We start from the raw sequence: 55399 nt of genomic DNA, 5'->3' as shown, positions 1-55399 counted from the left end.
GTGAACTCGGGCGTCTCGGGTACGACGTGGGTTCGCGCGATCTGGCCGCAGGACGGTCTCGTTCTCGGTAGCGACTGGTAAGTTACGCCCCACGAATGTTCCACAACTGCCGGGGGCGTGTGAACGCCCCCGGCGGCTTTTCCCTTCTCCCAGGAGTTCAAGAACCGATGAAAGCCATTTCCCGCGCACTCGCCTTCGGAGCGCTGGCCTGCCTCGTTGTGACGGGTTGCTCAAAAGGCGAGATCAAAAAGCAGACGATCGAAGGGACGATAACGTACAAAGGCGCGCCGCTCCAGTCGGGCATCCTGCGCTTCGTCGGTGCCGGCGGCGCGTTCGCAACGGCCCCGATCCACTCCGACGGCACGTTCACGATCACCGACGTGGTTCCCGGCGAAATTCAGGTCGGAATCATGGAAGGGCCGCGGTCGTCGTCCTCGTCGGACGGAAAGGGCGCAGCGGCACCGAAAACGGCCCCGCTCCCTGCGAAGTACAAAGACCCGGAACAGTCGGGCCTCAAGTACACCATCGACGAGAACACCAAGAAGCTCAACATCGAACTCAAGTGACCGTGGGTGCCGCTCCCACCGGGCGCGGCGCCTTCCACAGTACCAAAAGGGCCACCAGCCCGATGACCGGCGCCAGACCTGCGATGGCGAGCCCCACGTCGTAGCTCTTCGTCGCCTGGATCTGAGCGCCGATCAAAATCTGGAACACGCTCGACACCACCCACCCGCCGGCCGCCAGCGCGCCGGACAGCACACCCATGTGGCGGTGGGGCAGTTCCTGGCTCAGCGCGTAATACAGCGGGTGCAAACCCAAGATGCCGGCTCCGGCGACCATCAGCCCGATCAGCATGAGCGCACCCGACCCCACAAAAGGCACGAGCGCGGCGACAGCGGTCAGCCCCGTGTAACCGGCGAACGCGACGACACGCGCCGCGCGCACACTTCGTCCGCCGCGCACCAAGACCATCACTACAACTCCCACGAGCAGGCAACCGATCTCTGCGGACACGAAGTAGCCGGTCGTCGCAAGCCGCGCGTCGAGCCGGCTGTACTCGTGAAAGTCGAGGAGCAGCGTGAGCCAAGCGCGGAGGAACTGCCAGCTCACGGTGATCGTGCAAACAATCAGCCCGAGCACAAAGGCCCGGCGAAATACGCCGGTGCGGTCGGCCGGCTCTGCGACCGCTGCGCCGGCCCCGTCTGGTGGTTCGACAGAAACGGTCAGGCTCCCGCGCGGCACGAGCAACAGCCACAGCGGGACCCACAGCAACCCCACGACGCCGATCGACCAAAACGTGACCTGCCAGTTCCCGCCGACCCGCTCGATCAGTTCGGCATAGAGCGGGATGCAGATCGACGCGACGGCCCCGCCGCTCTGGAGGATGCCGTTGCCAAGGGTGCGGTCCTTGCGCGACAGCACCTGCCGCGCGGTGATGAGCGCGCAGGGCCAGTGCCCCGCCTCGAACACACCCAGCACCGTGCGCCAGAACAACAACCAGCGGAACACACCGGTTCCGGGGTCGTCGCCCGCCCCTTCGAGCCACGACACCGCACGCGCGTCACCGGCAAACGCCGTCGCGACCCCGGCAAGCGACCACCCGGCAAGCACCACCGGATACAGTCCGCGCGGGCCGACACGGTCGGCGAGCAGTCCGAACACGATCGACCCGGCCGCGAACGCGAACCCGAAGCACCCCTCGATCAGCCCGATCCGCTTTTCCTGGAGGTTGTACGCGCGCTTCAGTTCGGGCAGCGTGACCGCCAGGGCCTGCCGGTCCATGTAGTTCAGGAAGGTGGCGAGCAGAAGCACCCCACACACCCACCAGCGCCAGGAAGAACGAGGAGCGAGAGGCGAGGAATCTTCAGCGCTCACGTGATGCACCCGTTGGCCGTAAAACGAAACACAACCCACGCCCGTCCGTGCCTCTGTCCTCGCTCCTCATTCGCACGGCTTAGAACTTCGAGTCAAAAGTCGTCAGGTCAGCAAGTCGTAAAGCCACAAACCATTACTCTTACCAGATTCGTAACCTTACGACTTTCGACGATCGGACTTTCGACACGCTGCCCTTAGCTGTCCCAGCTCCCGTCCCAGTTCACAACCCGCTCCAGATAGGCGACGACTCCGGCCGCGAAATGCGCGAACAACGCTTCACCTTTTTCGGCGGTCGCAGCGCCCGGCACACCGACGTGCCCCGGCTCGCTGCGGTCCGGCATCACCCAGGCACGATAACCTGGGGCGAACTCGCGGCCGTGCGGCACCTCCGGCACGGCGGCCAAGTCACCGATCACCAGTTCGGGCCGGAGTCGCAGCACCATCGACGTTTCCCACTCACAGGCGTGCCCCATCCGCGCCTGCACCAGCCCGGGAATGGTGTCCGCCGGGTTACCGGCCGCGTCCCAGTAGGTGAGTGCGAGCAAAAGCAACTCGCGGCGGTCGCGGTACTGCTGTTTCAGTTCAAAGAGCGCTTGCTGGTAGGGAGTAACGTTCCCGCCGTGCCCGTTCACGAACACGATCCGCGTGAACCCGTGCCGGATGAAGCACTCGGCGAGGTCTTTCAGGAGGTCGAGGTACACGCGCGGCGACGCGGACAGCGTGCCCGGAAAGTCGAGGTGGTGGTGGGAGTTTCCGAGCCACTGGAGCGGCGCGAACAGGCACTTCGTTGCTACCGGCGCGAGCTTCGTGCGGCGAACCACTTCGCCCAGCAGCATCGAGTCGGTGAACACGGGCATGTGCTTCCCGTGCTGTTCGAGGGCGGCGATCGGCAAGATGATGGGCGTGGTCTTCGGTAGCGCCGCAACTGCGGGCCACGTGAGATCGGCAAGGTCCATTCGAGGCGTTCCGGCAGAGTGCGAAGGCAGGATGCCGCTAGTGTACCCAGAGGGAGGGTTGTGTCGCTCGTGAAATGCGTGTATCACTTCGAAAGGAGGACAGAGGATGCCAAAGAAATACATCGTCACCGACGGCGAGTTGGTGCTCGAACTCGAAGCCGCTGAAGAAGGCGGATATACGGTAACCGCACCCTACATTAAGGGACTCGTGACCGAAGCGGACACGCTGGAAGAAGCCTTTGAAATGGCGAAAGATGCGGCAGCAGCGTTGAAGGAGGCGCGTGAGGGGTTAGGGCACTCCCAAGCGGCGGTCACAAAATAGAAAGTTGGACTTGTTCCCACAATTTGGGTCGATATATCCGGGTCACCACTGTCGGGGGGCAGTGGTTGTCTGGGTCGGCAACGATGGGGGAACAACATATGGACCGACGCGAGCTCGAAGAGCACTTGCGTGACCACAACTGTGAACTACTCCGCCACGGCTCGAAGCACGATGTCTGGGCCAATCGCGAAACCAACGCAACGACCACAATTCCGCGACACCGTACACTCCGGAAAAACACGGCACGAAACATTTGTGACGACTTGGGAGTGCCGCGTCCTGGTAGCCTGTGACTGCTCGTCTCAAGCCCGTTCCGCGGCCGCGCGGCGAGCGAACGATTTCAAATAGCCGATCTGCCCGTCGCTGATCGCCTCCACCGGGATCGTGAGGACGGCGCCCTCAAGGTGAAGGACGGTCCACACGCCTTCGGACTTGTACACCTGAAAAATCCCACCGAGTGCGAGCTTCCGGCGTTCACCGAACGCGGTCACTTCCAGCGTCGATTCGTCAACAACCAACTCGACCGGCGGCCCGGCACAGAACGCGATCTCGTAGGCGAACCGAAACAACCCGGGGTAAGCGAGCAACGGCCCGGCGAGTAACAGCAGGAACCACACCGACACGGTGTTCGCCAGGTACACGGCACCGACACCAAACCCGACCGTCGCCGCCGCCGCCGGGAGCCAGGGCATCAGCTCGACACCGAGCCGCTGCCGACGCGACAGCGTGAACGTGAGGTGAAACGGTTGCACGCGACCCTCCCTGCGCTCACTTCTTGGCGGCGCGCTCGCGGGCGTACTCGATCAACACCTTTTCGGCCGCCGCCACCGCCTTCTGAGCCTCATCCCCGCCCGCGTTGGTCACAACCAAGAAGGCGACGTTCTGCTTCGGCATCAGGCGCACCCGCGAGTACCAGAACGAGTTACTCCCGTCGTGCGAGAGGTTCCCGTCCTTGTTAACGCCCCACCCGCCGGCGTACCGAAACCCCTCGGCCGGGGTGTGCAACTTGGCAAACGTCTCGGGCTTCAAGAACGTTCCTTTCCCCTGTGCGCCGCGGAGGTGAGCGGATGCGAACTTGGCCCAGTCCGGTAGCGACAGGTGAACCGTACCGGCCGGACCGATCACGGGAGCGTTGTCGAACTGCGTCGGCTCGAACCCGTCCTTCGCAGGCTTGTGGCCCCACGGCTGCTCCGTCCCGCCCTTCTTACCGGGCGAGCCGAACCCCGCACTTGCGAGGCCCAGGGGCTTGAACAGCCGCTCCCGCATCAGTTCCTCCCACGAGGCGTCGGCGACCGCCTCGGCCATCGCGCCCGCGACCACGTACGATGCGTTCGAGTACACGAACTTGGTTCCGGGCTTGTCGGCCGGCGCGTTCTTCAGGATCATCGGCAGCAGCGCGGCCCGCTGATCGCGCACCGGCTTGTCCCGGTCGGTCCCCCACCAGAGCACGTTCGGCACCACCCCGCCCTCGTGGGCGAGCAGTTGCGCGACCGTAACGCCCAGATAGTCGTCGTGAATCTTGCCCTTTAGGTCGGGCAGCACGTCACCAATCGTGGACGACCAGCTCAGCTTTTTCTGCTCGATCAGGACCGCAAGTAGTGTCGCGGTCATCGCCTTGGTGTCCGACCCGATGTGAACGCGATCGGCGGCGGTAACCGAATCGTCGGCCCCGACCTTACGAACCCCGACCGCGGCGACGGCAACGAGCGCCTCGCCTTCCACGAGCCCGGCCCAGAGGGCCGGCACCTTGTGGGCGTCCCGGACCGCCGCGATCTGCCGCGTGAGCGTGGGGTCGGGCTTCACTTCGTCGGCGCGAAGCCCGGTCGGGAAGGTGCCGAGCAGAAGCGTGAGCGAAACGAGAGCAGCGGCGGCGAATGCGGGCCGGCGGCACAGCATAGCGAACCCCGGGCGTTCGGAGGACCTTCCCGGCCACAATACGCCGCAACGGTCCCGGGGCAAGCACCGGCACCGGCCCCTACGCGCTGGGCTCTTCGAGGTACGTGTAGCCCTCCAGCCCGTTCTCGTAGAACCGCAGGAACTGCCGCGCCTCCGACGCCGTGATCCGCCCGCGCTTCACGGCCTTCTCCACGTCCTTGCGCATCCGGTCGGTGAGCTTCTCGGCGCTGTACTGAACGTAGTTCAGCACCTCCGTCACCGTGTCGCCCTTCACCACCGAGTCGATCGACGCGGTGCCGTCCGTCTCCATCGAGACGTGAACCGCGTGCGTGTCGCCGAGGAGGTTGTGGAGGTCGCCCAGGATCTCCTGGTACGCGCCCAGGAGGAACGCCCCCAGGTAGTACGGCTCGTTGGCGTTGTGCGGGTGCAGCTCGAGCGTGTTCCGCACGTCGCGCAGGTCGATGAACTGGTCCACCTTGCCGTCGGAGTCGCAGGTGATGTCGCCCAGCACGCCGCGCCGGGTCGGCGGCTCGGTGAGCCGGTGGATCGGCATAATCGGGAAGAGCTGCTTGATGGCCCACGAGTCGGGCATGCTCTGGAACACCGAGAAGTTGCAGAAGTAGGTGTCCGAGAGCATGTTGTCGAGGCCGTTCAGCTCCTCCGGGACGTAGTCCAGGTCGCGGACGATCCGCTGGAGCTTCCGCCCGAACGCCCAGAACAGCCGCTCCGCCAGCGCCCGCAGCTCGATGGTGAGGTGGCCCAGGTTGAACAGCGAGAGCGTCTTCTCCATCTGGTCCACGGCGTCGTGGTAGAACTCGATGAAGTTCTTCTTGTTCAGCTCCTTGTAGTTGCTGAACAGGTCGCGGATCGGCTCGGGCGCGTCGTCCGGGAGCGTGTCCGGGGCGGTGCACTTGTCGAAGTCGCTGGTGCCGAGCACGTCGAACACGAGCACCGAGTGGTACGCGACCAGCGCCCGGCCGCTCTCGGAGATGATCGCGGGGTGCGGCACCCCGGCCTCGTCGCACACCGACTTGATCCGGTACACCACGTCGTTCGCGTACTCTTGCAGCGTGTAGTTCATGCTGCTCTCGAACGCGGTCTGCGAGCCGTCGTAGTCGATGCCCAGCCCGCCGCCGACGTCGATGTACTTGAGCCCCGCGCCCAGCCGGTACAGTTCGATGTAGATGCGCGCGGCCTCGGACAGCGCGTCCTTCACCTTGCGGATGTCGGACACCTGCGAGCCCATGTGGAAGTGGGTCATCTGGAGGCAGTCGCCGAGGCCCTTGCTCTTGAGGAACTCGTAGGCCTCGAGCACCTCGGTGAGCGTGAGCCCGAACTTCGACCGGTACCCCGCCGACCCGCGCCACCGGCCGCTGCCGCGCGACGCGAGCTTCACCCGCACGCCGATGGGCTGGCGGACGCCCATTTCCTCCATGTACTTGACGATCAGCTCCAGCTCGGTGAACTTCTCGACGACGGGGATGATGTTCTTCCCGATCTTCCGGGCCATCACCACCATCTTGATGAACTCGTCGTCCTTGAACCCGTTGCAGATGATCGGCGTGTCCACGCCGTTGGTCAGCGCGAGCACCGCGAGCAGTTCGGGCTTGCTGCCGGCTTCGAGGCCGAAGTTGTAGTCCTTCCCGAAGCTCAGCACCTCCTCGACCACGTGCCGCTGCTGGTTCACCTTGATCGGGTACACGCAGTGGTACTCGCCGGTGTACCCGTACTCCTTGCGGGACTTCTCGAACGCGCTCGCGATCTCGCCGATCCGGTGCTGGAGGATGTCCGTGAACCGCAGGAGCAGGGGCGGCTCGATGCCGCGGGTGCGGATCTGGTCGACGAGGTCCTTGAGGTCGATCGCGCGGTCGGTGTTCTTGTCGGGGTGGACGGTGACGTGACCCTGCTTGTTGATGCCGAAGTAGCCCTTGCCCCAGTTCTTGACCCCGTAGGTCTCGAACGCGTCGTGGAGCTTCCAGGCCGGGTTCAGGTCGGACGAGTCGGGGCGCTTGGCCATCAGGGTGTGCCTTTCCCGCGGGGGCGGGCAAGTAAGGGGGCGACAGCGCGACTGCGCGATTGTCCCATCTTACGTCGCGCGCCCCGGGGTGCAACGCCTCTTGAGACGGGGCGGGCGGGACGCACCCGCGGCCCCGGCGGCGCGCTCAGTCCACGTCGAAGGTGAACTGGTTCGGCTCGCCCTTCTTGACCTTCAGCTTCGTGAACGGCTGCTGCGGGTTGCTGTACCGGGCGTTCAGCTTGGCCGGGCCGGTCGCGCCGCCGTCGCCGAGCGAGAACTTGGTCTCCTTCGCGGGCGGGCGCCAGTCGATGGTCACCCCGTACTCGCCGTCCGGGGCACCGTCCCCCTCGGTGTAGGTGGTCAGCGCGAAGGTGCCGTCGTCCTTGACCTTGGCGAACGGCTTCCCGCCGATCCGCTTCTCGAACGCCGGGTCGGTCGGGTGGAACACCACCAGCGCCCCGACCGGCGGGGTGGTCTTGTTGAACACCACCTTCCCGCCCGCGGGGGTGGCCGCCGGTTTGCCGTCGCCCGAGCACCCGCCGAGGGCCAGCGCGCACGCCGCGAACAAGCCGATACGGACTGTCATGTCGTCGTTCCGTGTCGAGAAGGTCAGGGCTCGGGGCGGGCCACGGGCCGCGCGGGGTCAGTCGGTGCCGGGGCTCGTTTCGGCCGTGGTCATCGAGCCGCCGCGGGCGGTGATCAGCGCCGCGTAGGTCTGCGGGCTGATCGAGTCGCGGACGAACCGGACGCTGCCGTCCGCGAACACGTGGTTCGCGCCACCGCTGTGAAAGCTGTACGTCTCGTTGTCGTTGTGGCAGTTGATGACGCAGTTCCCGGGGCTCGTCCGGTCCGTCTTGCTCACCGCACCGTCCAGGCCGTAATCGTTCTCGTGGTGCCCCCAGCCGCCGTCGTTGAGCGCTCCGGTCACCTTCGACCCGCCGACGTAGAAGTCCGGGCGGCCGGCGCTCTCGCACAGCAGGATCGTGTTGCTGGTGCCGTCGGTGATCGCGGTGATCGCGTTCGGCTCGGACAGCGGGACGCCGAGCGCCGAGGTGATGCCGGCGCCGCGGAACTGCGGCTGCATCGCGCTGAACAGGGCCGTCTGCGCGGTACCCGACGGGTACCCGAAGAAGGTGATCGAGCCGGGGTTGATCGAACTGTTCGTGGCGTAGTCGGTGACCCCGAGGTTCTGATACGGGAAGTTGGCCACGAACTTGAAACTGCCGGACACCGTGCGGCCGCTGCCGCCCGGGGTAGACGGGCACAGGAACGTCTTGATCTGGTTCTGGAGCGGTGCCAAGTTGTTGGGCGTGCCACCGGCCCCGTTCGAGAACCACGGGAACCGCATGTCGTACTGTTTGAACAGGTTCTCCTGCTCGATGTACGGCAGTAAGTTCGGTGCCCACGAGTGGACGATCCCCGGGTACGGGTAGCCCGGGTTGCCCGCCGTCCCCGGCGCGGCCCCGATCTCAACGACCAAGCTCGGCGGGATCTTGCCGTAACTGCTCTCGTAGTTCATCGCCGCCAGCCCGAGCTGCTTCATGTTGTTCTGGCAGCTCATCCGGGCGGCGGCCTCGCGCACCTTCTGAACCGCGGGCAACAACAGCCCGATCAGGATCGCGATGATCGCGATCACGACCAACAGCTCGATCAGCGTAAACGCCGATCGGCCCAAGCGAGGCCGGGTCATGAGGCGCTCCTGGCGCGGGCGGGAGGAAAGCGACGAACGACGAGTACGAAGTGAGGTGATTACTACGCCCCGCCGGTGATGAAACGGCGGGGCCGGTGTGAAATTCGGATGAGCTTCCGGGGTGGGACCGCGGCCTCAGTCTCCCAGCTCGCGGAAGATGCGATCGAACTGAGGCGCCACCTGAAGAAACACCTCGCGCAACCCGGGGTCGAACTGGCCGGCCGACTGTTCGGTGATGGTGAACACCGCGGTGTGGTGGGACAGCCCGGGCTTGTAGACCCGGCGGCTCCGCAGCGCGTCGTACACGTCCGCGAACGCCACCAGCCGGGCGACCAGCGGGATGCCCTCGCCCGACAGCCGGTCCGGGTACCCTTCGCCGTCCCAGCGCTCGTGGTGCCCCCGCGCGATGTCGATCGCCACGTGCAAGAACCCGGTCGCGAACGGGTGCTGCCGGGCCACCTCGCGGAGCGTGTCCGCCCCGATGGTGGTGTGCGCCTGCATCAGCAGCCGCTCGTCGGAGTCCAGCCGGCCGGGCTTGTTCAAGATGTGGTCCGGCAGCGCGGCCTTGCCGATGTCGTGCAGCGGGGCCGCGTCCTCGAGCACCCGGATGAAGTTCGCGTCGATCTGGGACGCGTACACGGGCACCGCCGCGGCGGCCTCCGCGAGGGCGCGGCAGTACCGCTGGAGCCGCTGCAAGTGCCGGCCGGTTTCCGCGGACCGGTGCTCGACCAGTTTCGCGAGCGCGAGCACCAGCCCGTTGCGGGCGCGGAGCAGCTCGCCGTCGCGGGCCTCGAGGGCCTGTTCCAGTTCGGCGTTGACGGTGAGCAGCTCGCGGTTCAGCACGTCCGCGCGGTCCTGCGCGTCCTTCAGCCGCAGGGCGGCCTTGACCCGTGCGCGGAGCTGCACCACGCTGAACGGCTTGGTGAGGAAGTCGTCGGCGCCGGCCAGCATGATGCGCGACAGCTCGTCGCCGCTGGCGGCCCCGGAGAACATCACCACCTTCAGATGCCGGGTGGGCTGGCGCTGGCGCAACCGGCGCAACACCTCTTCGCCGCTGAACCCGGGCAGGTCCACGTCCAGCAGCACCAAGTCGTAGGCGTTCTGGCACGCCAGCGCGACCGCGTCCGGGCCGTTACCGACCTCCTCGCACTGTAGCCCCTCGGCCCCGAGCGCGACCCGGCAGAGGCGGCGAATGTCCGTCTGATCGTCAACAATGAGGACGCGCCCTGGTGAGGTGTGCGTGGTCGCGCACGGGCCACTATCCGCAGACGCCCGCACCCCGCCGGGCGGTAAAGTGAGCGGCCCCTCCGCACGAGCGGGCAAAGCGACCGCGCTCGCCGGGAGAAATGCGAGCAGCGCCCGCATCGCGGCCTCGGCCGTAGGGTACCGCTGCGCGGGCTCCGCGGCCATCATCCGGCTCATCACCGCGTCGAGCCCGGCGGGAACCTCGGGCCGCAAAGCCCGGGCGCTGGGCGTCGGGCCGAACGCGGCCATCACGCTCGAAAACGGGGGTTGGCTGGTGAGCGCGAAGTAGAGCGTGCAGCCGAGCCCGAAGATGTCGGCCCGGGCGTCCACGTCGTGCGCGTTGCGGGCCTGTTCGGGGGCCATGTACCCGACCGTGCCGAGCTGGGCTCCGGTGCGGGTGATGCGCTCCTCCCCGGGCAGCCGCGCGAGCCCGAAGTCGAGCAGCTTCGCCTGCCCGTCTGGCGTGACCAGCACGTTGGACGGCTTGATGTCGCGGTGGACGAGTTTCAGTCGGTGCGCTTCGATCAGCGCGTCGGCGATCTGGTGCGCGATCTGGCACGCGAACCCGACGGACAGCGGGGCCGCCGCCGCCGCGCGCTCCAGGTCCGCCCCCGCGAGAAACTCCATCACGAAGTACGGCAGCGCCGGAGCGTCCGGGCCGCGGGCCGGCTCCTCCCCGGCGTCGATCGCGGCGACGATGTTGGGGTGCTTGAGCTGCCCAACGGCGCGGGCCTCGAGAAAGAACCGCGCGAGCATCCGCGGGTTCACCTCCGGCGACGGTTGCAGCACCTTCACCGCGACAACCGTGCGCAACTGGCGGTGCTCGGCGCGGTACACCACGCCCATACCGCCGGTGCCGATCCGATCGAGTAACCGGTAGTTGCCGAGGGTGAGGCCGTGGAGCCGGCCGGTGCGCACGCGCGAAACCTGGAACTCGGTGAGCAGGCGGGTGCGAACGAGTTGCGCGAGCAGGGCATCATCGGAGGGCGCCTGATCGACCGCGAACCGATCCGGGGCGTCCAGCGCCTCGTAGCTCTCGTTCGCCATCACCCCGCTGGCGAGCAGTTCGCGCAACAGGGCGGTCGGGTCGGTGTCTCGCATGGGGGGCAACAGCGCGGCAACCGAGCGCGGGAAGACGGAAGTACCCACGGCTAACGACTCCGTGTGAGCCGGTGTGCGATCCGTCGCGCGGAGCAATCGAACCTCGCGCCCGCCGCACCCAAAAACGGGCCGCGCGTCACGAGTTCAGTTATCGCATGATTCTAAGCCGAATTTGCCCTGGCAACAGAGATCTTCGGCGAAAAGCGCATAATCCCCACTTTCAGAGTAAAGGAAATCAATCGCTTCACGCAGAATTCGCGCCTAACCGAAGTGGGTGCTTGCGGCCCGCCGGGAGTTTACTCTCGTGGACTGCTGCTCCGTGTGAAACTACCGCAATTTCAGTTGTTTGAAGAGGTCTTCGGTCCAGGTGCGGTGGGCCGGCGTGAGCGGCACGTCGGGCGGCGGCGGCCCCTTGTAATCGATCTGGGCGGCAAAGCTCCCAAGGTCGTAGGCACGACCGAAAGCGGCCTGCAAGTCGAGCAGCGCGTCGCGGTCGTCGGCCGCGAGCGGGAGCTTGAACTTCGGCAGCTTCTTCTGGAGCGTCGCGGTGTAAATCTCGTACCGGTCCGGGGCGTTCGAGCGCGTCACCGTGACCGCGTAGTCGTACTCGGGCAGGCCGTCGCGCGAGTACGTGAGCAGCGGCTTTCCCTGTAACACGATGTCGATTTCGACGACCCCGGCCCGTTGCGCGAGAGCCTGCTGGCGCGCGTCGAGGTACGCGGCGCGCCCGGCGGGGGTGGTTTTGTTCGCGGGGCACACCACCTCCAGCAGCGTCACCAACCTGCCATCGGAGCGGTTGCGGATCTCAATGAACTCCTCCGTGAACTCCTCGCGAATGATGGAAGTGAACAGCGGCATCTCGGAGGTGTAGGTGCGGGTGCCGACGCGGGCGCGGTAACGGTCCACAAGACCCGGGAGGAGAATTTGGTACAGGCACGCGAGGAGTTGGTGCTGGAACGCGGGCCAGAGTTTCGGCGTTTCGAGGTACGGGTCCATGCCAGGAAACGGACTGGGCATCGGGGTCATCTCCGTGTGGCGCCGGTTCCACTCCCGGGGCGGTTCCGGCCCCGGGCGGCTCGACGGCGCCGAGTGAGTTGTGGCTGGTATGTATTGTAGCGGCCGGGCGGCGGCGGCGCGAAGTGCGGAAGCCCGAACTTACTCTTACCGCCATCTATGTTCCACGTGGAACGCTATCTCATTATTATTAACTTTCCGGCACGAGTGATTTTGACGAATTTGTATCGGGTAGCGGTGGCCGCCGCTTGCTCCGCAGCACACGCGCGTTAGCATCACCGTCTCCGGTCCACTCCGTCACACGTCGAAGGCGCGATCATCATGTTGCGGCTACTGCTGCTCGGGGTGGGGGTGGTCTCGAGTTTGCCGGCCCGCGCGGGCGACGAGACCGCGGCCGTGCAGTTCATCAAGAAGGCCGGCGGAGAGGTCTTCCGGTCGCACGAAGCGGTCACGGGTGTCGATCTGTCGGGCGCAAAGGGGTTCACCGATGCCGCGCTCGCAGAACTCGCGCCGCTGTCTGACTTAACAAGCCTTAATCTCACAAACACCCGCATAACTGATACCGCTCTGAAAGATGTGGCCCGGTTCACAAAGTTGACCCTTCTCAACGTCTCGTACACACAGGTCACGGACGAAGGGTTGAGGGAAATAGCCGGTCTGACGGAGTTGACGGATCTCGTCCTCGATTACACGAAGGTGTCTGGCAGCGGTCTCAAGCACTTGGCGGCCCTGACGAAACTTCGAAGACTCTCGCTCGGCTCCGGAGCCGTAACCGACACCGGCTTGAAAGGGCTGGTGAGCGTGCGAGGTCTGAGACAGCTCGACCTCCGGGAGACCAGCGTCACCGACGCGGGACTGAAAGAAATCGCCCCGCTCTCGGAGCTCAAAATCCTCATGCTGGTAAACGCGCCGGTGACCGGCTCTGGTCTCAAGGACCTCGCGCCCCTGACCAAGTTGCAGCTCTTGTTCCTGAGCGGGACGCGAATCACCGGTGATGGGTTGAGCGAACTGGCCGGTCTCAAGAGCCTCAAGTTACTTGAGCTCGGAGACACGCCGCTCACGGACGCGGGGCTGAAACAGTTGGCCGGGTTCGACACGCTCGGCCATCTCGGCTTATCCAACACCAAGGTCACCGGCGCGGGGCTGAAAGAGCTTACTGCCCTCAAGCAGTTGTCCGGACTCGACCTCGCCTTCACAAAAATCACTGACGCGGATCTGAAAGAAATTGCGGCTCTCACGAACCTCACGGGGCTCACGCTGCGCGACACACCAGTAACGGACGCCGGCGTCCGCAACTTGGCCCCGTTAACCAAACTCCGGAGGCTGAATCTGACGCACACGAAGGTGACGGACGCGTGCGCAAAGACACTCGCCACGTTTAAGCACTTAACCAGCGTTGATTTGCACCAAACCGACGTAACCGAAAAGGGAGGGAAAGAACTCAAAGCAGCGCTGCCGAATTGCCAGTTCATCATCAGCCAGCGGAAGTAGGACCGCGGGGCGGTGGTCTGTGCCCCGCCCCACGGGGCCGGTCAGTCCTGCGGGTACAGCGCGGTGCTGAGGTACCGCTCGCCGAGGTCCGGCAGCACCACCACAATCACCTTCCCGGCGTTCTCGGGGCGGTGGGCGATTTTGACCGCCGCGTGGGCCGCCGCGCCGCACGAGATGCCGCACAGCATCCCTTCTTCCTTCGCCAGCCGGCGCCCCATCTCAAAGGCTTCGTCGTCCGTCACCTGAACGACCTCATCAATGATCGCGGTGTTCAGCACATCCGGCACGAACCCGGCGCCGATGCCCTGGATCTTGTGCGGCCCCAGCGGCTTCACCTGGTCCTTCGGCACCCCTTGAACGATGTGCTGGGTCAGCACCGGGCTCTGCGTCGGCTCCACGGCGATGCACTTCACCGACGGCTTGCGCGACTTCAGCACCTCGCCGCACCCGGTGATCGTCCCGCCGGTACCGACGCCCGACACCAAAATGTCGATCGTTCCGCCGGTCGCGCGCCAGATCTCCTCGGCCGTGGTGCGGCGGTGGACATCGGGGTTGGCCGGGTTCTTGAACTGCTGCGGGATGAACGCCTTCGGCTCCCCACCCGCTTCCTGGAACATTTCCATCGCCTTCGACACGGCGCCTTTCATGCCCAACTCGCGCGGGGTCAGCACCAGCGTGGCGCCGAGCGCCTTCAAGAGGCGCTGGCGCTCCAGCGACATGCTTTCGGGCATCGCGACCGCGAGTTTGTAGCCCCGCGCAGCGCACGTAAACGCGAGACCGATACCGGTGTTACCGCTCGTCGGCTCGACGATGAGCGTGTTTGGTCCGATCTTGCCGGCCTTCTCCGCGGCGTCGATCATCGCCACCCCGATGCGGTCCTTCACCGACCACAGCGGGTTGAAGTTCTCCAGTTTGCCGATCACCGTGGCCTTCGCGTCACCCACTACCTTCCGAAGGCGGATGCACGGAGTGTTCCCGAACGTCTGCGTGATGTCGTCGTAAACGTGACCGCGAAAGGTGGTATCGGTGGCCATTGAAGGTTCCCCCGCACGAAGAGTCAGAATGCTGAGTCAGGTTCTATTGTATCGGGAAGTGCAAGCACGCGGGTGGAGTCGAACAAGGGAACTCCGCAATCAGCCCACCAGCCGAAGCAGCGCGGCGGGGTAGCGGTCAAGTAGCGCCGCGTAGTCCGGAATTGCACGCAACGCGCGCACGAGCGATTGCCGCTCATCCAGATCGAAGCGACAGTCCACACAGACGGGAAGCGGCAAGGTAAAGGCAACGTCTTGGCCGATCTGCTTCGGCCCTTCCACTTCGGTCTGTTTCATCATGCGGTTAGCAGCGATCAACCCGGGTAACCCACCGATCAGAGCTCCGAGCAAACAACCTGCTGCCGCCTGCTCCCGCGGCGTACCCGACGCCGTCGTCATGCGCCCGCGCTCGCACTCGACCGCGACATGAACCACGTCACCAGTTTCCCGGAAGCACACCGAGCACTCTCGGGTGCCCGGTAGCAACCCTTTCAACAGCAGCGCTTCAACGCGCACCGCCGCAGACAAAACAGCTTCCCCGGCGGCCAACCGGAGTTGATGCAACGGCGGCACTTCGATCGCGCGCCCACACACGCACAGTAACGAAGCTCCAGCGTTCGCGGCGCTGGCCTCGCGCGTCTGGCCACACGCGCACCGCACTTCGTAACTCATGTGCTCACCGGTATCGAGTCAGCGTGGCGCAGAGAATCGTAGTAAAGGCCAACGTCGCGATGCGCCCAGCACCGTCCAATCGAAAAGCGAACCGAAATAGCGATGTCGCGCAGCTCCCCAACGGGGAATTGTTCGCCCCTTGAACTTGCTGTACCGTATCGGAACCGCCGACACCACCAACACGCCCGAGAACGAGCCGATGAGCGCGCCCGAGTACGTTCGCGTCCCGTGTTCCGAGTGCCACGCTAACGTCAAGGTTGAAACGGCCGACCTCGGCGAGTGGGTCACTTGTCCGAAGTGCGATCAGGACTTTGTGGCGAAAGACCCGAACGCACCGAAACCGAAGCCGAAGGCGCGCCCGGTTGCGCGAAGCGACGACGACGACCGCCCGCGCCGTGGCAAAGGTAGTGGCCCGGCGAACGACTTCAGCTTCGACCGCGCGGCGGGCGAAGAGGACGACGAGTACGACCGCCCGCGCCGCCGCGGACCGCGCCCGGGAACGTGCCCGAATTGCGGGAACCGCCGATCCGCAAAGGTGTCGTTCACGTGGTGGGGCGGGCTCATCGGGCCAGCGATCTTCGGATTGGTTTCCTGCACCCGGTGCCGCACGCAGTACATGAAGAGCAGCGGCCAAAAGCTCGGGGTGCTTCAGATCGGCTTGTACTCTCTGGTCGTCTGTGTGATCGGCGTGATCGTATTCTTTGCCCTTCAGTTCGCAGCGCGGTAACCGGCACACGGGCGGAATGCGGTGCGTGACAATCACGGCAGCAAATCGGCGACGAGAATCGAAGTGACCGTCGTGCCGTCGAGAACGAGCGGAACCGCGTCGCCGGGCGCGTAGCTTTGCACAGAAGCGTAAGCCGGAGCGGCGCCCGGGCCGGACGGTTGCGTGTGGACCTCGACCCGGCGGTCTTCAAGATTGATGATCCAGTAGCAAGCGACATTCGCCCGGGCGTTGATGCGGGCCTTGTCGCGCTGGTCGCGGAGCAGCGAAATATTCGCGACCTCAATGACGAGCGCGGTGTCGGCCGTGGTCGGGTGCCGCGTCGTGTAGTCAGCCGGGTCTTCGCGCACGACTGCGAAATCCGGTTCCGGGCGACTATCAGAAAGTGCCAGCATGCCTTGTTCGCGAATGTCCCACCCTGTCGAAAATGCACGCGAGAGTCGCTTACGAATACGGAGCGCCGTGCCGTCGTGTGCAGGGTTTTTGGGCACCTTGAGCACCACGTAGTTTTCAAGCAACTCGACAGCGTCGTCTGGCGTAAAAATGCCCGCCCCAACCATGCGGTCGTACCGCTCGGTCGAGAACTTCGCGATCGACGCCTCGTTCAGGAACGTCGGCGTACAAGGCGCGGCAGTCAGTACAGCGGACATGTAAGTCCTCCCTCCTTGGGCGTTCCCGATTTATACCGCGAAGCAGCGCCGCCCCTCCAGCCGGGTTGACGCGCCGTTACGCCACGGGCATCGGGTCGGCGTGGTAGAGGTGGTGCGGGCGGTTCTCTGCGTCGTGCCACGCCGCCGTCTTCGGCAACCCCAGTGCGCTGTAAATGGTCGCCGCGAAGTTTTCCGGCGTCTGCGGATCGGTCGCCGGGAAGCCGCCGTTCTTGTCCGACGAGCCCACCACGCGCCCGCCGCTCACCCCGCCGCCGGCGAGCAGAACCGACTGCACCGCGCCCCAGTGGTCGCGACCCGGCCCCTTGTAGTGTTGCGTCAAGGTGCTGATGCGCGGGGTGCGCCCGAACTCGCCCGCCACCACGACCAGCGTCGAACCGAGCAACCCGCGCTGATCGAGGTCGGCAATCAGCGCGGACAGCGACCGGTCCGTCGGCGGGAGCAGTTTGTCTTTCAGGTGCGGAAACGCGTTCCCGTGCGTGTCCCAGCTCTCGTTGTTGCCCAGGTTCACCTGAACGAGGTTCACCCCGGCTTCGACGAGGCGGGCGGCCATCAGCAACGACCAGCCGAACGCGTTGTTGCCGTACCGCTCCACGTCCCGCGGGTCCGCCCGCTTCAGATCAAACGCCGCCCGCACCCGGGCGTCGGTGAGCAGGCTCACGGCGTCGGCGCGCGAGCGGTCGAACGCGCCCGTGCTGGCGGCTTCGGCCAGCGTCTTGCGCTGCTTGTCGAGGTGGGCCAGCACATCGAGCCGGTCCGCGAACCGTTCAGTTCCGATCCCCTGCGGAAGGCTCAAGTCGGGCAGAGTAAACCCCTTACGCACAGGCTGAAACGGCCGCTGCTGGTGGTCGAACTCGTACTCGGGGTACGCGCCGTAAGCCTTCGGCTCGAACGCGCTGGCTTCGAGGAACCACGGATCGCGGGCGCGCCCCATGACGCCCGCGAACTGCCCCGGGATCACACGACCGGTGTTGTGGACGATCCGGTCCGGCAGCACGAGGGCGGGCGGCAGGTTGTTTCGCGCCCGCGTGACCGCGCCCGCGATCGCGGCGAGACTCGGATGGTCGGTCGGCTGCGGCTTGCTCGGGTTGAACCCGACCGGCGCGTCCGAGCGGCCGGTGAGCATGATGTGGTGCCCCAGCGAGTGGTCGTTCGACTTGTGCGTCAGCGAGCGCACGACGCACCACTTGTCCGAGCACGCGGCGAGCTTCGGCAGGTGTTCGGTGACGCGCAGACCGGGGGTCTTTGTCGCGGTGGTGCCGAACTCGCCGCGGATCGAGTCCGGGGCGTTCGGCTTCGGGTCGAAGCTCTCGTGCTGCGCGAGCCCGCCGGAAAGGAACACGTAAATGACCGCTCGCGCCCGCGGATTCGGTTCCGCGCGGAGCGAACGGAGCGGTGCTATTCCGAGGCCGAGCAGGCCGACGGCGCCGGCCTGGATCGCATCGCGGCGCGTCAGGTGAGGGTGGGTGAACGGGGACATGGCAGCGCTCTGGCGGGTGGGATCGTTCGACTATCCCGCAACCGCACGGCCGTGTCCAGAGGGTAGCGTGGGCCGAACAGCACTTTCAGCGCCGGGCCGGCACCTGTGCTGGTCAGAGTGTGACCGCGCGGGGGCAAATTTTGTTTGATCTCGCTTGACGAATGTCGTTTTCTACCGTCCTATTAATTCACGGCCGCGGCGCCGCAACACGTGCTCGCCCCTGGGCTCCGATCCGGCGCGGATTAACGACGGAACTTTTCACCGCGATTCGCGTCCAACGGAGACACGTCGGTTCGGACCGGCTCCGTCAGCGAACACCCGACTCCAGGATTCGCAGCAATGGTACTCATCTCTCCCCGGTTACGGTCCGCCGGCCGGTTCCTGTGTGCGGCGGCGCTGGCCCTGGTCGTCGTTGCGACGTGCGCGCAACTGGCCCAGGCCCAAGACGCCCCGACACCCGCGAGCGGCAAAGAGCAGACCGGCAGCGGCCTCATCGTGTTCATGCTCGAGTCCCTGGGCATCGTGTTCGGCCTGCCGCTGCTGCTCATCTCCCTCGCCATGCTCGCGCTGGTGGTGCTCCTGTTTCTCGACCTCCGCATGAGTTCCGCCATCCCGCCCGGGTTCGTCGACGAGTTCACCGACATCGTGAACAAGCGCAAATTCAAGGAAGCATTCGATATGGCGCGGAACGACCCGTCGTTCCTCGGCCAGGTGCTGACCGCCGGCATGAGCCGCCTCCAGTACGGGCTCGAGGACGCCCGCGAGGCCGCGATGAACACGCTGGAAAGCATCAAGAGCGATAAGGAGATGAAGAACAACTACAACTCGGTGATCGCGACCGTCGGCCCGATGCTCGGGCTGGTGGGCACGGTGTGGGGGATGATCCGGTCGTTCTCCGTGCTCGCGACCGCGACCCAGGTGAACCCCTCGGAGTTGGCCAAGGGGATCTCGCACGCCCTCGTGGTGACGCTGTTCGGGGTCGCCATCTCGGTGCCCGCAATCTTCTTCAACGCGTTCTACCGGAACCGCATCACTCGCGTAACGATGGACGTGGGCCACATCGCCGACGACCTGCTCACGCAGATGTACCACAACTCCAAGAAGGCCGCGGCCGCACCGCCCACGACCCCCGCGCCCGCCAACGGCGCGCCCCCGACGGCGCGCTAGGACGCCCGGGCTAGAAGTTAAGGCACGGGCCGCCGCCGGCCCGTAACTCCGGCCCCACGCTCCCCCTTCACCCTCACTGGTCGCCGACCATGAGCCACGGCAGCAGCGACAAGTGCGAACCGAACTTCACCCCGCTGCTCGACCTCGTGTTGCAGCTCGTGATGTTCTTCATGCTGTGCGCCAACTTCGTCATGGACCAGACGAACGTGGACATCAAGCTCCCGCTGGCAACCACCGCCAAGGCGATCGAAGCGACCGAGCCCTACGTGCTCTACCTGAACGTGAACGAAAAGGGGCAGGTGATCTACCCGCCGGGCGCGCTGGGCAAGGACGGCGAGTCGTCCGACAACCCGGTCCAGCTCGCGATCTGGCTGAAGCGCCGGGCCGACGAGGACCGGCTCATCGCCGGCCCCGGTAACGAGGACAAGCCGCTCCGCACGCTCATCGTGCTGCGGGTTCATAAAGCGTGCCCGTTCGAGAAGACGTACCCGGTCATGAAGGCGTGCCGCTCCGCGGGGTACCAGCGGGTTCAGTTGCGCGCCATCCTCGCCGGCAGCGGGCCGGGCTGACGCGACACCAACACACGGTCGCCCGCGAACTGCCGGCACGTGCGGCGCGCCCCCAGCGAACCAACGCGGGTGCGAAACGAGAAACGAGTTGGCCCATGTTGAGGCACACACGCAAGCGCACCGGCACCGACTTCGTCGAGCCGGAGCTGCCGATCACGCCCATGCTGGACATGTCGTTCCAGTTGCTCGCGTTCTTCATCCTGACGTTCAAGCCGGCCCCGACCGAGGGCCAGATCATGCTCTCGCTGCCGAAGGAAGACGGCGGCGGGCAAGGCATCCCGAGCCCCGCCGTGGCCGACGCCCCGGTCCACTACATTGTTCGCGTGCTCGCCACCGACGACGGCGACATCGGACAAATGACGCTCAGCCAGGAAGGGAGCGCCGCGGAGCCCAAAGAGCTGAAATCCGGGCTCCACAAGCGCCCGGACGGGTCGGACATGTCTATGATCGAGGTGTACCAGAAGGAGCTCAGCGACCGGGAGCCGCAGAAGCAGCCCGCGAAACTGACGCTCGAACTCGCGCCGCGGCTGTCACAGGACAATGTCGTCCGCCTCGTGGACACCGGAACCAGCGCCGGGTTCACCGACATCTCGCCCGTGCCCATCGACAAAAAGAGCCGGTAGAACTCGGGGTGAAATGCAAGAGCGAGCGGAGGTACACGTTAGCTCCGCAGCATTTCATCCCGTCGGCCTTGGACGGCGTCCAAGAGCCGTGCTGAACCATTGCGCCCGTCTGGTTTCCAGTTCCGCAGCAACGGCTGAGGGCGTGGGAACCGGATCGGAACTTGGAACTTCTGCCGGTATTCGTCGTCAAATGAGGTGTTGGAGGGGCACGCATGTCCGTCGGGACCGTGGGAACCGTACCGCTGAAACTCAAGGCCGCCGCACTCTTCGCGCTCGCGGTGCTGTCCGGCTTCGCGCACGGTCCGTTCTCGACGGTCGGCACCGCAAGCGCCCAGCCCACCAACAGCTCAAACGCGAGTGGTCAGACCAAGGGGAACGGCGAAAAAGAAAAGCCCAGTGAGGCGGACCTCAACCCGCTCGACCGACGAGACCCGGTGCCGGCCGACTCGCCCCGCCGCAAGGGGTACGATCAGCTCCGCATCCCGGACACCGACCGCACAATCTTTGCCGAAATTGCGGACTTCAAACCGGTCGCGGCCCAGGACAAGAACCCGCGCGAGTACGACGCCTGGATCGAGTACGTCCTGCACGCGCGAAAGCAGAACACCCACGACCTCAACGAACACGGCATCCGCGACCTCGTCCCGCTCGAGTTCGCCAAGTTCCCTCGCGCGTACCGAACCGAGCTGGTCCGGTTCGACGGCAAGCTGAGCTGCGTCCGGCGACTGGTGCCGCCGCCCCAGTTGCGCAGTTCCGGCGTGAGCGCGCTGTACGAGGCCCGCCTCGTGCCGCTCGACGAATCGCCCGCCACGCCAGTATCGTTCGTGTTCACCGATCTGCCAGAATCACTCGCCGCGGTGAGCGGAAAAGCGCCCGAGGAGTGGCTCGACGCCGACGGGTGGGTCACCGCGACCGGGTACTTCTTCAAGACCATGAGCGTCGCGGGCGAGCAGGGCAGCGCGGTTGTGAACCTGCCGCTTCTCATCGGAAAGGGGCTGACCCCACTTCCCGGGCCGCCTCCAGGGAGCCCGACGCCGACCGCGCTCGACAAGAGCCTGCGGCTCTACAAGTTCATTCAGGACGACGTGAAGATGACCCGCGCCCGGCCGACCGCGGCCACGTGGGCCGAGGTCGCGGCGTACAACCGGGTCGTGCTGCACGCCGCACGGTTCTCCGCGGAGGAACTGGAGCGCGACGCCGTTACCGACGTGCGGTTCGCGGACCTGTTCGAGGAGCCGCGGATCGGCCACCGGCTGTCGCTCGTCAAGTTCGAGGGCCGGCTGATTTCGCTGCGGCGCATGGACTCGAACGACTGGCTCGGCGCCGCCGGCGTGACCCAGCTTTTCGAGGGCTGGCTGATCCCCGACCACGAGCAGCGCGGGAACCCGGTGTGTGTCGTGTTCAGCGAGCCACTCGACGGCGTTGACCCGGCCCGGCGCGTCAACAAATGGGTGACGTTCGCGGGCTACTCCTTCAAACGCATGCGGTACGAATCCGCCGAGGAGGACGCCAAGAACCCGTCGAAGCACATCGACAAACTCGCCCCGCTGCTGATCGGGAAGAAGCCGATCGGGCGCCAAGACCCCGAGCAAGCGACACCCGTAACGTGGAACGCGTTCGGCGAGGGGACGATCATCGGCGCGGCGCTCTTAATCTTGTGCGCGGGGGTGTTTGCGCTCTGGTACCGCCACGGCGACCGACAGGCCCGGGCGGAAATGGACGCGGTGCGGGGCCGGAATCCGTTCGATCCGCCCGCGTAAGGACCGAAACACGATCTATTGGTTGAGTGTCACGAACCGCATATCAGCCCACTTGCAGCTTGCCCTGGTGATTCGGCTGCCGCTCCCCGCCCGGCGCAGCCCCGAGGAGAACGACCGTGAGCGAGAAAGCAGTCAAAGAGCCGAAGGAGGCGGTGATCCGTCGGGTGGAGTTTGCTGCGGAGACCGCTCAGGACCGATTCCTGATGAAGTACGTCCCGGCGTGCCTCATGAGTGGCGCGATCCACGTCGGCATTCTGGTGCTGGCGATCGTGTTCTTCGGCTTCCGAACCGCCGAAACCAAGCAACCGGACAAGCCGCTCACCACCACCGCCGAAAAGTCGGACGAACCCGAGCAGCCGAACCTTACCACCGACGACCTCGGTGTGGACTCCAAAATCGAATCGGCCCTGCCCGAGATCGATCGGCTCGACACGAAGACGGTGGACGAAAAAGTCACGATGGACAACATCGGCCAGCCGACCGTGCAGGACAACGACCTCCAGGGTGCAACTCTCCCGGGCATCTCGGACACCCGCGAGTTCACCACCCCGGGCGTCGCCGGTGACACCGGCTCGTTCATGACGGGCGGCGGCGGCAACGCCGGGATCGGCAACGCGATGGTCCAGGGCCGGTCGGGAGCGACCAAATCGCGCCTGTTGCGCGAGGGCGGCGGCAACGCGGAGAGCGAGCGCGCCGTGGGGTTGGGGCTGGCGTGGCTGGCCAAGCAACAAAAGGCGGATGGCGGGTGGACCTACGACCAGGGCCGCAAGGAGGAGCGCGCCGCCGCCACCGGGATGGCGCTGCTGCCGTTCCTCGCGGCCGGCGTGACCCACAAGAAGAGCAAGGAGTTCGAGCAGAAGAACTACGACCAAGTGGTTCACAAAGGGCTCGGGTTCCTGATGAAGCTGTGCTCCCCGAGCGGGGCGAGCGCCGGGCGCATGAGCAACGACGTGTACGCCCAGGGCATCGCCACCATCGCCCTGTGTGAGGCGTACGGCATGACCAAAGACCCGACCCTCAGACCATACGCACAGGCGTCCATCAACTTCATCCAGCGCACCCAGGGGCCGAACGGGAGCTGGGGGTACAACAACGCCGGCAACGGGGACACCTCGATCGTCGGCTGGCAGATCCAGGCGCTCAAGGCCGCGAAGCTGAGCAAAGAGCTCGTGGTCGACGACCGGGTGATACAGAAGGCCGAAAAGTTCCTCGATCTGGCCGCGGCCGGCTCGCGGAAATCGATGTACGGGTACACCGACAACTCCGACGCCAAACCGGGCACCGCGCGGACCGCGGTCGGGTTGCTGTGCCGCTATTACATCTCGGGGTGGGGGCCGAACAAAGACGGCATGATCGACGGCGTCAGCGGGCTGATGAAAGTGGGTCCCCTCTCATCGGCCACCGGAAAACCGCCCGCCGTCAAAGAAATGTACTACTACTATTACGCGACCCAGGTCGTTCACTTCTGTGAGGGTGACGACTGGAAAACGTGGAACGAAGGACCGAGACAGGCCGACGGCACCCGCAAAGGCGGGATGCGCGACTGGCTGGTTCAAACGCAGCTCCGAGCCGACACGAACGCCGGGAGCTGGGACATCGAAGACGGCTGGATCGGGCGCGGGTGCGGGCGGCTCGGCACGACCTGCATGTGCCTCCTGACGCTGGAAGTTTACTACCGCCATCTGCCGCTGTATAAGCGCGGCGCCGATGGTAAGGCGGTCCAAATCATCGAATGACAGCCTCGTTTCCGCCCGTCGATGCGTGGTCCCCGTTTGTGCGCAAACGGGGACCACGCATCGCTCCCTTTTGACCCAATCAGCAACTTCTGCCCGCGACCATCACCCTTCACATCCGATCACACACAAATCCTTATCTATCAACATTTTACAACTCGCTTATTGGGCTTTACCGAGAATTCAAAAGCGGGTAAAATACTGACTCAATGAACACTGCCCGGCGAGGGGCCGGTTGACACGAATATCGAGGACCGTGTGGGGACGCCGACGGCGCGCTGGAACGGCTTCCTGGTGCTGCCGGAAAACCGTGTCGCGGTTCGGGCACTCCGGTCGGTGTGCCGCTCGGTACTCACGAGGCGACGCCCCGGTGCGAACCCGGTCGTCCTGCACGGACCGCCGGGAACCGGTAAGTCGCGACTCAGCGCGTCGCTCGTGCAGCAGCTCGCGAACACCTCCGACGGCGTTTCCGCGCAGGTGGTTTCAGCGGGCGATGTGGCCCGCGCGGCGGACGAGGGGCTCGACGACGACGCGTTCGTGAGTTGCGACCTTCTCGCGCTGGAAGACGTGCAGCACCTCAGCGCCCGGGCCGCCGAAGACGCCACCGAGTTGCTCGACCGCCGAACCGCACGCCGCCGGGCCACGGTCGTGACCGCCAGCGCCGGACCGGCCCAACTCGCCCATCTCCCACAGCGGCTGACGTCGCGCCTCAGTTCTGGTCTGGTTGTGCGGCTCGAACCGCTGAGCGCTCCAAGCCGGTTGGCGATCCTGGCGGAAGCCGCGCGCCAGCGACAGGTGCGGCTCACTCCCGACGCGCTCGAGTGGCTCGCGTCCCAAACAACCGGCGGCGGGGTGCGCACCACCCTCGGCTTGCTCCAGAACCTCGCACAAGTGGCCGCGGCGTTCCCGGGGCCGTTGACGCGCGTCGACGTGCAACAGGCGCTTGCAGATTCGGGGCAACCGACATCCGCGGCCCCCGACATTTCGGGGATCGTAGAGCGGACGGCCGCCGCCTTCGGAGTAACCGTCAAGGAGTTGCTCGGCGTCAGCCGGCTTCGCGGCGTGATGCGGCCCCGTCAGGTTGCGATGTACCTGGCACGCGAGTTAACAGGACTGTCCCTGCCGCGCCTCGGTGCCGCGTTCGGACGGGATCACACAACCGTTCTCCACGCCTGCCGCAAGGTGGAAGCGGAAGTGGCCGCCGATCTCTCCCTCGCGAAACAGGTGAACGACCTGCGAACGGCACTGGGTTAACGGTCCCCTTTGGCAGCGGAAGCCGGCGCACAACCCTGTGGAAAACTTGGCGCGCGATTGGCGCGCACGTTTTCTCAACTGGCGCGCGACGGGCGACGTTACGAGCGGGTGACGGGCGGGGTGATCGGCGCGGCACGGAATATCACCGGCGCGTCACTCGCGCGCCAGGTTTTCCACAGGCCGATCAAGGGACAAAACACTTGAATTGCTAGGAGTTCATGGTGGTTGTGGGCGGTGCGCGCCAAAATAGCGGCCCGCCTTACTACTGCTACTGGATGTTTAAAATAAAGGATAACAAGTAAATGGGTGGAGCAAGACGCGAAGCCCTCAACACACCCCACGGAAGGCGGAGGAGGGCACCATGAAGGTGACGTGTCAGCGGGACAGTTTGCTCACGGCGTGTCAGCTCGTTCAGGCTGCCGTAGCCCAGCGCACCACGAAGCCGGTGCTGAGCAACATCAAAGCCGTTGCCCAGGACGACGCGATCACGCTGGTCGCTTACGACACCGAGGTGGGCATCCGCTACGAGCTGCGCGGCATTACCGTCGCCCGGGCGGGCTCGTGCATTCTGCCCATTACCGAGCTGGTGAAGATCCTCCGCGAGAGCAGTGACCCCGAGATCAGTCTGGACGCGGGCAAAGAAGCGGTCGTCGCGAAGACGAGCGGCGGGAAGTTCGAGATGCCCAGCTTGGACGTGAACGAGTTCCCGGACATTCCCGAGTTCGATGACGGCGGCCGGTACCACGAGATCACCGCCGGGGTGCTGCGGGCGATGCTCCGGCGGACCTCCTTCGCCGCGGACAAGAAAGACACCACCGCGCGGTTCTCGCTGACGGGCGTTCTGTGGGAGGCGGACGGCAAAGAGGCGCGACTGGTGGCCACCGACACCAAGCGGCTCGCGGTGTGTAAAGGTGAGGCGGTCGTTTACGGCGTGGTCGATGACGTGAAGGCGATCCACGTCGTGCCGCTGAAGGCCGTGACGCTGCTGGAGAAGAACCTGACGGACGACGGCGAAACGGTGCGCGTCGGGTTGCGGGCCAACGACGCCTTGTTCAAGACCGAGCGGGCGACGATCTACACCTCGCTGGTGCAGGGCAAGTTCCCGCCGTACCGCGACATCATCGGGAAGACGACCAAGGAGGCGACCCAGAAGGTGCCGCTGCCCGTTCAGGGGTTCCTGTCGCGCGTGCGGCAGGCCGCCATTATGACGGACGACGAGAGCATGCGGGTGGACATGACATTCGACCCCGGGTCCGTGGTCATGAAGGCCCGCGGGGCGAAAACGGGGGCGTCGGAAGTGACCCTGGAGCTTCCGGATTACGACGGCCCGCACACCGAGATCGCGTTCGACCCGTCGTACCTGGTCGAGTTCCTGCGGGCGATCGAGAACGAGCCGACGGTGGTGCTGGAGATGTCCACCGGCACCCGTGCGGCCCTGTTCACCTGCGGCGACAACTACTCGTACCTTGTGATGCCGCTGACCGGCTGAGGCGCGGTCACGCGGCATCCGGAACGCGGAAGGAAAGCCGCAGAGGGGTGTCGCGGCGTGTTCAGGTCTTTTGGGTTGGCAATTCCGCACGAGCTGGTGGGCCATGCACAAAGAGCAGCGCGACGGCAGGCAGGAACAGCTCTCCGACATCCTCGGGAAGTTGTTCACGTCCCGCGGCTGGGGGCGCAAGAACGACCGGCTGCGGATCGAGTCGGCGTGGGCCGAGGCCGCCGGCCCGGAACTGCTGAAGGACACACAGGTGCTGGTGATCAAGCGCGGGGTGATGGAGGTCGCCGTGCGCAACGCGGTGCTGATGTCGGAACTGGCCCAGTTCCACAAGCGCAAGTTGTTGACAAAGCTCCGCGCCGCGATGCCCGGGGTCACGCTCACCGACCTGAAGTTCCGCGCGGCGGCGTGGTGAGGTCTTCGTGGGGCGGCCGGGGCCGCGTGGCCCGCCCGGTCTTGTTCGAACCGACAGAGCCAGGCTTACTGGAGAGGAACGCAGCACGATGAGTACCGAAACGCTGGGCAACGTCGGGTACACCGAAGACAACCTGCAAACGCTCAAGGACGCCGCCCACATCCGGCACCGGCCCGGCATGTACATCGGCAACACCGACATCGAGGGCATGCACCACCTCGTCTGGGAGGTCGTGTACAACTCCGTGGACGAGGCCCTCGCCGGGTTCTGCAAGAACATCTTCATCACGGTTCACAGCGACGAGTCCATTACCGTTTCCGACGACGGGCGCGGCATCCCGGTCGGGGTGAAGGCCGAGACCGGCAAGTCCACCCTGGAAGAGGCGCTGACGATCGCGGGCTCGTCGGGGAAGTTCAACAACGACGCCTACAAGACCTCGGCCGGGCTGCACGGGATGGGCGCGAAGGCCATGAACGCGCTGTCCGAGTGGTGCACGGCCGAGATCAAGCGCGACGGCCGCGTGTACAAGATGGAGTTCGAAAAGGGGTACGCGACCAGCAAGCTCGAGGACCTCGGGCCGGCGCCGAAGGGGCAGACGGGGACCACGATCACCTTCAAGCCGGACCCGGAGAAGTTCGGCGACATCCTGTTCGACTACGACCGCCTCGGCACCCGGTTCCAGCAGATCAGCTTCCTCAACAAGGGGCTGAAGCTGGCCCTCGCCGACGAGCGCGTCGGTAAGAGCGACACGTTCCACTCCGAGCGGGGCATCGCCGAGTACGTCGAGGTGCTCAACCGGAGCGAGCAGACGAACTACCCGCTCATCTACATCAACAAGCAGATCGAGGGGGTGACGGTCGAGGTGTGCTTCCAGTACACCCAGGGCGAAACCAAGCTCGAGATGTGTTTCACGAACAACGCCTACAACAAGGACGGCGGCACGCACCTGTCCGGGTTCCGCGGCGGGCTCACCCGGGCGATCGGGCACTACGGGAAGAAGGCGAACCTGTTCAAGGAGATCGAACTCCGCGGCGACGACTTCCGCGAGGGCCTCACCGCGGTTATTAACATCAGCCACCCGCAGCCGAAGTTCGAGTCGCAGACGAAGGTGAAGCTCACCAGCCCCGAGGTCGAGGGGCAGACGTCCAGCGTCGTGTACGAGGTGCTGTCCGACTACCTGGAGCGGAACCCCAAAGAGGCCGAGCGGATCTGCAAAAAGGTGCTGCTGACGGCCGAGGCCCGGATCGCGGCGAAGAAGGCCCGCGACGCCGTGAAGGGCCGCAAGGACGCTCTCAACAGCGGCGGGCTGCCCGGGAAGCTGTACGATTGCAGCTCGCGCGACCGCGAGAACACCGAACTGTTTCTGGTGGAAGGTGATTCCGCCGGCGGCAGCGCCGAGAGCGGCCGGGACCGCGAGTTCCAGGCCATCCTGCCGCTGCGGGGTAAGGTGCTGAACGTCGAGAAGGCCAAGTTCGAGAAGCTGCTGGAGAACAACGAAATCTCCGCCCTCATCTCGGCGGTCGGGGTGGATATTGACAACGTCGAGGACGTGAGCAAGGTCCGGTACGGCAAGATCATCATCATGACCGACGCCGACGTGGACGGTCAGCACATCCGCACCCTGCTGCTCACGTTCTTTTTCCGCCAGATGCGGAAGCTGATCGAGGCGGGGCACGTGTTCGTCGCCCGGCCGCCGCTGTACAAGGTCACGCAGAAGAAGGAAACGCGGTTCATCCAGTCGCGGGAAGAGATGGTCACCCAGCTCACCACCCGCGGGCTGAAGAACACCACCCTGCGTGTCACCCAAGTGGACCGGCCGGCGCGCGACATCAGCGGCGACGAGCTGACGAAACTGCTGCCGCTGCTCGACGAGGCCGAAAGCGCGGTCGTGGGGCTGGAGCGCCGCGGGCGCAACCTGGACGAGCTGCTGACGCGGGCCGTGGACGGCCTGTTCCCGACCTACAACCTGTACGAGCGCGAGAAGAACAAGGAGCACTGGTTCCGCACCACGGACGAAGTGGCCGCGTTCAAGCAGGCGCTCGCGGACGAACTGAAGCGGGAGCCGGTGGTCGGTGAGGACTACACGCTCGACGAGTGGCACGACCTGAAGTCGCTCAACCGCGCCGTCGCGAAGCTGAAGACGTTCGGGTTCGACGCGGCCGATTTGGTGCCGCTCCAGCGGATCGCCGGGCGCGAGCCCCCGGTGCGCTACACCCTCGACCACGACGGCAGCAACAAGTCGCTGGTCAGCCTGCGCGAGCTGGTGATCGAGATCCGGCGGTTGGGTGAAAAGGGCATCGCGGTGACGCGGTTCAAAGGGTTGGGCGAAATGGATCCCGAGGAGCTGTGGGCGACCACGCTCGACCCGCAGTACCGCACCCTGCTCAAGGTGACGCTCAACGACGCGTTCAAGGCCGAGGAGATGTTCCGCACGCTGATGGGCAAAGAGGTTCAGGACCGCAAGGCGTTCATCTTCAGCAACTCGCTCAAGAGTGTTGAGGACATCGACTACGGCGCGTGATCCCGGGTTCGATTTGCGCCCCGTGCCCGCGCGAGCTGTTGTTTCGCGCGGGCACGGGGCTTTTCGTTCAGCGCTGGAGCTAGGTGCGATAGTAACCCGGCACGCGGGCGCTATTTGGGTTTGAACGTGCTGAACAGATCGGGTGTGTCGGCGTCGGCCCCTTCCATCGCTACCGCTTTCTGTGCTGCTTCGACCCGCTCCTTGACCCGCTTGAGTTCGGCGTCGTACCGCGTGAACAGTTTGTCCTGATCTTCCTTACTCAGTTTGAGCCGATCCAGCTTTTCGGTCGTCGCCTTGATCCGGTCCAGTGCGGCCTGCTGCTTCTCCTTGGGCTCACGCTTTTCCAGGGTTTCAGCGTAGACGTTCAGGTTCGCAACAAACTCCCTCATCAGCGCATCCGGACCGCCGCACCCGGTGACACAAAGGAGTAGGGCGCCGACCGCCCCGTAGGCAGCGTATCGTTTCACGTCGCGGGTTCTCGTAATGTGTGCGCATCGTTGAGCACCGGAAACGGACCCGGTGCTGTCACAAGCGGCACTATACGGCGAACGGCGCGCCACCGCCAACGGCGGTGGCCGGAAAGTAACGGTCAAGGGCTATGGCAGTTTCGCGTCCGGTGGGAGCTTCAACTCGGTTCCTTCGGCGAGCGGCTGGTTCGTGTTCGGGATGTGGTCGTTACGGGCTCTGATTTCGCGCCAACGTTGGTAATCTCCCATCGTTTCGTGGGCGATTTGTTGCAACGTTCTTCCGCCGCGTGGAACGACGTAGACCCCGCGCCCGTTGGTTCCGGCGGGCGGGTTGGTCGCAGGAGCGCTCCAGTTCGTGCCGTCTGCTGGCGGGGTGGTGCGCGTCCCGTTCGTTCCCCCAGTTGTGGTCGGGAACTGGCGCTCAAGGACGTACTTGGGTGGAACGTTGACGTATCGCCCGCCCTGGAGCGACTGGCTCTGGTTGTACGACCGGAGCGCCGCCGCGTACTTCTTGCTGTTGTACCACTCCTGGCTGATCGACTCGTAGGTGTCGCCGTCCTTGACGTGGTAGATGTCCACGTCGTAGCTGGTCATCGGCGCCCGTTCGGGCACGGTCGGCTTCACCTCTGTTGTGCCCCCAGCCTTGGTGAACGTGGCTGTGTTGCTCGGCGGTTGAAGCGCCGGCGCCGGTGGTTCAACCGCTGGAGGTTGAATCACCGGTTGGCTGAATGGCTTTTCACCACCGGCCGCCCCGACAGCAGGGAGGAAGTTGGGGGTGGGCGCGACTACTCCTTTGGGATCCAGGCTGTTTCGCTCGTTGCCCTGGGGCGGGACTACTGCGGGGGGAACCGCTAGTCCTGCGGCCGGATTGCCCGAAGGCGGGGCCACAGATATGGGATTCGGATTCGGGAGCGGTACCGTCGGCGTTCCTACGGTGCCTGTTGGTGCGGTCATCGCCGGTGGCGCCGTAACAGCCGGCGCCGGTGGAGTGGTACCAGTCCTGGGCGCAGACATTTCGGGAGGCTTCGGCGTGCCAGGGCTACCCGGTTGCAGGGGGCTACCCAAACCGCTGGCGGGTGCCGCAGGAAGTGCTAGCGATGGTGCGGGAAAAACGTCAGACGGCGGAGTAAGTGCGGGTGCAGTAACCGGCGTTTCGGACACGCCCGGTGCGGGCGGTATCACGGGCGCTGGCAGCGGTGAAGCCGTGGGACTGCTCGGCAGTGGCAGCGCGGGTGCGAGGACCTGCACTCCGGAGCCGCTTGGACCGGCGGGTGTTGAAGGGGGATTCGAGCCCGATTTCGGGACCTGCATGTCGGGTGACTTGGGCGCACCGGCTCCGCTAAGCGGTTCTGAAGTCGTAGGTACGCCACTCTGTGGTGGTGCTGGCGTCGCGGGCGCACCAAAGTTTGGGAGAGCGGGAAGTGGTGGTTGCACTGGCGCAGGTGTAGATGAGCCGACCGGAGGATTTGACGGCTCCGAGCGCGCCGCTGGTGTACTCCCCCCAGTTGGCATAACGACCGGAACTGATGGCTCTTCAACGTTCAGCTTTGATTTTGGCGTTGGCGTAGCAAAGCTTGACGGTGGATCCACTTGCACGCGCGGTGAAGTGCCAGTAACGCCTGGTTGGGGCAAGGGTGATTCCGAAGTCGATGGGACTTGCGTAGGAGTGACGAAGCCAGAGCTACCGCCCGTTTCGTTTCTCGTCGACTTTTCAGGCAATGACGGCAGCAAGTGCGTTGGGATAGGTAGGGCCTTAGGAGCTTCGGGCGCCTCCGGAGCTTTTGAGGGTGCAATGGGTGTGGTATCTGCGGCGCCCGCGTTAGATTTCTGTTCTGCAGGTACCCCTTTCACCGGTTCAGGGCGCATCTTCGCCGGTGGTTCGGATGGTTGAACTTTTTCATCCAGCTTGGCTTTGGCAGTATCAGCGGTCGGCGCGTTCTGCGCAGGCGCCAGGAAGCGAATCGCCCCGGCCCCGGTGGCGATGCTGAGAACGGCGACAGTGGCGGTCAGTTGCTTGCGTGTGAACCGCTGAGTGAGTTTCGTAATGATCCCCACCGCAGGCTCGTCCGGAACAGGCACGCCGGCCGCTGCGGTGGTGACAGTGGCTGCGGTAGCAATTGCCGCGGCCAGTGGGGGCACGCTCGGAGTGGGCGCGCTCACGGCTTTCGGCGCCTCGACCTTGGGAGCCGGCTTCGGTTCGACTTTTGGCGCCTCAGCCTTTGGCGCTTCGACTTTTGGCGCTTCGACTTTTGGCGCCTCAGCTTTTGGTGCTTCGACTTTCGGCGCCTCAGCCTTTGGCGCTTCGGCTTTCGGAACTTCCGGCTTCGGCGCGGTGGGTTTCGGTGCCTCGACCTTGGGCGCGGGGCTGGCCGCGATGGCTGCGGGAGCCGGCGCCGGTGGAGTTGCAGTCAGGGCGGGGGCTGCGGGGGCGTTGAGCAGTGCTTCGACGAGCGATCCGACCCCGGTCGGCAGCGCCGCGGTGCGAGAGAACGCCGGTTTACCCGACACGTCAACGGCGATGGGCTCGGTCATCCGTGACCCCTTCATGTTGATGATTGCAGATTTGCGGTTGAGAGCCTGGACGCTCAATCGCAAATCGAAAATCACACCTACCCGATTCGTGTGGCCGCCCGCAGCTTCGCGCTTCGCGCCCGCGGGTTCCGGGCGACTTCCTCGTCCCCGGCCTCGACCGGCTTCTTCGTGAGCGGTCGCCACACGCCTTCCGTTCGTAACACGTGCTTCACCCGCCGGTCTTCGAGCGAGTGGAAGCTGATGATCCCGGCCCGCCCGCCCGGCTTCACCACCGTCGGCAGGACGGCGAGCAAGCGGTCGAGCGAACCGAGTTCGTCGTTGACCGCGATCCGGAGCGCCTGGAACACCCGCGTGGCCGGATCGATGCTCCCCGAACGCGGAACGCAACTTCGCACCACACTCGCGAGGTCCGCGGTGGTCGCGAACGGCCGCTCGGCCCGCCGCGCCGCGATTTTCTTCGCCACCCGGCGGGAGTGCCGCTCCTCGCCGTACTCCCAGAACACGTCCGCCAGCGCGCCCTCGCTCAACGAGTTGACCATGTCGGCCGCCGTGGAGCCGCTCGTGGGGTCGAGCCGCATGTCGAGCGGCCCGTCGTCCCGGAAGCTCAACCCGCGCGCCCGCTCGGCGAGCTGGTCCGAACTGAACCCCAGGTCCGCGAGTACGCCGTCTACCGCGGCGATACCGCGGGCGGCGAGCACTTCGGCCAACTGGTCGAAGTTCGCGTGAACCAGTTCGACCGGCAGCCCCGCGACCAGCGGCCGCGCGAGGGCGAGCATGGTCGGGTCCTGGTCCAGAGCGAGCACCCGCCCGGCGGGACCGATGCGCTCGGCGATGAGCCGGGTGTGCCCGGCGCCGCCGGTGGTGCAATCGACCCACGTCTCGCCCGGCCGCGGGTCGAGCAGCGCGAGCGTTTCGGCCGGCAGCACACTCACGTGAACCGGCAGGCGGTCGGCGGACATAGGCGCTTTCGGAAACTGGGTCAAGGCGAAGATGTGAGGCGGTTACAAAGGCCGGGCGCGACTTCAGCCCTGGACGATGTGCGGCGGGTCGGCGTCGTCGGGCGGCGGAAACCGCTGCCGCAGCGCGTTCAAGTCGATCCGCTGGAGGATGTCACACACCCGGTCCAGCGGCCGGTTCGTGTCCGCGGCCCACTGGATCAGGGTCAGGTTGTCGGCCCCGTCCACCAACCGGGCGGTGACCTCGTCAATCAGCTCGCGGTCGTGGGGAAACTGGCGGGAGAGGGCGCCGAAGTCCTCGCGCGGCATCGACAGCCAGAACCGGCGCCCGGTCAGGTGTGCGAGCGCCCGCCCCCGCACGAACGCCGGCCAGTGCCGCGCCACCCACTGCTGAATGGCCGCCTCGCCCAGGTCGTACCCGGCCTTCTCGCTCTCGATCCACCGGAACCGCTCGGCTTCTTCGCGGGCGTCGTCGTTCATGTCGGCCCTCCGGTCGCGCTCCCGGTTCCGGCGTCCGGGTTCCAAGTTTGGAGATCGTGAACCGGGTCGCCGCGCGCAACTTGGAACCCGGAACCGGGGACTTTCCGTCACCACCGGCTGAGGTTGGCCTGGGCCTTACCCATCAGCTCGGATCGCTTCAAGATCGCGTCGTGTGTGGCCAGCTTGTACAGGTCGCCGAGCGTCGGGTAGTTGAAGCAGGTGGACAGGAACAGGTTCGCCCCGCCCCCCGTCATCATCGCGGTCAGCCCCACGTGGATCAGCTCCGTCGCCTGCTCGCCGATCACGTGGACGCCGAGCAGTTTCATCTCCTCGCGGTCGAAGATCAGTTTCAGGAACCCGGTCTTGTCCCCGATGATCTTGCCGCGCGGGTTCTGGTCGTAGTCGGCGCGGCCGATCACGACCGGGATGTTCTTTTCTTTCGCCTGCGGCTCGGTGAGCCCGACCGAACTCACCTCGGGGATGGTGTAGATGCCGGCCGGGAGGTACTGCGCGAGCGCTTCCTTCGCCATCGAGCCGAACGCGTGGCACGCGGCGACGCGGCCCTGCTCGTAGCTCGTACTCGCGAGCGCGGGGAACCCGATCACGTCGCCCACGGCGTAGATGTGCGGGACGGTGGTGCGGAAGTGCTCATCCACCGGGATCAGCCCGCGCGGGGTCAGCCCGAATCCCGCGGCGGCCGGGTCGAGGCGGTCCGCGTAACTGGTCCGCCCGGCGCACACGAGCACGTTCGAGACTGCCAGTTCGTTCCCGGACTTGAGTTGCAACTCCACCTCTCCGGAGCGCGGCGCGTGGCACCGCTCCACCTGCTCCTTCCAGTGGAACACGATCCCCTGCCGCTCCATCGCCTTGGTCAGCGCGGCCGACAGGTCGGGGTCCAGGAACGGGAGCAGCGTGTCCCGCCCGTCGATCAGGTGGACGCGGACGCCGAGCGCGGCGAACATGCACGCGTACTCGCTGCCGATCACCCCGCCGCCGATCACCGCCAGCGACCGCGGGATGCTCGTGATGTACAGCAGCTCGTCCGAGTCGTGGACCCGGGCGTGCTCGAACGGGAAAACCGCCGGGCGCACCGGGGTGGAGCCGATCGCGATGACGATCTTGTCGGCGCGGATGTCGAACGAGCCGCCCGGCGGGCTGGGGCGGGTGACCCGAACCGTGTGCGGGTCCACGAACGAGCCGGTGCCCTGGTGGAGCATCACCCCGTACCGGTCGAGCAGGGTCCGCATCTGGTGCGCTTCGGACGCCTTCACCACCCGCTCGTGGCGCATCAGGTCTTCGATCTTGGCCTGGCGGCGGACCGACACGTCTAGCCCGATGACGGCCCGGGCCTTGGCCCCGGAGATGGCCAGGGCCGTTTCGCGGAGGGTTTTACTCGGGATGGTGCCGGTGTTGACCGCGGCGCCGCCGACCACCGGGTTTCGCTCGACCAGCGCGACCCGCTTACCGAGCAGGGCCGCGGTGTCGGCGGCGGCGAGGCCGCCGGGGCCGGCGCCGATTACGATCAGGTCGTACTGAAGGGGCTTAGGCATGGTGCGGCTCGCCGGAGGGTGTGCGGACATGATACCCCGCCGGGGTGCCGGTGGGCACCTCACGGCCGCACTTCGCCCCCGCCGCGGTTCGGTTCGTGACGTACATTCGGAACCGGGCGGTGCCGCAACCGGTTCGGTGGCCGGCGTTACTTCTTTGGGGCTTTGGGCGGCGGCGTGAGTGCGGCTTTCAGCGTGTCCAGTTCCTGGTCCGTGAGCCGCTTACGGGTGGCGGTGATCATTTTGGCGAAGTGTTCGATTTCGCCCGGTTCTGCCGGGAACCCGATGTTCCCCTTCGGCCCATCGCTCGTCACCAGGGCTTTCCCCGTGCCGTCGAGCACGACGAACCACGGAATTCCCCCGCTCTTTTCCGGGTGATACTTCTCGAACACCTCCTTGGCACCGGTCATCCGGTCCTGGTCGATCTTCACATCGACGTAGTCCTTACCAACCAGGGCGGCGATGTCCGGGCGTGCGAGCCAGGCATCCAGTTTGAGGCACCAGCCGCACCACGGCGCGCCGAAATGGAGAATCACCTTGCGGTCGGTCTTGGTGGCGTCGGCGAGGGCCGCGGCCAGCACGTCGGCTGCTTTTTTGGGTTCGGCCTTGTACCTGTCCAGGAACTCTTGCAACTTCTTCGCGTCGTGCCCGTTCTTGCCGTTCTCTTTCGTCTCGAACGGCTCGGTCGGCTGGTTCACCAGCACCTTGCCGTCGGCGTCGAGGACCGTCAGGAACGGTACGCCGGCGTTGGAGAGGTCCACGTTGTACTTCTTGAGCAGGTCGGTGTTTTTGCTGTCGATGTGGACCACGTCGTACTCGTAGCGGAGCGTCTTCGCGAGCGCGCGGTCGGTGGTGAACTTGTTGTGCAAGAGGAGGCACCACGAGCACCAGTTGCCGCCCCACTGGACGAGCACCCGGCGGTTCTCGCGCTTGGCGGAGGCGAGAGCGGCTTCGATGAGGGCTTTGGCGTCTGCCTTTTCGTCGTAGACCTTCACCGCGGCCTTGGTCTCCTTGGCCGGGGCAGGCGGGTCCTCTGCCGAACATGTCAGAGCGGCGGCACTAACCAGTGCGAGACCGAACAGTGGTTTCATGTGACTGGCTCCGGGGTGGTATTCGGCTCGAATTGCCGGCGCGGGCGAACGAGGGTGCTCGCACCGGGCGCAGTTTCACATTTCTCCGGACCCCTCACAACCGATTTTTGCGCGCGGCGTGCCTTTCTCACTCAACTCCGCCGATGGCGCCCGTAAGATGCTTGAGTAGACAAACTGTGTTCCAGTGGGTTGGCCCTCCGCCACACTAAAAACAAGGAGCCTCGCATGTCCGTCGTTTCTCCCGCCGAACCTCGTGGTCTGGCGCCGGTCGGTTTTGGCCCGGCGGCTGCCTCGCTGCTCGACGACGTTTCGGCCGAAATACTCGACCTCAAGAAGAAGCTCGGCGCCACGATCCTGGCTCACTACTACCAGGAGGGAGAGATCCAGGCGCTCGCCGACATCACCGGCGACAGCCTCAAGCTCGCCCGCGAGGCCACGAAGGTCGATTCGCCGGTCATCGTGTTTTGTGGCGTGCTGTTCATGGCCGAGACGGCCAAGATGCTGAACCCCGCGAAGCGCGTTCTGCTCCCCGACCTGCGGGCCGGGTGCAGCCTCGTGGACGCGTGCCCCGCGGACAAGCTGGAGCGGTACCAGGAGCGGCTCCGCGAGAACGGCCGCAAGTTCCAGACGGTGTGCTACATCAACTCCTCGGCCAAGGTGAAAGCGCTGAGCGACTGGGTGGTCACGTCCGGCAACGCGGAGGACATCGTTCGGAACAAGGTGCCCCAGGGGTACGAGATCCTGTTCGTGCCGGACAAGCACCTCGGCCGTTACCTCCAGGAGCTGACCGGCCGCCCGATGATCCTGTGGGACGGGTCGTGCATGGTCCACGAGATCTTCAGCGTCGTGGACCTGATCAAGCAGAAAAAGGAGCACCCGAAGGCGGTGACGCTCGCGCACCCGGAGTGCCCGCAGAACATCCTCCAGCTCGCGGACTTCGCGGGCGGCACGGAGGCGATGATCAAGCACGTCGCGGACTACAAGGCGCCGACCGAGTTCCTGGTGGCGACGGAAGCCAACATGATGTGGGAGTTGCAGCGCCGCTACCCGCAGCACACCTATCTGGGCGTTCCCGGGATCACGTGCTCGTGTAACAAGTGCCCGCACATGGCCCTGAACACGCTGGAGAAGGTGCGCGACTGTATGCGGGACGGCGCGCCGGAGATCCTGTGGCAGCCGGAGTTCGATAAGGCAAAAGAGGTGCTGGCGCGGAGCCTACTGAACCCGCCGGCCACGGCGCCGGTCCAACCTGCGGGGGATTGACCTATGGGGACGCGGGCGACAAAGGGGACGAAGCGCCCGAGCGCGGGCGCCCGGACCGAAACGAACGGCGTCGCGCCGGTTACCGCCGAGGTGATGACGCTGGCCGAAGCGGCGGCGTGGCTGCGCGTGTCCGAAGCCGGGCTTCGGGCCGATGCGGATAGCGGACGGTTGCCGGCTCGGCTGGTGGCGGGCGAGTGGCGGTTCAACAAGACCGCACTGCTCGAATGGCTGAGTCACCCGGAGCCGCCGGCTTCACGCCCGAAGACCGGTGCGGAACTGGTTGAGCACATCCGGCGGGTACGCGCGGCTTCGTCTGACCCAGAAACGGAAGAAGAAGCCGAGGAGTTTATCCGCCAAATGTACGCACGGCGTAAGGCTGATTCTGCCGCGGGGTGATCCGTGGTTTTCGTTCTCGACACCGACATCACCACGCTCGTGTTTCAGAACAACGAGCGGGTGACCGCGCAACTCGCGGCCCGCTCAAAAGAGGAAGTGGCGATTTCTTACGCCACTTGGCTCGAGATCATGCGTGGTCGGGTCGAATCTGTGATTAAGGCCGCGACCGGGGTTGAGTTGCTTCGCGCAGTCACGCGCCTGGCTGATTCCGAGCAATTTCTTGCTCCCTTTGCGATGCTCGCAATCGACCAGGCGGCGGCCGACCGGTTCGATCACCTTCGGGCGCTCAAGAAGCTGAACAAGATGGACCGCGGCGACGTGCTTCAAGCCGCGATCGCACTTGCGAACGGCGCGACGCTCGTGACTCGGAACACCAAGGACTACGCTGCCGTCCCCGGGCTGAAGCTCGACAACTGGGCGGCGTGACGGCCTCACGTCGAGTGCACTTCGCCGCGGTGTGGTCGGGTGTTCACGTTCGAGGTATCGTAACGGCATCCCGCTCGCCAGGGAAGGAGCGACCCATGCCGCCGATCGTGCCGAACCGGTTCCTCGTCCGCGTCAGCCACCCGTGCCCGTTTGTGAAGGACGCACCGCGTGACACTGAGGAGGACGAACACCTCGTTGACCTGCCCGAGACGGCGCGGCTGGACAACTTCGCCGCGCTCGACGAGCAGCAGAACTTCGCGGATGTGCGTTTGGCGTGGAACGAGTTCGGGCTGGCCGTCCAGGTCGAGGTGAGGGGCAAGTCGCAGGCACCGGTGGGCGATTCCGATAAGCCGAGCGCGTCCGACGGGCTGCGGTTGTTGATCGATACCCGCGACGCCCGTGCCAGTCACCGTGCGAGCCGCTACTGCCACCACTTCTCGTTCTTCCCAACCGGGGGCGGGGGCGACAAGGACGAGCCCTTCGTCACGCAGTCGAAAATCAACCGGGCGCTGCAAGACGCGCCGATGGCAAGCATCGCGGACATTCTCTTTCGGACGCACAAGATCAAGGGTGGATACCGCCTGGAAGCGTTCCTCCCTGCGGCGGCGCTCAACGGCTTCGATCCGTCCGAACACCCGCGACTCGGCGTGTACTACTGTGTTCGCGATCAGGAGATCGGGGACCAGTTCTTGAGTGTCGGCTGGGAGTTTCCGTTCGGCGAAGACCCGTCCCTGTGGGGGGTACTGGAGTTGGTGAAGTAAATCGGACAACACAGAGTTTTTGACAGGATCAACAGGATGCACAGGATTGAAGACAAAAGGCAATGCTTCTTGTCTTCAATCCTGTGCATCCTGTTGATCCTGTCAAAAACTCTTCTCAATCGAGGTCGATCCCGAGTTCCTTTGGGGTCGGGACGACCACCGGCGGGTCTTCGAGCGTAATGCCCAGCCGCTCCGGCGACGGTACCTCGGCGCGGACCGGTTTCGGAGCTTCCACCGGCTTGGGTTGTGGGCGCGCCGTGACTGGTCGCGGTTGGGGCTGCGGCTGGCGTTGCGGTTGCGGGGCGTAGTACGGCTGCGGCAGCGCCGCACCGCCACCGAGGCCGTAGGGGTCGAAGTTCGGCGCACCGCCGAACGGGGTTGGGCACCCGACCGGCGTTCACCCCGCGCCGGAGCGGCCGGGGATGAGCGTGAACCACAGGCCCACGCCCAGCCCCACCACGACCGTGGGCAGCCCTGCCCATAGCGCTACCTTGCGCGTTCTCATAAGTGAGAAGCTTCCTTGCATCAGAGCCGCGATCCTTCGCGACTCGGAGGGCGCGTCATAGCTTCTCTCCGGAACCGGTAAAGCCCAACTTATGGAGGTCACCCATGTTCGCGCTGCTGCTCTTGACAGCGTTTTTCGCCGCGGGCGAGTCGAAGCTGCCGCTTCAGAAGGGCTACAAGGTTAGTGGTGACGGGCTGATGTCGGAGCACGCAACTCAGGCCGCCGCCGCGACCGACAAGCACATCTTTGCGGTTTCGAGCACGACCGTCGCGATGTACGACCGCGCCACAGGAAAACTGCTCGCGGCGAGCAAGGATAAGGCCGAGCACCTCAACAGCGCGTTCGTGTGGAAGGGCAAGGTGTGCTGCGCTCACTCGAACTACCCGAAGAAGCCCGAGACCAGCGAGATCCGCGTTTACGACCCCGCGACGAACAAGCTGAGCGTGTTCCACGAGTTCAAAGACCCGCCGGGGAGCCTCGTGTGGAACGTTCACGACGGGAAGAACTGGTGGTGCTGTTTTGCGCACTATCAGGAGGACAACGCCAAGACGATCCTGATCCGCATGACCGATGCCTTCAAGGAAGAGCAGCGCTGGACGTTCCCGAAGAAGGTCGTTGACGACTGGGACAAGATGAGCGCGTCGGGGGGCGTCTGGGACGGGGACACGCTGCTGGTGAGCCACCACCACTACAAGGTGCTGTACCGGCTGAAGGTGCCGAAGGACGGAGCGGAATTGGAACTCGTGGAGTCGCTGGAGTGCCCGTTTCCGGGTCAGGGGATCGCGCAGGACACCAAAACGGCCGGCCTTGTCGGCATCGACCGTGGTGCCCGTAAGGTGGTGTTCGCTGTGAAGTGAAGCGTTGTGCCGTTTCGCCCTACGAAAGAATGTCTGTGGCGCTCTTGCGGATCGTTTCGCAGTAGGTTTCCAACGCCAGGTCGTCGCCGTCGCGGCCGAAGGGCTGCTCGACGGCTTCTGCGGTCAGTTCGATTCCGAACAGGAAGTAGACCATCACCGGGAGTACGAGAATCACCCACGCGCCGAGCGGCTCGACCAGCGCCCACGGGGTGACCAGAAACCCGAGCACCAGTCCGTGCCGCAGGAGCGACAGGTACGACGGTACATGTGGCGTGTTCCGAATGCGCTCGCACGCCCCGCAGACATCCATGAGCGCGTTGAGGTTGGTGTCGAGGATCTGTTGCATGTGTCCGTCGATGCGCCCCGCCCGGCGCCAGCCGGCCACGAACCCGATCAACCGCCCCGCGATGTACGCCGGGACGTGCTGCGGGTCGACCGTTTGCTTCTCAAACCCGGACACGTCGCTGAGCCGGGTGGGGCCGCGCAGGAGCTTCATGAGTGCCACCGCGAACCCGGCGACCAGTCCGGCGAACTCGTGTCGTTCGCGGATATCAGGGGTGGCAAGTTCGCGGGCTTTGAGACACAGGTTGCGCGAGTGGTTCACCAGCCCGCCCCACAGGATGCGCCCCTCCCACCACCGGTCGTACGCGACTTTCGTGCGGAAGCTGACCAACAGGCCCAGGATGGCCGTGTTCCACATGGCGAACTGGGACGACCAAACAGGTTGAGCGACACCGCTGGTCGGGTTCAGCGCCCATGCCAGCACGGAGTACCCCGCTGCGGCCGCGACCGCGATCGCCAGACGCCTCGCGATCGTCGGCGGCGGCCAGATCCACCCGAGCAGCGTTCGGCGGTTGTCGGCCAACGTTGTTCTCCCCGTTCAAGACCCCGGTTGTGCGTCGCCGAGGCGCGGCAGTTCGTCGAGCGCCTGGAGGCCGAACACCTGTAAGAACCGCGGCGTGGTTCCGTACCGCACTTCGCGCTCGGCCGCGTCGGCACGGTGCCGGACCGCAATCAGACCCAACCGTACGAGCTGGCGCAGCGCCGGGCCGGAATCCGTCCCGCGAACCACATCCACTTCTGCTTTACTGAGCGGCTGTCGGTACGCCACAACCGAGAGCACATCGAGTGCCGGTTGGCTCAGACGCGCCTCTCGGGGTCCGCCGAACAACTTCTCGCGGAGGCCCCGGTACGCCGGCCGAACGGAAAGGACGAACCCGTCGTCGCGCGATTCGATGAGGTAGGGTCGGTGCTGGTCGCGGTACCGTTTGTTGAGTACCGCCACGGCTTCCTGGAACCGTTCGGGGGTCAGCCCGCGAACCGCGGCGCATGCGACCTCTGCCGCGAGCGGGTGCCCGCCCACGAACAGCATCGCTTCAACCAGTTGCTCCGGGGACGGCGGAACTTCGCTCGCGGCGCCGTCAGCGAGCGAGGGCGGACGTAACCCTTTTGAGGTTGCAGTGCTTCGGGTGACATGAGGGGGCGCTTCCGCTGCCGGCGCGGTCGGGGGCGCTTCGTGTACCGGCGGGGCGGGTGTCTCGTCTGTGGCGTCCGCTTCGAACCCTTCGGCGAACTCTTCAACGATATCGAGCTGCCATTCGCCGCCGAGGTGCGCCGCTGCGGCCTGACCCAGCGCGAGCGGATCGGTCGGTTCGCTCGGTTCGGTCGGTTCGTCTTCGGTTGCCATGCGCGATTTAGTGAGGCAGCCCCAAGCCGGTGATAACGGTTCCGGTCCAGAGCACCAGGAACGCGATCCCGAACACAATGTGCAGTTTCCGACGGTGCATCTTCCCCGTCGCGAGCATTAGAGGCAATATCAGTGTGGACGGGACGGAGAAGCAGAGGTGGACCCGCAGGTCCGCGCGGGCCTCCGGGGTGAACAGTTCGGACACCGGGACGACTTGCAGCAGCCCCTCAAAGCACAGTACAGTAATCGTCGTGAGTACGAAGAACGCGAGGTTGATCTGGCCGTGCAGTTTCGGGCGCCCCATCGCGAGCGCGACCATTGACAGCGTGAGTAGCACCGTCACCGTGACCACGAGAACCTTCAAGGTGATGACGATTTGGGGTCCGGTTGGCATGACAGCACCTGCGACTCGGGCGAGAGCGAACCTCTGCGTTAATGTGGCACGTTAACCCGCGTCGTGTACCCAAAAGTTAACGGTTTCGCGGGTTCGCTTCAGCACTGGGGTTCAAGATTGGGTTCCGGCGCGAACCGCGTCGTTAATCGTCGTCGCGGCGGCGCCGCTTGCGCGGCACAGGGCGGGTACAAATCATCGCTGCGTCGTCGTCCCATACAACGGCACAGAGTACCTGCCGGTCTTCTAGACGCTTTAGGGGCAAGTGGTCGCGGTAGATGAAGATGTGGGCGAGGTACACCTCACGACCGTCGGTGAACTCGTCGGGGAGCCGGTCTCTTCGCCCCTCGATGTAGGTTTCATCCGACATCAGTTTCGAGACCGCGCGCTCGGCTTTGGTTCGCCCGATCACGCGGCCGGTTTCGCTCTTGAGGTCCATGATCCGCGCGGCCAGGTCGGTCATGAACTCTTCGTCGTCGTTGGTGTCCGGGTCCGGGGAGATCACAACGAGCGCCGGCAGGTCCATGTGGCCGTCCTCGAACAGGGCGCTGTTCGCCTGGACGAGCCACCCGTGCGTTTGGTCACCCTGCTCCAGGGTGCGCGCGCGGCGCTTGCGGTCGACCACGTTGGCGTAAACCACGAAGGCGACGGCCGCAACGGTCAGCGCGACGCACACCCAACTCCAGATCGGCATGACGGAACTCCTGCGCGCTCGGACCCGGGCGCGGGGTCCGAGTAGACACGCATCAGACGGCCGCAACCACCGCGTCGCCCATGTCGGTGGTGGTGTGGGTGCTGGTCTTGTCGAGGTCGCGGGTGCGAACCTTGCCTTCGGCGAGCACCTTCGCCACCGCGTCGCGGACCCCTTGGGCGCTCTTGGCGAGTCCGAGGTGATCGAGCATCAGGGCGGCGGAAAGGACCGCCGCGAGCGGGTTGGCGATGCCCTTCCCGGCGATGTCCGGCGCGCTCCCGTGGACCGGCTCGAACATGCTCGGGAACTTCTTCGTGGGGTTGATGTTGGCGCTCGACGCCAGCCCGATGCTGCCGGCCACCGCAGCGCTCAGGTCGGTGAGGATGTCGCCGAACAGGTTGCTCGCCACTACCACGTCGAACACTTCCGGCTGGCGGACGAAGTCCATCGCGGCGGCGTCCACCAGCAGCGAGTTGCTGGTCACGTCCGGGTAGTCCTTGCGGACGGCGTTGTACACGTCGTCCCACAGCCCCAAGCCGTACACCTGCGCGTTCGACTTGGTGATGCTGGTGAGCTTCTTGCGGGGCCGCTTTTGGGCCGCCTCGAACGCGGCGCGGAGGATGCGCTCGCACCCCTTCCAGGTGAACACGCCGGTTTGCACGGCGATCTGGTTCTCGGTGCCCGGGTACAGGTTCCCGCCGACCGGCGCGTACTCGCCCTCGGTGTTCTCCCGGTACACCAGCATGTCGATGTCGCCCGGCTTCTTGTTCTTGAGCGGGCAGTCCACCCCCGCGAACAGGTACGCCGGCCGCAGGTTCACGTACTGGTCGTACTTGCGCCGCATCGGGAGCAAGAGCTCGTGAACCGTGACCTTGTCCGGCACCGACGGGTCGCCGACCGCGCCGAACAGGATCGCCTCGTAGGCGGTGAGCTGTTCCCAGCCGTCGGCGGGCAGCATCCGGCCGTGCTGCTTGTAGTAGGCCGTGCTCCACGGGAGCCGGGTCCACTGGAGTTCGGCCCCGTCGTACTTGCGGGCCGCAGCTTCGGCCGCCCGGATGGCGTGCTCGATGACTTCTGGCCCGATTCCGTCCCCGCCGATCACTGCAATCTTGTGAACCGCCATTGCACCCTTTCCGCGGAAAAGATATTCCAGCCCGCAAAACCGCCCCACGGGTCACCGGTCCACCCGCGGGCACGCTCGCACGACCGGTTTCCGTTCGACCGCGGTAGACGGTGGACAGACAGCGGGGGAGAGTAAAAGTGGCGGGTGCCGGAACTTCACAGGTGATGTAGCCGCCCCTGGAGGCGGGTCAAGATGAGGGGTCGCACGCTTCTTATTGGTCGGACGGCACGGCGCGGGGCGTTCGCCCTCGGCGCCGCAGGGTTGCTCGCGCTCGCGGGCTGCAAGTCGGACAAAGAAGCGCCTGCGGTGGGCGTCGGCCGCCGGAACGACCCGCTGATGGCTCGCGAAGGGAGGCTGCTCCCGCCGCAGAACCTCCCGGTTCCCGAGCGCGGGCTCGGCTCGAAGGGCAAGGACCCGTTGACCGCGCCCACCGGCGGGCGCGGGGAGCGGTCGAGCTACAACGACGACCAGGAGCGGTTCAAAGGCACTGTGATGCCCGGGACGCTTACAACACCGGCCTCTCTGGCCGGTCGCATCCGCGACGGCGAAGAACTGAAGATCGAGTCGCCCGGTGTGGAACTGCGCCCGACCGCGGGTGCTGCCCCCAGTGACACGAGTGAAAGCGTTTCTGGCCTATACGACCGACTTGAGCGGATGGGCGTGAAGCGCCAGGATCGCTCTCTTGAGCTTGAAGACGGGCTGTACGTGTTCCGGGCCGCGGTGCTTTTGAACAGCGCGGAAGGCACGCGGCGGCAGTACACCGGGCAAGGCAAAACGCCCTACGAGGCGGTCAAGCAGGTCGTGGACCAGCTCGCGGAACGCAAATAAAGTTTGTCGTCAGTCACGTGCGCCCTGTGCCTCGGTGATCCGTCACTTCGCTTCGATTTTCTCCAACGCCTTTTGCGCGACCGGCCAGACGAGTGGGTCTCGCAGCAGTTCTTTCAGCTTGCGCCCGGCCGGTTGGGCCGCCGGTCCGATGCGCCCGAGGGCCTCGACCGCCGGAATGCGAACCTCCGAATCGTGATCGTCGAGCAGGCGGGTCAGTTGTGGTACCGCGTCCTGCGCGGTTGGCCCGAGCCGTCCGATCGCGGCAGCGGCCGTGCCTCGCACCGCCGCACCGGGTTCTTTTAACAGGGTCAGAAGCGCGGGCAGATCGTCTTTGATCGGCCCGATCATCAGAACCGCTTCGACTGCGGCCGCACGAACCGCCGGGTTGCGGTCGCGCAGCCCGGCCCGCACGGCCGGCGCGACTTTGCCGGCGTCGCCGTCGATGGCAGCCTGTGCGACCTTCGCTAACAACGCCAGGTTTGCTTGCGGGCTGTTTGTTAGCGCTTCGACTTCGGCTCGGGCCGGCTTCGCGCGCGTGCCCGCTGCGGCGAGCGCCAGCAGCGCGGCCACGCGCGGTCCGGTGCGACTGTCGCTTTTCGCGAGTTTGAGTAGGGCGCCCAGAGCGTTGGGCGGAAGCGGGTCGAGTCTGCCGAGTGCGGTCGCCGCCGCCGCGCGAACGGCTGGCTCGCTGTCTTCTGTGGCGTTCACAAGCGCCGTACTGACCTCGGTTGATGCCGGGTCGATTGTGGCGAGCGCCGACAGGACGCTGAGTCGCACCGGAGGCGACAAATCCCGGTCGGTGGTGAGCGGGAGCAGCACCGGTAAAGCCGGTTTCGCACCGGTTCCCATTGCGAGCAGCGCCGTGAGTAACAACTCCCGCACGCCGCCGTCTTTCTCCTCATAGACTGCCCGACCCAGTGAGTCGGCCGCGGGTGCCCCGGCGGGGCCGAGACGCACGAGTGTACGGGCAACCTGAAGCCTGATGACACGCTCCTCGTCGCTCGCGAGCTTACCGACCTCTGCCGCCAGCTTCGTTTGCTCGGTTGCGGGGCGTAACGCGACTAATTCCAGAGCGGCGCTTCGTGCGAACGGGTCCGGGCTGGCCAGTTTTGTCAGTGCCGCCGGGACGAGCGTTTCGGCGGCGGGACCGACGCGACCGATTACCTGGACCGCCAGCGCTGCGACCCCGCGCGAGTCCGAATCGAGCCCGCGTTTCAGCAGCGCGAGCGCCTCGGTTTGCGAGTCGCCGATGCGAAGCAGCGCGCAGGCGGCTTCGAGCGCGTTGTCGGCTGACCGGTCCTGTAACAGCTTTTTGATCGCGCCGGCGGCTGGCTTCGCGACCGGCCCCATGTCACCCAGCGCGCGAAGCGCGTCGTAACGAAGCAGCATGTTCGAATCGTCGAGCAGCTTTGCGGTCGGAGCGACCGTCTCGGCGCCGATGCGCCCCAGTGCGTTCCACGACGCGATTTCGGGACCGCCTTCGTCCGGGCGCTGTTGTGGGTCGCGATCCTTGTAGGCCTTTTCCAGCAGTGCGATCAGGGCGGGAACGGCCGGTGTGGCGCTCGGTCCGATCGCTCCGAGCGCGTTGGCGGCGGCGCGGCGCACGTTCGGGTTGTCGTTCTTGAGTGCCGCGGCGAGCGGTTCGACGGTATCCACAGGGAGGCGTGTTAGCGCGCTGACCAGTTCGCCGGCGAGCCGGGCGGTTTCGTCGTTTTCGTGTGTGAGGAGTTTGGATAGTGCGACGGGGTCCGCAACTCCGGTCGTATGTAGCGCGTCGAACGCTGCCCCACGGACCCGCACGTCTGGATCGGTGCAGAGCTTCTGCACGTCGGCGGCCAGGGCCTTCGACACCGGTCCCAGTTGCCCGATCGTGTAGGCCGTGTGTTCGCGCACCGCGGGCGTCGGGTCCGTTAGCCCTTCGCGTAGTGCCGATAGTCCCTTATCTCGCAGCAGCGCTTCGCCTTTCGGGCCGGATTTCAGCAGCGCGAGGGCCGCGGCTTCACGGGTACTGTTGATCTGGTTCGCGCGCGTGTTCCCGGGTCCGTTGGTCGTTTTGTCCTTCAGTAGTTCGACGAGTGCCGGCCCGGTCCCGGGGTCTTCGAGTGCAAGGAACGATAGTTCGTCGATCGCGGCTCTGCGTGGGGCGTCCTGGCGGTTCTTGAGCGCGGCGAGCTGCTTGTTCCGCCGCTCCGCGGCACCGTCCTCATGCGGTGTCGCAGTGGTCGCGTTTTCGTCCGTTTTGGGTTCGACTGTTGGCGCCGCGGGCTTTTTTCCACAACCGCAGGCTACGCACAGTGCCAACGCGAGGAGTAACGAACGGCGGTGCATGACCGGACCGGGTGTTGGGTGACGGGCGCGTCGTGTATCATCCTACTCCGTACTTTTTCGCCGTGCGAGTTGCTCGCGCGGCCCCGGCGTTCCGGTTCTAGGTTTGCGGTGTCGGCGGAAGTGCTCGATTTCTGCCCGCCCCGGGAACCCGACCGTGAACGCGCAGCTCCCACTGGAACTGAACATCGGCACCTCGAACCAGGAGCGGCCTGCCGCCGACGCGCCCCACGCCAGTGCCCCGCCGCGCCCGGCCACCGGGGTGCGACGGGTTCTGTACGTGTGCGCGGGGGTAGTGTGCGTTGGGCTGGCGTACCTCGGTGCGATCCTTCCCGGGCTCCCTACGACTCCGTGGGTGCTGCTGGCGAGTTACTTCTTTTCGCGCTCGTCGCCCCGTTTAGAGCGTTGGCTGAGGCGGTCACCGTTGTTCGGGCGGTTGCTCCGCGACTGGCACGAGCACGGCGGCATCCGGCGCCCCGTGAAGGTCTTTGCCGTGTGTCTTGTCGTTACGGTGGTAAGCCTGAGCCTTGCGTTCCGTGATTTGCCGGTGGCCGTGAAGTGTGTAATCGCAGGGCTGGCGCTGATCGGGATTTGCACCATTCTGTTCATCGTGCCGACCGTGAAAGCAACTCGCCGCCCGTAAAGTGCGGCGGCGAGTCGAGGGGTAAGCTGTTGGCGGTCGGCGGCCCTACCGCCAGTGGACGCCTGAGAGCGTGATGTGCCACTGGCCCGTTTCTTTGGCGCTCGCGACGGTCTTGGCGTTCTGCCCGTCGGGATCGCAGACGATCAGACGCGACTCGGTCTCCTTACCGGCGATGTCTTCCGGCTTTCCCTCGTGCTTCTGCCGCCACGTGTACGCGATCTGCTTGCCGGTGGGCGCCCAACAGTACCCGAATATGTCTGCGTTCGCGGGCACGTCCCGCACCTTAGTGAATTTGCCGGCCGCGATGTCGAGAACGGCCAGTTCGGACTGGGGCTCCGGGAATCGCTCCCCTTTGTCCTCGCGCGCTTTTTTCTCCGCCGCCGTTTCTGTCGCGAACGTCAGCAGGACGCATAGCACCCGTGCGCCGTCGGGCGAGATCTGGCCCATCATGGCGTTCGTGTCCGGGGCCAGCGCTTTGTGTTCGGTCCCGTCGCGGTTCATCAGGTGCAACCGGGCCTTGGCACTTGGGGCGTCGGTCCCACTGAAACTCGTTGTGAGGAGTCGCCCGTCGGGCGCCCAGTCGGTGACGGCGTGGTTCGCCGGGAGCTTCAGGGGGGACTTCTCTTTGGACTTTACGTTGACGATGACCGTGGTCGCTACGGGTTGCTGGCCCGGCTTGTCGGACAGGGTGGAGCAGGCGATCTCGGTTCCGTCCGGGGACCACACGAAGGACTCGCACGTGGTGCCCAGACTTGTGCCCGGGCCGTGGTCGTCGAGCGCGCGGACGTGTAGTTGCGGATATTGAGGCCTAGTCGTCGCCTTGAATTCGCCGAGATTGGCCTGATTGCCCTTTAGCTTCGGCGAAGCGAGGTAGGCGATCGTTTTTCCGTCCGGAGAGAGTTGTCCGCCGCGCTGGTGCAGTTCAACGCCCTCGAACCCGATCGTCTTTGTGGCTTTGCCGTCTGGCGTCGTCAGGACGAGCTTGCCTTCGTTCCAGTACAGGAGTTCGTCCGGTCCCTTCGGGAGTGGCCTCGGAGCCACTTTTGGCGCGGGTTGGGCGGCGCGCGGCGCCAGCGCGGTTTTCGGTTGGAGCGCCGGCGGCTCTTGGGTTGCGGCCAGTCCGACGCACGCGAGCGCCGCTAGGGCCAGTGCCGCGAGCGGGAGAACGGTTTTTAGCTTTTGTACGAGCATGGCTTTGAGTACTCGGGTCGAAAGGGTTACTACGCTCACTGGTCCGAGGGCCGGTAAGAGTGCCGCTGTCAGTGCTCGGGCGGTGAGGTCTGCCGGAACTCTTGCTTGTGCGGTTGCGCTGAGCGCTGCCGACAGTCCCGCGGCGCTCAGTGTGACCCCGCGCTCTCGTAACCGGTGAGCGAGGAGCTTGCGCGCCTTTGCGAGCCGGCTCGACAGCGTTCCCTCCGACAATCCCAGGCGCCCGGCCGCCTCCTTGCGGCTCAGCCCTTCGAGTTCACACAACACGACCGCGGTGCGCAGGTGCTCGGGGAGCTGGGTCATTTCCTCGTCGAGCGCGTGCAGCACATCTGCGTCCGCTGGTTCGTCTGGTTCTGCTGGTTGTTCGGGAACGTTCGGGACCGGTACTTCGCGGGCGCGTCGGCGGGCGTTCACGGCGCGGGCCTCCTTCGCACACCGGACGGCCACCCCGTACAGCCACCCGCGCACGGCTTCGACCGGGCGCACATCGGCCGCGCGGCGCGCGAGTACGAGGAACGCGGCCTGGAACGCGTCTTCAGCCGTGTGTGCGTCGGGGACGATTCGTCGGCACACTCCGAGGACCAACGGCCCGAGACGCCGGACCAGTTCGGCGAACGCGGCCTCGTCGCCGGTACGCACGAACCGTTTGAGGAGCTGGCCGTCGGTGTCGGGAGCGACGGCCCGGGCGGTTTGGGCCATCAGTGCGGACAGGGCATGGGACATCGTGGACTCCGCGAGCGAACCACCGTGGTTCGCCACTCATCTTGGGTCGACTCGGCTTGGCGCGTCGCGAAAAATCAGAGTTGCGCCCAAAAATGAGTGTGCGCGGCCTTGATGAGAAGCCGGAGTTGCCCGAGCGAACGATACGCGGTATGCGGCCCTCGCGTCTCGCCCTCCCCTAGCGAGGAGATCCATGTTTCGTTCCGCTATTTTCGCCCTCGTCGTGGCGGTCGTTGCTGGACACGGGATGGCCGCCGAGCCGGTTCCGGTCAAAGGAACCTCGGTTGCTTACGCCCCAACCATTTCAGCTACCGTCAAAGATAAGGCCGTTCCGCTCAGCCTGACCGGCGTCGGACTGCGCACCAAGGTCGGGTTCGATGTGTACACGGTCGCCAGCTACGTGCAGGACGGGACCCGTGTTCAGAAGGCCGAAGATGTGGCCAAGACCGACACCGTCCGCTTGCTCCACTTGATTATGCAGCGGACGGTGCAGCCGGACGACTTCATTGGGGCCTTCCGGTCGGCGGTCGGCAAGTCGTACCCGGAGGGCAAGTTCGCGACGGAGTTCACCCAACTCGTCAACGCGATCGGGAAGAACGCCGCGACCAAGGGGGACCACGTGATTTTGCTTCACGTGCCCGGCGAGGGGGTGCGCGTTCAGATGGGCCAGAAGGTGGACGTGACGATCAAGAGCCCGGGCTTCTCTCAGGCCCTGTGGGAGGTGTACTTCGGTTCGAAGCCGCTCGACGAAGGGCTCAAGAAGGGACTGGTCGGTTCGATGAAGCCGTAACCCGGATCCGATTGGGATGATTCTATTTCTCGCCGGTGGAGCGATCGCCGGCGGCTCTTATCAGTGACGGCACCTCGGCCCGCTTTCGCACCTTTCGGCCAACCGGGTCTCAGGGTCAGTCGTAGACGATCGTCTTCTCGACCTTGAACCCCTTCTCTCCGGTCATCAGTCGGTGACGCGTCGATCTTCCGGCACCCGGATTGCAGGTGCGAGAGCGGGGGTTGCGGCGCGCGCAGCGCAGAGGAACCTATGACCGAAAAAGGTAGCTGGCTGGAACGCATGTCGGGGCTCGCGACCGCGTGGACCGGATCTTCCCAGGCGTTTGCGCTGGCACTCGGAACTATTCTGGTTTGGGCGGTGACCGGCCCCGTGTTCCGGTTTTCGGACACGTGGCAACTGGTGATCAACACTGGCACCACGATCGTTACGTTCTTGATGGTGTTCCTGATTCAGCGTGCCCAGAACAAGGACTCGCTGGCGATCCACTTGAAACTCAACGAGATTGTTGCCGCCTTGCCGTGGACGAGCAACCGGCTTATCAGTGCCGAGGACCTGACCGAGACTGAAGTGAGGATCTTACGTGACCACTTCCGCAAGTTGGTAGACCTGGCCCGAAGGGACGAAGACCTGAAGTGTTCGCACTCGATCGAAGACGCGGAAGCGGATCACGCGCGGAAGCAGCAAACGGCGGCCCGCGCGTGACGGGTTCAAGATGGGCCGGTTGGCGGCGGGAGTGCGTTGTTGCTGTGAGCGGTCGGACGTGGGTGGCACCCGTTCGGCGACTGCGCCGAACGGGTGCGCCGGCCGTATTCTCCTTATTCGAATAACGATCCTTGCTTGTCGTCGGGTTTCGGCTTGGGTGCGGGTGGAAGTTTCCCGAGAGCGGAATACGCACGCGGCATCGCCACCCGGCCGCGCGGCGAACGGGTGATGTACTGCTCACGCAACAGGTAAGGCTCGATCTCGTCCGAGAGCGTGTCCGACGCCAAGTTGATCGTCGCCGCCAGCGCCTCCACCCCGGTCGGTCCGCCGCCGTAGAGGTCGATCAGCGTTTCGAGATACTTGCGGTCGTTCTTGTCGAGCCCGTCGCGGTCCACCTCGGCCATGTCGAGCGCGGCCCGGGCGACTTCCTCGGTAATGGTGCCGTCGTGCTGCGCCGCGGCGAAGCTGCGGGTCCAGTGGAGACGCGAATTGGCCACCCGCGGGGTTCCGCGGCTGCGCCGGGCCAGCTCCAGCGACGCCTGCGAGGTGATCGGGGTGTTCAGTTTCGCCGCGTTTACGGTGGCGATCGTGGCCAGTTCATCGACCGAGTAGAACTCTAGGTGCTCGTGCATTTTGAACCGGTCACGCATCGGGCCGGACAGCATCCCGCTTCGTGTGGTGGCCCCGATGAGCGTGAATCGCTTGAGCGTCATGGAGATGGTCCGCGCGCTCATCCCCTCGCCGAGCACGATGTCGATGCGGAAATCTTCCATCGCGGGGTAAATGAACTCTTCCACCACCCGCGGCATCCGGTGAATCTCGTCGATGAAGAGAACCGAGCCTTCCTCAAGGTTCGTGAGGAAGGGGAGCAGGTCGGCCGGCTTCGCGAGCGCCGGGCCGCTGGTCATTTGCAGCGAGGTGCCCAACTCGTTCGGCAAGACGGTGGCGAACGTGGTTTTGCCGAGGCCGGGCGGGCCGTCGAACAGGATGTGCCCGAGCGGCTCGTTGAGCTTCTTCGAGGCGCGCACGGCGATCTCCAGCCGCTCCGCGACCTTACGCTGCCCGATCACTTCCTTGAGGAGTTTCGGGCGCAGCGCCGCGTCGTGCTTCTTTTGTTCGTCGCCCGGGCCGCTGGTGATCACTTTCTCGCGCGCCATGTCTCGGTTCCCTGTTCGGTGTGTGGCGGTTACTTCTTCGCGCGCTTGTAGGTGACGAGAAACGTTTTGCTGTTAGCCGGGCTCTCGAACTTCTCCGGGCGTGCGGGCTTTTTGGGGTCGAGGTTGTAGCAGACGGTGAGCGCGTCCCCGTCCAGTTTGTAGATGGCCTCGATGGTTTTGCCCTTGTTCGGTCCCTGGTCGGACACGATGTCCATTTCCTTCGGGCTCTTGCTCGCGTTCACCGTGAACGCCCCCTCGTCCTTCTCGCCAAGTTCGACAGTGTACTTCCCACCCGCGCGGATCTCGAACTTCAGCGTTTTGAACACGGCGGTCGAGTCTCTGCCGCCGAGCTCGGCCTTCTCAACGGTCCAGTTGCCGACCATCGACTTCAGGTCGGTTTCGTTTTTCTTGTCGTCGGCTGCGACGTGAGTCGCGAGGCACAGGGCGAGGGTGAGCGCTGCGAACGGAACACGAACGGTCATGGGATCACTCCGGGTCGGGTTACTTTTTCTCGCGCTTGAACGTGAGTAGCATCAGTGGTGTTTTGGCCGGGGCCTCGAACTTCGTTGGGCGGTCGGGTTTCTCGGAGTTGAGGCACAGCACGACGGTATCGCCTTTTAGCTCATACACCCCCGGCAGCGTGCGCCCCTTGAACGGCCCGTCCTTCCGCGTCGTAAGGTCGATTTGCTTCGGTTTCTCAGTTTCACCGAGGGTGACGGCACCTTTGTCCGAGTTCTCAGCGAAGTCGATGACGTACTTCTCACCAGTGACGGTGAGCTTCATGCCCGCGAAATCGTCCTTGTGGTCGCGCCCGCCGAGCTTCGCGTCCTCAATGACCCACACACCCTGGAGCGCCTTCAAATCACCTTCGGGCTCCGCGGCGAGGGCGCCGGTAGCGAGGATGAGCAGTAAAGGTGCGGCGGTCCGGTGCATGGCGGTTACTCGGTCGTGAGCGGGACGATGTGGGCTCGGACCCATTCGGTGAAGTCGTTTCGGTTCATTTGGTGGGCGGCCACAGCGAGAGCGGCCCGTTCCGCGTCGTCCACGTCGGCTTCGACCTTGTAGCCGTTGAGGCGAAGGAACACGTCCATCGCGGTGAAACCGATTCGCTTGTTGCCGTCTTTGAAGCCGTGGTTGCTTGTGAGCGAGAACCCCAGCGCGGAGGCCATGTCGGGCAGGGTCGGGTTCAGATACCGACCGTCGAACGTGGCTTGCGGCTGATACGCGGCCGACTCGATCAGGCCGTGATCATGAACAGCGGGGTCACCGCCGTGCAACCGGATCACTTCGGCGTGAATTTCGAGTATCTGTTCGACAGTAAGGAACGTCATTACTTCGCCAGCCGGCGGAGCAGTTCTTCGTTTTCTTTGACGCTCGCGGCGAGGGCCTTCTTGAAGTCCGTACCGGCGGGCTTGAGCCGGGCGATAAAGTCGTCGGCAAGCTTTTCGAGCAGCACTGCGATCTCGATTCCTTGCTCACGTGCTGCCGCGGCGAGCTTTTCGACCTTGTGGTCATCGAGTTGGAGCGTCACGGTACTCATGTCTCACCCTTTCTGTGCGTAGAGGAGCGTGATGGCCTCTTGCAGCGAGCGGAACGGTTGGCCGCACGTCAGGAGCGCGTCGAGTTTGGCGCGCGCCTCCAGTGGGTTCAGCCCCAGACCCATTAGCGCCTGATACACGTCCTCGATCAGTTGCCCGTCGGCGGCGGTGACGAGCGGTTCCGTCGCGAGCGCCGGCTCTTCGGCGGTGGTCTTCTTCGCGGATTTCGCTTTCTTGCCGCTGAGTTTTTCTTCCACCACCGCGTCGGGTGCCGGCTCGGCGCCGGGGGCGGCGACCGGCGCAGGCGTGTTCAGAACCGTGAACTTCGTCACTTTTCGCTTCAGCGTGGTGACGATCTGTTCGGCGGTCGTGGGGCCGATCCCGGGTAGTGCCGACAGCCACTTCGCGTCCTGGCGCGAGATCGCGTCGGCGATGGTTTTCACCGAGAACGCCATCGCCTTTAGTGCCTTCTTCACGCCGATCTTCTCGACCGTGCAGAACAGCTCGAAGAACTCCAGCTCGTGTTCGTGCAGGAACCCGACGCGGCGCGGGACGAACCGGTTGCCCGATGAGTTGCCTTCGAGGTATTCGGTGA

56 protein-coding genes (2 of these 56 running past the window's edge) are annotated in these 55399 nt (G+C 65.4%); 24 read left to right on the top strand and 32 right to left on the bottom strand.

Features of this window, described 5'->3' with window-relative positions; genetic code table 11:
• Together R5W23_RS09840 and R5W23_RS09835 are read left to right on the top strand one after the other, a co-directional pair.
• A protein-coding gene (locus tag R5W23_RS09840; protein ID WP_320686175.1) for a DUF1559 family PulG-like putative transporter crosses the window boundary here: on the top strand, window positions 1-81 show its 3' end. The gene continues 846 nt to the left of window position 1, outside the view; 81 of the gene's 927 nt are visible here — the last part of the coding sequence; its start codon lies beyond the left edge, outside the window; it ends in the stop codon at window positions 79-81.
• An 86-nt stretch (window positions 82-167) separates the two neighbouring features.
• On the top strand, window positions 168-566 hold the full coding sequence (locus tag R5W23_RS09835; RefSeq protein WP_261189592.1) for a hypothetical protein: 399 nt from the start codon (window positions 168-170) through the stop codon (window positions 564-566).
• Here the strand turns inward: R5W23_RS09835 and R5W23_RS09830 are convergent.
• Window positions 559-1812, bottom strand: coding sequence for an MFS transporter (locus tag R5W23_RS09830; RefSeq protein ID WP_320686174.1), 1254 nt, complete (start codon window positions 1810-1812; stop codon window positions 559-561). The two genes, R5W23_RS09835 and R5W23_RS09830, sit on opposite strands and share 8 nt — an antisense overlap.
• A gap of 257 nt (window positions 1813-2069) precedes the next feature.
• Entirely contained in the window at window positions 2070-2831 is a 762-nt protein-coding gene (locus R5W23_RS09825; RefSeq protein ID WP_320686173.1) for a creatininase family protein, read from the bottom strand.
• Window positions 2832-2937: 106 nt separating this feature from the next.
• Here R5W23_RS09825 and R5W23_RS09820 point away from each other — a divergent pair, with 106 nt between their 5' ends.
• Window positions 2938-3153 (top strand): type II toxin-antitoxin system HicB family antitoxin, encoded by a 216-nt coding sequence (locus R5W23_RS09820; protein WP_320686172.1) that lies wholly within the window; start codon window positions 2938-2940, stop codon window positions 3151-3153.
• Window positions 3154-3236: 83 nt separating this feature from the next.
• On the top strand, window positions 3237-3446 hold the full coding sequence (locus R5W23_RS09815; protein WP_320686171.1) for a type II toxin-antitoxin system HicA family toxin: 210 nt from the start codon (window positions 3237-3239) through the stop codon (window positions 3444-3446).
• Window positions 3447-3455: 9 nt separating this feature from the next.
• Here the strand turns inward: R5W23_RS09815 and R5W23_RS09810 are convergent, their stop codons facing one another.
• The 7 genes from R5W23_RS09810 to R5W23_RS09780 all read right to left on the bottom strand — a co-directional run bounded on the left by R5W23_RS09810 (window position 3456) and on the right by R5W23_RS09780 (window position 12119).
• Window positions 3456-3905, bottom strand: coding sequence for a hypothetical protein (locus tag R5W23_RS09810; protein WP_320686170.1), 450 nt, complete (start codon window positions 3903-3905; stop codon window positions 3456-3458).
• A 16-nt stretch (window positions 3906-3921) separates the two neighbouring features.
• Window positions 3922-5049 carry a serine hydrolase domain-containing protein gene (locus R5W23_RS09805; protein ID WP_320686169.1) on the bottom strand — a complete coding sequence of 376 codons (1128 nt, stop codon included), beginning with the start codon at window positions 5047-5049 and terminating at the stop codon, window positions 3922-3924.
• Window positions 5050-5128: 79 nt separating this feature from the next.
• Complete coding sequence (speA, locus tag R5W23_RS09800) at window positions 5129-7066, bottom strand: biosynthetic arginine decarboxylase (RefSeq protein WP_320686168.1); 1938 nt, start codon at window positions 7064-7066, stop codon at window positions 5129-5131.
• Between the two features lie 145 nt (window positions 7067-7211).
• Window positions 7212-7652 carry a hypothetical protein gene (locus R5W23_RS09795; RefSeq protein ID WP_320686167.1) on the bottom strand — a complete coding sequence of 147 codons (441 nt, stop codon included), beginning with the start codon at window positions 7650-7652 and terminating at the stop codon, window positions 7212-7214.
• A 57-nt stretch (window positions 7653-7709) separates the two neighbouring features.
• Window positions 7710-8756 carry a DUF1559 domain-containing protein gene (locus tag R5W23_RS09790; protein WP_261189599.1) on the bottom strand — a complete coding sequence of 349 codons (1047 nt, stop codon included), beginning with the start codon at window positions 8754-8756 and terminating at the stop codon, window positions 7710-7712.
• Between the two features lie 135 nt (window positions 8757-8891).
• Window positions 8892-11150, bottom strand: coding sequence for a protein kinase domain-containing protein (locus R5W23_RS09785; RefSeq protein ID WP_320686166.1), 2259 nt, complete (start codon window positions 11148-11150; stop codon window positions 8892-8894).
• Window positions 11151-11429: 279 nt separating this feature from the next.
• Window positions 11430-12119, bottom strand: a complete 690-nt coding sequence (locus R5W23_RS09780; RefSeq protein WP_320686165.1) for a DUF4058 family protein — start codon at window positions 12117-12119, stop codon at window positions 11430-11432.
• A gap of 393 nt (window positions 12120-12512) precedes the next feature.
• Between R5W23_RS09780 and R5W23_RS09775 the strand changes: the two genes are divergently transcribed.
• Window positions 12513-13607 carry a leucine-rich repeat domain-containing protein gene (locus R5W23_RS09775; RefSeq protein ID WP_320686164.1) on the top strand — a complete coding sequence of 365 codons (1095 nt, stop codon included), beginning with the start codon at window positions 12513-12515 and terminating at the stop codon, window positions 13605-13607.
• A 41-nt stretch (window positions 13608-13648) separates the two neighbouring features.
• Here R5W23_RS09775 and cysK read toward each other — a convergent pair whose 3' ends face one another.
• Together cysK and R5W23_RS09765 are read right to left on the bottom strand one after the other, a co-directional pair.
• Window positions 13649-14641: a cysteine synthase A gene (cysK, locus tag R5W23_RS09770; protein WP_010040788.1), complete on the bottom strand. Its 993-nt coding sequence runs from the start codon at window positions 14639-14641 to the stop codon at window positions 13649-13651.
• Between the two features lie 99 nt (window positions 14642-14740).
• Window positions 14741-15310 (bottom strand): hypothetical protein, encoded by a 570-nt coding sequence (locus R5W23_RS09765; protein ID WP_320686163.1) that lies wholly within the window; start codon window positions 15308-15310, stop codon window positions 14741-14743.
• Between the two features lie 139 nt (window positions 15311-15449).
• Between R5W23_RS09765 and R5W23_RS09760 the strand changes: the two genes are divergently transcribed.
• Window positions 15450-16037, top strand: a complete 588-nt coding sequence (locus R5W23_RS09760) for a hypothetical protein (RefSeq protein WP_320686162.1) — start codon at window positions 15450-15452, stop codon at window positions 16035-16037.
• Between the two features lie 32 nt (window positions 16038-16069).
• Here the strand turns inward: R5W23_RS09760 and R5W23_RS09755 are convergent, their stop codons facing one another.
• A complete protein-coding gene (locus tag R5W23_RS09755) occupies window positions 16070-16684 on the bottom strand; it encodes a Uma2 family endonuclease (protein ID WP_320686161.1) in 615 nt (204 codons plus the stop codon).
• Between the two features lie 76 nt (window positions 16685-16760).
• Window positions 16761-18182, bottom strand: a complete 1422-nt coding sequence (locus tag R5W23_RS09750; RefSeq protein ID WP_320686160.1) for a DUF1501 domain-containing protein — start codon at window positions 18180-18182, stop codon at window positions 16761-16763.
• A gap of 339 nt (window positions 18183-18521) precedes the next feature.
• Here R5W23_RS09750 and R5W23_RS09745 point away from each other — a divergent pair, with 339 nt between their 5' ends.
• The 9 genes from R5W23_RS09745 (at window position 18522) to R5W23_RS09705 (ending at window position 29719) form a co-directional block, all read left to right on the top strand.
• Window positions 18522-19349, top strand: coding sequence for a MotA/TolQ/ExbB proton channel family protein (locus R5W23_RS09745; RefSeq protein ID WP_320686159.1), 828 nt, complete (start codon window positions 18522-18524; stop codon window positions 19347-19349).
• 89 nt (window positions 19350-19438) lie between these two features.
• Window positions 19439-19918, top strand: coding sequence for an ExbD/TolR family protein (locus R5W23_RS09740; RefSeq protein WP_261189249.1), 480 nt, complete (start codon window positions 19439-19441; stop codon window positions 19916-19918).
• A 95-nt stretch (window positions 19919-20013) separates the two neighbouring features.
• Window positions 20014-20541 carry an ExbD/TolR family protein gene (locus R5W23_RS09735; protein WP_261189250.1) on the top strand — a complete coding sequence of 176 codons (528 nt, stop codon included), beginning with the start codon at window positions 20014-20016 and terminating at the stop codon, window positions 20539-20541.
• Window positions 20542-20753: 212 nt separating this feature from the next.
• Complete coding sequence (locus R5W23_RS09730) at window positions 20754-22301, top strand: hypothetical protein (protein ID WP_320686158.1); 1548 nt, start codon at window positions 20754-20756, stop codon at window positions 22299-22301.
• A gap of 116 nt (window positions 22302-22417) precedes the next feature.
• Entirely contained in the window at window positions 22418-24037 is a 1620-nt protein-coding gene (locus R5W23_RS09725) for a prenyltransferase/squalene oxidase repeat-containing protein (RefSeq protein WP_261189252.1), read from the top strand.
• A gap of 255 nt (window positions 24038-24292) precedes the next feature.
• Window positions 24293-25288 carry a DnaA/Hda family protein gene (locus tag R5W23_RS09720; protein ID WP_320686157.1) on the top strand — a complete coding sequence of 332 codons (996 nt, stop codon included), beginning with the start codon at window positions 24293-24295 and terminating at the stop codon, window positions 25286-25288.
• 361 nt (window positions 25289-25649) lie between these two features.
• Complete coding sequence (gene dnaN, locus R5W23_RS09715) at window positions 25650-26777, top strand: DNA polymerase III subunit beta (protein ID WP_010044299.1); 1128 nt, start codon at window positions 25650-25652, stop codon at window positions 26775-26777.
• Window positions 26778-26880: 103 nt separating this feature from the next.
• A complete protein-coding gene (locus tag R5W23_RS09710) occupies window positions 26881-27198 on the top strand; it encodes a DciA family protein (protein WP_010044297.1) in 318 nt (105 codons plus the stop codon).
• A gap of 88 nt (window positions 27199-27286) precedes the next feature.
• Entirely contained in the window at window positions 27287-29719 is a 2433-nt protein-coding gene (locus tag R5W23_RS09705; protein WP_261189255.1) for a DNA gyrase subunit B, read from the top strand.
• A gap of 110 nt (window positions 29720-29829) precedes the next feature.
• Here the strand turns inward: R5W23_RS09705 and R5W23_RS09700 are convergent, their stop codons facing one another.
• The 6 genes from R5W23_RS09700 to R5W23_RS09675 form a co-directional block, all read right to left on the bottom strand.
• A complete protein-coding gene (locus R5W23_RS09700) occupies window positions 29830-30186 on the bottom strand; it encodes a hypothetical protein (RefSeq protein WP_320686156.1) in 357 nt (118 codons plus the stop codon).
• A gap of 129 nt (window positions 30187-30315) precedes the next feature.
• Entirely contained in the window at window positions 30316-30780 is a 465-nt protein-coding gene (locus tag R5W23_RS09695) for a LysM peptidoglycan-binding domain-containing protein (protein ID WP_320686155.1), read from the bottom strand.
• 2015 nt (window positions 30781-32795) lie between these two features.
• The gene (gene rsmH, locus R5W23_RS09690; protein ID WP_320686154.1) at window positions 32796-33677 is read right to left on the bottom strand and encodes a 16S rRNA (cytosine(1402)-N(4))-methyltransferase RsmH; all 882 of its coding nucleotides are present in this window, start codon (window positions 33675-33677) and stop codon (window positions 32796-32798) included.
• A gap of 63 nt (window positions 33678-33740) precedes the next feature.
• Window positions 33741-34154: a hypothetical protein gene (locus tag R5W23_RS09685; protein WP_010044275.1), complete on the bottom strand. Its 414-nt coding sequence runs from the start codon at window positions 34152-34154 to the stop codon at window positions 33741-33743.
• 107 nt (window positions 34155-34261) lie between these two features.
• Complete coding sequence (sthA, locus tag R5W23_RS09680; RefSeq protein ID WP_320686153.1) at window positions 34262-35704, bottom strand: Si-specific NAD(P)(+) transhydrogenase; 1443 nt, start codon at window positions 35702-35704, stop codon at window positions 34262-34264.
• A 146-nt stretch (window positions 35705-35850) separates the two neighbouring features.
• Complete coding sequence (locus R5W23_RS09675; RefSeq protein ID WP_320686152.1) at window positions 35851-36792, bottom strand: thioredoxin family protein; 942 nt, start codon at window positions 36790-36792, stop codon at window positions 35851-35853.
• A 225-nt stretch (window positions 36793-37017) separates the two neighbouring features.
• Here R5W23_RS09675 and nadA point away from each other — a divergent pair, with 225 nt between their 5' ends.
• The 5 genes from nadA to R5W23_RS09650 all read left to right on the top strand — a co-directional run bounded on the left by nadA (window position 37018) and on the right by R5W23_RS09650 (window position 41000).
• The gene (gene nadA, locus R5W23_RS09670; RefSeq protein WP_320686151.1) at window positions 37018-38055 is read left to right on the top strand and encodes a quinolinate synthase NadA; all 1038 of its coding nucleotides are present in this window, start codon (window positions 37018-37020) and stop codon (window positions 38053-38055) included.
• Window positions 38056-38148: 93 nt separating this feature from the next.
• Window positions 38149-38451, top strand: coding sequence for a helix-turn-helix domain-containing protein (locus tag R5W23_RS09665; protein WP_320686150.1), 303 nt, complete (start codon window positions 38149-38151; stop codon window positions 38449-38451).
• A 3-nt stretch (window positions 38452-38454) separates the two neighbouring features.
• Entirely contained in the window at window positions 38455-38877 is a 423-nt protein-coding gene (locus R5W23_RS09660; protein WP_320686149.1) for a type II toxin-antitoxin system VapC family toxin, read from the top strand.
• Between the two features lie 95 nt (window positions 38878-38972).
• Window positions 38973-39638 carry a DOMON domain-containing protein gene (locus tag R5W23_RS09655; protein WP_320686148.1) on the top strand — a complete coding sequence of 222 codons (666 nt, stop codon included), beginning with the start codon at window positions 38973-38975 and terminating at the stop codon, window positions 39636-39638.
• A gap of 609 nt (window positions 39639-40247) precedes the next feature.
• Window positions 40248-41000 (top strand): endonuclease, encoded by a 753-nt coding sequence (locus R5W23_RS09650; protein WP_320686147.1) that lies wholly within the window; start codon window positions 40248-40250, stop codon window positions 40998-41000.
• Window positions 41001-41019: 19 nt separating this feature from the next.
• On the opposite strand, the gene R5W23_RS09645 is transcribed toward R5W23_RS09650, so the two are convergent.
• The 5 genes from R5W23_RS09645 to R5W23_RS09625 all read right to left on the bottom strand — a co-directional run bounded on the left by R5W23_RS09645 (window position 41020) and on the right by R5W23_RS09625 (window position 44892).
• Window positions 41020-41865, bottom strand: a complete 846-nt coding sequence (locus R5W23_RS09645; RefSeq protein WP_320686146.1) for a bestrophin family protein — start codon at window positions 41863-41865, stop codon at window positions 41020-41022.
• Window positions 41866-41880: 15 nt separating this feature from the next.
• Complete coding sequence (gene scpB / locus R5W23_RS09640; RefSeq protein WP_320686145.1) at window positions 41881-42687, bottom strand: SMC-Scp complex subunit ScpB; 807 nt, start codon at window positions 42685-42687, stop codon at window positions 41881-41883.
• A 7-nt stretch (window positions 42688-42694) separates the two neighbouring features.
• A complete protein-coding gene (locus R5W23_RS09635) occupies window positions 42695-43081 on the bottom strand; it encodes a hypothetical protein (RefSeq protein ID WP_261189269.1) in 387 nt (128 codons plus the stop codon).
• A 142-nt stretch (window positions 43082-43223) separates the two neighbouring features.
• Window positions 43224-43772: a hypothetical protein gene (locus tag R5W23_RS09630; RefSeq protein WP_320686144.1), complete on the bottom strand. Its 549-nt coding sequence runs from the start codon at window positions 43770-43772 to the stop codon at window positions 43224-43226.
• A gap of 52 nt (window positions 43773-43824) precedes the next feature.
• On the bottom strand, window positions 43825-44892 hold the full coding sequence (locus R5W23_RS09625; protein ID WP_010038512.1) for a 3-isopropylmalate dehydrogenase: 1068 nt from the start codon (window positions 44890-44892) through the stop codon (window positions 43825-43827).
• A gap of 192 nt (window positions 44893-45084) precedes the next feature.
• Between R5W23_RS09625 and R5W23_RS09620 the strand changes: the two genes are divergently transcribed.
• Window positions 45085-45720: a hypothetical protein gene (locus tag R5W23_RS09620; protein ID WP_320686143.1), complete on the top strand. Its 636-nt coding sequence runs from the start codon at window positions 45085-45087 to the stop codon at window positions 45718-45720.
• 42 nt (window positions 45721-45762) lie between these two features.
• Here the strand turns inward: R5W23_RS09620 and R5W23_RS09615 are convergent, their stop codons facing one another.
• A complete protein-coding gene (locus R5W23_RS09615) occupies window positions 45763-48048 on the bottom strand; it encodes a HEAT repeat domain-containing protein (RefSeq protein ID WP_320686142.1) in 2286 nt (761 codons plus the stop codon).
• 154 nt (window positions 48049-48202) lie between these two features.
• On the opposite strand from R5W23_RS09615, the gene R5W23_RS09610 reads away from it, so the two are divergent.
• Window positions 48203-48688, top strand: a complete 486-nt coding sequence (locus R5W23_RS09610; RefSeq protein ID WP_320686141.1) for a YbaN family protein — start codon at window positions 48203-48205, stop codon at window positions 48686-48688.
• 45 nt (window positions 48689-48733) lie between these two features.
• Here the strand turns inward: R5W23_RS09610 and R5W23_RS09605 are convergent, their stop codons facing one another.
• Window positions 48734-50620 carry a sigma-70 family RNA polymerase sigma factor gene (locus tag R5W23_RS09605; protein ID WP_320686140.1) on the bottom strand — a complete coding sequence of 629 codons (1887 nt, stop codon included), beginning with the start codon at window positions 50618-50620 and terminating at the stop codon, window positions 48734-48736.
• 190 nt (window positions 50621-50810) lie between these two features.
• Between R5W23_RS09605 and R5W23_RS09600 the strand changes: the two genes are divergently transcribed.
• Window positions 50811-51407 (top strand): chalcone isomerase family protein, encoded by a 597-nt coding sequence (locus R5W23_RS09600; protein WP_320686139.1) that lies wholly within the window; start codon window positions 50811-50813, stop codon window positions 51405-51407.
• Window positions 51408-51656: 249 nt separating this feature from the next.
• The gene (locus R5W23_RS09595; protein WP_320686138.1) at window positions 51657-52109 is read left to right on the top strand and encodes a low affinity iron permease family protein; all 453 of its coding nucleotides are present in this window, start codon (window positions 51657-51659) and stop codon (window positions 52107-52109) included.
• A 113-nt stretch (window positions 52110-52222) separates the two neighbouring features.
• Here R5W23_RS09595 and ruvB read toward each other — a convergent pair whose 3' ends face one another.
• The 6 genes in view from ruvB to ruvA are tightly spaced (at most 29 nt apart) and all read right to left on the bottom strand, a layout consistent with a single transcriptional unit that may run on beyond the window.
• Window positions 52223-53266, bottom strand: coding sequence for a Holliday junction branch migration DNA helicase RuvB (gene ruvB, locus R5W23_RS09590; protein ID WP_261189211.1), 1044 nt, complete (start codon window positions 53264-53266; stop codon window positions 52223-52225).
• 29 nt (window positions 53267-53295) lie between these two features.
• On the bottom strand, window positions 53296-53748 hold the full coding sequence (locus R5W23_RS09585; RefSeq protein WP_261189210.1) for a TIGR03067 domain-containing protein: 453 nt from the start codon (window positions 53746-53748) through the stop codon (window positions 53296-53298).
• 19 nt (window positions 53749-53767) lie between these two features.
• The gene (locus R5W23_RS09580; RefSeq protein WP_320686137.1) at window positions 53768-54199 is read right to left on the bottom strand and encodes a TIGR03067 domain-containing protein; all 432 of its coding nucleotides are present in this window, start codon (window positions 54197-54199) and stop codon (window positions 53768-53770) included.
• A 5-nt stretch (window positions 54200-54204) separates the two neighbouring features.
• A complete protein-coding gene (locus R5W23_RS09575; RefSeq protein WP_320686136.1) occupies window positions 54205-54597 on the bottom strand; it encodes a type II toxin-antitoxin system death-on-curing family toxin in 393 nt (130 codons plus the stop codon).
• Window positions 54597-54806: a hypothetical protein gene (locus R5W23_RS09570; protein WP_261189207.1), complete on the bottom strand. Its 210-nt coding sequence runs from the start codon at window positions 54804-54806 to the stop codon at window positions 54597-54599. The genes R5W23_RS09575 and R5W23_RS09570 overlap by 1 nt, the downstream gene beginning before the upstream one ends.
• 3 nt (window positions 54807-54809) lie before the next feature.
• Window positions 54810-55399, bottom strand: partial view of a Holliday junction branch migration protein RuvA gene (gene ruvA / locus R5W23_RS09565; RefSeq protein WP_320686135.1) — the 3' portion only. It continues 154 nt past the right edge of the window; only the last 590 of its 744 coding nucleotides appear in the window; its start codon lies off the right edge, out of view — the gene reads right to left on this strand; its stop codon occupies window positions 54810-54812.

Origin of the sequence: Gemmata algarum, assembly GCF_034097035.1 — a bacterium.
Classification (GTDB): domain Bacteria; phylum Planctomycetota; class Planctomycetia; order Gemmatales; family Gemmataceae; genus Gemmata; species Gemmata algarum.
This window is presented reverse-complemented; position numbering and strand designations above follow the sequence as displayed.

Excerpts from the sequence above, each read along its gene's own strand:
- R5W23_RS09835 (WP_261189592.1), top strand. The coding sequence starts at position 168 with ATGAAAGCCATTTCCCGCGCACTCGCCTTCGGAGCGCTGGCCTGCCTC.
- R5W23_RS09825 (WP_320686173.1), bottom strand. The coding sequence starts at position 2,831 with ATGGACCTTGCCGATCTCACGTGGCCCGCAGTTGCGGCGCTACCGAAG.
- R5W23_RS09820 (WP_320686172.1), top strand. The coding sequence starts at position 2,938 with ATGCCAAAGAAATACATCGTCACCGACGGCGAGTTGGTGCTCGAACTC.
- R5W23_RS09815 (WP_320686171.1), top strand. The coding sequence starts at position 3,237 with ATGGGGGAACAACATATGGACCGACGCGAGCTCGAAGAGCACTTGCGT.
- R5W23_RS09805 (WP_320686169.1), bottom strand. The coding sequence starts at position 5,049 with ATGCTGTGCCGCCGGCCCGCATTCGCCGCCGCTGCTCTCGTTTCGCTC.
- speA (WP_320686168.1), bottom strand. The coding sequence starts at position 7,066 with ATGGCCAAGCGCCCCGACTCGTCCGACCTGAACCCGGCCTGGAAGCTC.
- R5W23_RS09795 (WP_320686167.1), bottom strand. The coding sequence starts at position 7,652 with ATGACAGTCCGTATCGGCTTGTTCGCGGCGTGCGCGCTGGCCCTCGGC.
- R5W23_RS09790 (WP_261189599.1), bottom strand. The coding sequence starts at position 8,756 with ATGACCCGGCCTCGCTTGGGCCGATCGGCGTTTACGCTGATCGAGCTG.
- R5W23_RS09780 (WP_320686165.1), bottom strand. The coding sequence starts at position 12,119 with ATGCCCAGTCCGTTTCCTGGCATGGACCCGTACCTCGAAACGCCGAAA.
- cysK (WP_010040788.1), bottom strand. The coding sequence starts at position 14,641 with ATGGCCACCGATACCACCTTTCGCGGTCACGTTTACGACGACATCACG.
- R5W23_RS09765 (WP_320686163.1), bottom strand. The coding sequence starts at position 15,310 with ATGAGTTACGAAGTGCGGTGCGCGTGTGGCCAGACGCGCGAGGCCAGC.
- R5W23_RS09755 (WP_320686161.1), bottom strand. The coding sequence starts at position 16,684 with ATGTCCGCTGTACTGACTGCCGCGCCTTGTACGCCGACGTTCCTGAAC.
- R5W23_RS09750 (WP_320686160.1), bottom strand. The coding sequence starts at position 18,182 with ATGTCCCCGTTCACCCACCCTCACCTGACGCGCCGCGATGCGATCCAG.
- R5W23_RS09745 (WP_320686159.1), top strand. The coding sequence starts at position 18,522 with ATGGTACTCATCTCTCCCCGGTTACGGTCCGCCGGCCGGTTCCTGTGT.
- R5W23_RS09740 (WP_261189249.1), top strand. The coding sequence starts at position 19,439 with ATGAGCCACGGCAGCAGCGACAAGTGCGAACCGAACTTCACCCCGCTG.
- R5W23_RS09735 (WP_261189250.1), top strand. The coding sequence starts at position 20,014 with ATGTTGAGGCACACACGCAAGCGCACCGGCACCGACTTCGTCGAGCCG.
- R5W23_RS09730 (WP_320686158.1), top strand. The coding sequence starts at position 20,754 with ATGTCCGTCGGGACCGTGGGAACCGTACCGCTGAAACTCAAGGCCGCC.
- dnaN (WP_010044299.1), top strand. The coding sequence starts at position 25,650 with ATGAAGGTGACGTGTCAGCGGGACAGTTTGCTCACGGCGTGTCAGCTC.
- R5W23_RS09710 (WP_010044297.1), top strand. The coding sequence starts at position 26,881 with ATGCACAAAGAGCAGCGCGACGGCAGGCAGGAACAGCTCTCCGACATC.
- R5W23_RS09705 (WP_261189255.1), top strand. The coding sequence starts at position 27,287 with ATGAGTACCGAAACGCTGGGCAACGTCGGGTACACCGAAGACAACCTG.
- R5W23_RS09695 (WP_320686155.1), bottom strand. The coding sequence starts at position 30,780 with ATGACCAGCTACGACGTGGACATCTACCACGTCAAGGACGGCGACACC.
- rsmH (WP_320686154.1), bottom strand. The coding sequence starts at position 33,677 with ATGTCCGCCGACCGCCTGCCGGTTCACGTGAGTGTGCTGCCGGCCGAA.
- R5W23_RS09685 (WP_010044275.1), bottom strand. The coding sequence starts at position 34,154 with ATGAACGACGACGCCCGCGAAGAAGCCGAGCGGTTCCGGTGGATCGAG.
- sthA (WP_320686153.1), bottom strand. The coding sequence starts at position 35,704 with ATGCCTAAGCCCCTTCAGTACGACCTGATCGTAATCGGCGCCGGCCCC.
- R5W23_RS09675 (WP_320686152.1), bottom strand. The coding sequence starts at position 36,792 with ATGAAACCACTGTTCGGTCTCGCACTGGTTAGTGCCGCCGCTCTGACA.
- nadA (WP_320686151.1), top strand. The coding sequence starts at position 37,018 with ATGTCCGTCGTTTCTCCCGCCGAACCTCGTGGTCTGGCGCCGGTCGGT.
- R5W23_RS09665 (WP_320686150.1), top strand. The coding sequence starts at position 38,149 with ATGACGCTGGCCGAAGCGGCGGCGTGGCTGCGCGTGTCCGAAGCCGGG.
- R5W23_RS09655 (WP_320686148.1), top strand. The coding sequence starts at position 38,973 with ATGCCGCCGATCGTGCCGAACCGGTTCCTCGTCCGCGTCAGCCACCCG.
- R5W23_RS09650 (WP_320686147.1), top strand. The coding sequence starts at position 40,248 with ATGTTCGCGCTGCTGCTCTTGACAGCGTTTTTCGCCGCGGGCGAGTCG.
- scpB (WP_320686145.1), bottom strand. The coding sequence starts at position 42,687 with ATGGCAACCGAAGACGAACCGACCGAACCGAGCGAACCGACCGATCCG.
- R5W23_RS09635 (WP_261189269.1), bottom strand. The coding sequence starts at position 43,081 with ATGCCAACCGGACCCCAAATCGTCATCACCTTGAAGGTTCTCGTGGTC.
- R5W23_RS09630 (WP_320686144.1), bottom strand. The coding sequence starts at position 43,772 with ATGCCGATCTGGAGTTGGGTGTGCGTCGCGCTGACCGTTGCGGCCGTC.
- R5W23_RS09625 (WP_010038512.1), bottom strand. The coding sequence starts at position 44,892 with ATGGCGGTTCACAAGATTGCAGTGATCGGCGGGGACGGAATCGGGCCA.
- R5W23_RS09620 (WP_320686143.1), top strand. The coding sequence starts at position 45,085 with ATGAGGGGTCGCACGCTTCTTATTGGTCGGACGGCACGGCGCGGGGCG.
- R5W23_RS09615 (WP_320686142.1), bottom strand. The coding sequence starts at position 48,048 with ATGCACCGCCGTTCGTTACTCCTCGCGTTGGCACTGTGCGTAGCCTGC.
- R5W23_RS09605 (WP_320686140.1), bottom strand. The coding sequence starts at position 50,620 with ATGTCCCATGCCCTGTCCGCACTGATGGCCCAAACCGCCCGGGCCGTC.
- R5W23_RS09600 (WP_320686139.1), top strand. The coding sequence starts at position 50,811 with ATGTTTCGTTCCGCTATTTTCGCCCTCGTCGTGGCGGTCGTTGCTGGA.
- R5W23_RS09595 (WP_320686138.1), top strand. The coding sequence starts at position 51,657 with ATGACCGAAAAAGGTAGCTGGCTGGAACGCATGTCGGGGCTCGCGACC.
- ruvB (WP_261189211.1), bottom strand. The coding sequence starts at position 53,266 with ATGGCGCGCGAGAAAGTGATCACCAGCGGCCCGGGCGACGAACAAAAG.
- R5W23_RS09585 (WP_261189210.1), bottom strand. The coding sequence starts at position 53,748 with ATGACCGTTCGTGTTCCGTTCGCAGCGCTCACCCTCGCCCTGTGCCTC.
- R5W23_RS09580 (WP_320686137.1), bottom strand. The coding sequence starts at position 54,199 with ATGCACCGGACCGCCGCACCTTTACTGCTCATCCTCGCTACCGGCGCC.
- R5W23_RS09575 (WP_320686136.1), bottom strand. The coding sequence starts at position 54,597 with ATGACGTTCCTTACTGTCGAACAGATACTCGAAATTCACGCCGAAGTG.
- R5W23_RS09570 (WP_261189207.1), bottom strand. The coding sequence starts at position 54,806 with ATGAGTACCGTGACGCTCCAACTCGATGACCACAAGGTCGAAAAGCTC.